The sequence below is a fragment of the Flavobacterium sp. FG19 genome (assembly GCF_057809475.1).
Map to the genome: position 1 here is coordinate 1 of NZ_JBMDKA010000030.1, position 57,671 is coordinate 57,671.

Here is a 57,671-nt window from a genome sequence, read left to right on the forward strand (position 1 = left end):
CAAAATCCAAAATCCAAAATCCAAAATCCAAAATCCAAAATCCAAAATCCAAAATAATAGAATTCAATGGTCATAAACGTTTAAAAGTTGTACCTATATATATAATCCAGAATATTACAGATAAATCTGCAATTTTAAGTTTCATAATATCAAAATACCTCAAAAATTAAATGATAAGGTTAATATTTAAAAAAAATAAATACTTTTGTTGCAGAAAATAAGAGCAATGGCAAAGAATTTAGTAATAGTGGAGTCACCTGCAAAGGCGAAAACGATCGAGAAATTTCTTGGTAACGATTTTCAGGTGGAGTCTAGTTATGGTCACATAGCCGACTTACCATCAAAGGAAATAGGAGTAGATGTAGAAAATGGTTTTAAACCTAAATATGAAGTCTCTCCCGATAAAAAAGCCCTGGTAACGAAACTAAAAACACTATCTAAGAATGCCGAAACGGTTTGGTTAGCAAGCGATGAGGACCGCGAGGGGGAGGCTATTTCATGGCACCTGGCGGAAGAACTGAAACTGGATACCAAAAAAACCAAACGAATTGTTTTTCATGAGATTACCAAATCGGCGATCCTTAAAGCAATCGACAATCCAAGAGAAATCGATTATAATCTGGTAAATGCACAGCAGGCACGTCGTGTCCTGGATCGTTTAGTAGGTTACGAATTATCTCCTGTTTTATGGAGAAAGATTAAAGGCGGGCTTTCAGCTGGTCGTGTACAGTCGGTTTCTGTGCGTTTGATTGTAGAAAGAGAACGTGAAATCCAGAATTTTAATGCTGTGGCAACTTATTCTATTGTTGCCGAGTTTGTAAATGAAGCAGGAAAAGCTTTTAAAGCCAAACTGCCGAAGAATTTTAATACTAAAAAAGAAGCCGAAGATTTCTTAAGCCAAAATATCGGTTCTAAATACAAGGTAGCCGATTTAGAGACTAAACCTGCTAAAAAATCACCAGCGGCACCTTTTACTACTTCTACACTTCAGCAGGAAGCGGCCAGAAAATTGTATCTGCCGGTTGGGATTACCATGCAGCTGGCTCAGCGTTTGTATGAGGCCGGACTTATTACGTATATGAGAACGGACAGCGTTAACCTTTCAAAAGACGCGATGAATGCGGCGGAAGCTGAAATCATAAAATCATACGGGAAAGAGTTTTCGAAACCAAGAACTTTTGCAACAAAAAGTAAAGGAGCACAGGAAGCACACGAAGCGATTCGTCCGACAGATATGTCACGTCATAGCGTAAATATTGACCGTGATCAGGCCCGTTTATATGATTTGATCTGGAAAAGAACACTGGCTTCGCAAATGAGCGATGCACAGCTGGAAAGAACCAATGTAAAAATTGAAGCCGATAATCATGACGAACTTTTTACTGCTTCAGGAGAGGTATTGCTTTTTGAGGGTTTCTTAAAAGTGTATCTGGAAGGTCATGATGATGATGAGGAAGAACAGGAAGGAATGCTTCCGGCTTTAAAAGTAAACGAAAAACTGGCTAATACTTACATTACAGCTACAGAACGATATTCAAGACCGCCGGCTCGTTATACAGAAGCTTCTCTGGTTAAAAAACTGGAAGAACTTGGAATCGGACGTCCGTCTACTTATGCGCCGACTATTTCGACTATCATCAACAGAAATTATATTGAAAAAGGAACTCTTGAAGGTGTTGAACGTAATTATACACAGCTGACCCTGCAAAACAGTAAAGTAGCAGAGAAAGTTTTAAAAGAAAACACTGGTTCAGATAAAGGGAAACTGGTTCCAACCGATATTGGAACAATCGTAACCGATTTCCTGGTTAAGAACTTTGGGAATATTCTGGATTATAATTTTACAGCAAAAGTAGAGCAGGATTTTGATGAAATTGCCGAAGGAAATATCGACTGGGCAAAAATGATGCAGGAATTCTATAACCAGTTTCATCCCAACGTAAAAGAAGTTGAGGCCAATGCCGAGCGTGAAAGCGGGGAAAGAATCCTTGGAAAAGATGCTGACGGAAGACAGGTATCGGTTCGTTTAGGGAAATTTGGTCCGATGGCTCAGATTGGAGAGGCTGATGATGAAGATAAAAAATTTGCCAGTTTAATGGCAGACCAGAATATTGGAAGTATTACGCTTGAAGAGGCTTTGAATTTGTTTTTACTTCCTAAAACTTTAGGGACTTACAAAGGAGAAGAAGTTGAAGTTAACAATGGCCGTTACGGACCTTATGTGCGTCACGGAAGTGTGTTTATTTCACTGCCAAGAGGAGAAGATCCGCTAAATGTTACCAAAGAGAGAGCTCAGGAATTAATTGATGAAAAAGCACTTGCGGATGCACCGATTGCCATCTATAAAGGAGAAGCGGTTCAAAAAGGAGTGGGACGTTTTGGGCCTTTTATTAAATGGAACGGTCTTTTTGTAAACGTAAGCAAAAAATACAATTTTGATAATTTATCTCAGGCTGATGTTGAGGAATTAATAGAGGATAAATTACAAAAAAATATAGATAAAGTTCTTCATAACTGGGAAGAAGAAGGAATTGTGGTTGAAAAAGCACGCTGGGGGCGTTCGGTTATTTTAAAAGGTAAAATTAAAATTGAATTAAGCAAAGATGTTGATGCTGCAAAGCTGACACTGGCTCAGGTTCAGGAAATGATCGAGAAAAAAGCACCGGCTAAAAAGGCACCTGCAAAAAAGGCAGCAGCTAAGAAAACCCCGGCCAAAAAAACAGCAGCAAAAAAGAAATAAAGAATGGAATTTGATTTTCTAGAACCTTTAAATGACGGAATTTTAAAATTCATTAGTTCGTTGTCTTCACAGGAGCTGGGTAGTAAAGTGGTGCTGCATACGCAGGATCAGTTTCCGGATATCAGTAAAATTAATATAGCCGTTGTAGGGGTTTTAGAAGACCGCCGTAATATTAATATGGTCAACGAAGTTAATCTTACGGCTGTTCGTAAAAAGCTTTACGGGATGTTTCCGGGTAACTGGGATGCTTCGATTGCTGATCTGGGCGATATACTGCCGGGAGATACGGTTGAAGATACTTATTTTGCAGTTAAAAAAGTAGTGTCTTCTTTAATTAAGAATAAAGTAATTCCGATAGTTCTGGGAGGTTCACAGGATTTAACCTATGCTTTGTATCGTGCTTATGATGATTTAGAGCAAATGGTAAATATGGTTTCTGTAGATAATAAGTTTGATTTTGGTAAAGAAAATGAATCGGTTTCGGCCAATTCTTACCTTACTCAAATTATTATTGACGAACCTAATAATCTTTTTAATTACTGTAATATAGGATATCAGACCTATTACAATTCACAGGAAGAAATTGACTTAATTGAAAAATTGTTTTTTGATGCCTATCGTTTAGGAGAGATATCAAATAAAATTGCACTGGCTGAGCCTGTATTCAGGGATGCTGATTTGGTAAGTATCGATCTGACTTCTGTAAAGTCTTCAGCGTCAGGAAATATGATTTCTTTTGAGCCTAATGGTTTTAACGGCAAAGAGATTTGTGCGCTGGCCAGATATGCCGGTATTAGTGATAAGGTGTCTTCTTTTGGTGTTTTTAATCATAACAGTACACTGCCTGAAGCTCCTATTGCCGCTCAGATCATTTGGTATTTTATCGAAGGGTATCATTACCGTTCAAAAGAATATCCTTTCGGAAGCAGAACTAATTATTTAAAGTATATCGTTCCGCTGGAAGAAGAAGAACTGGTGTTTTATAAAAGTGATAAAACAGAGCGTTGGTGGATCGAAATTCCGTTCGAAACAAACGGCAGCAATAAATTAAAAAGAAATACGTTATTACCGTGTTCTTACGAAGAATATTTGAGCGCCTGCAATCAGGAACTGCCGGAAAGATGGTGGAAAGCTCAGCGGAAAAACGCATTATAGAAGAAAATTTTTATAGAAATCTTAAAACATTTAATTTTTCTTAAAATAAGTTAAAATTATTAGTAAGATAAAGTTTATATATTATAAAATTTAACGTTTTACGTCGGTTTTTTTAATCAGTTTGTCGATGAAATATTTTTTTTTTATTTTATTTAACATTATTTTTGAACGGTAAAATAAATTTCGCAAATAGCTATTGTTTTTTAGATAAATAATAAATACGTTTACGGACTTTTAATAATGAATAGATAATCCAAATTTATATGAAGAAGTTTATTGCATTTACAGCAATGTTAACACTGGTAATCGGCTGTGGTAAGTCAGGTGACAAAGGTGAATTAGTTGGTGTTACAGGAGGGAAATGGCATCCTGAAAAACCGTATGGAATGACTTTGGTTCCGGGTGGATCTTTTATTATGGGTAAATCGGATGCTGATTTAGCTAATGTTGAAGATGCTCCGACTAAATCAGTGACAGTTCGTGCTTTTTATATGGACGAAACTGAGATTACAAATAGTGAGTACCGTCAGTTTGTGGAGTGGGTAAAAGACTCTACAATGAGAGTTCGTCTTGCTATCTTAGCTGATGAAACTGGTCAGAAAAGCACTGGTGACAAAGGTAAAAAAGGCGGAAGCATCGCTGATTATGCATTTAATGATTCTGAGCCGGATAAAATGACGGCCTATGATAAATATATGTATGATAATTACTATAGCGTAGGGACAAAAGATGATCCTTATGCGAATAGAAAATTAAACAAAAAAATTAAACTGATCAGAGATACTAAAGCGTATCCGGATGAGTATTATGCAGAGGTAATGGATTCTATGTATCTGCCAATTGAAGAATCATATAATGGTTTGAGAACAATTGACGTGAATAAATTGAAATTCCGTTATTCCTGGATGGATATTCAGGCTGCTGCAAAAGCAAAAGTTGGAAAAAGAAAAGATTTCGTTAAAACAGAACAGGTTAATGTATACCCTGATACAACAGTTTGGATTAAAGATTTCGCTTATTCTTATAATGAACCAATGCACAATGATTACTTCTGGCATAAAGCATATGGTGATTATCCTGTAGTAGGGGTGACCTGGAAACAGGCTAAAGCTTTCTGCGCATGGAGAACTTTAAATAAAAACAGCTATATTAAATCTAAGAAAAAAGGACGTGATTTAGTAAACTCTTTCAGATTGCCAACAGAGGCAGAATGGGAGTATGCTGCAAGAGGCGGTCTGGAGTCTGCTACTTTCCCTTGGGGAGGACCATACACTAAGAGCGACAGAGGCTGTTTCTTAGCTAACTTCAAACCAAATAGAGGAGATTACGCAGCTGATGAGGCTTTATACACTGTAGAAGCCAAATCATACGATCCAAACGGTTACGGATTATATAACATGGCAGGAAACGTGTCAGAGTGGACAGATTCAGCTTATAATCCAAATGCTTACGAGTACGTTTCTACAATGAACCCTAACGTAATTGATGGTAACAACCAAAGAAAAGTAGTTCGCGGAGGATCATGGAAAGATGTTTCTTACTTCCTTCAGGTAGGTACACGTGATCACGAATATGCTGACTCGGCAAGAAGCTACATTGGTTTCAGAACGGTTCAGGATTACATGGGAACTCAGGTAACGGGTACTAAAAAATAGTAATTTATAATTAAATCAATACAATAACCAAATCGAATCTATTTAAAATTAAAACCTAAAAAAAGAATTATTATGGCATTATTAAGTAAAAAAGCAATGAATTTCGCTTATGGTATGGGAGCGGCAGTAGTAATCGTTGGAGCTTTATTCAAAATTACTCACTTTGAAATTGGGCCATTAACAGGAACAGTTATGCTTTCAGTAGGTCTTTTGACTGAGGCATTAATCTTCGCGTTATCTGCTTTTGAACCTGTTGAGGAGGAATTAGACTGGACCCTTGTTTACCCTGAATTAGCTAACGGACAAGCTAGAAAAAAATCCGAAAAAGTTGAGACTCCAACTGATGCCCAAGGTTTATTATCTCAAAAATTAGATGCTATGTTAAAAGAAGCTAAAGTTGACGGTGAGTTAATGGCAAGCTTAGGAAACAGCATCAAAAACTTCGAATCAGCTGCTAAAGGAATCGCTCCAACTGTAGATTCAATCGCTTCTACTAAAAAATATGGTGATGAGTTAGCTCGTGCTGCTGAACAAATGGAATCATTAAACAGTTTATATAAAGTACAATTAGAAAGTGCTTCAAAAAATGCTGAAGCTAATGAGCAAATCGCTGAAAATGCGTCTAAATTAAAAGAGCAAATGGCTTCTATGACAGCAAACATCGCTTCTTTAAACAGCGTTTATGGTGGTATGCTTTCTGCAATGAGTAACAAAGGATAATTAGTTTTTAACTAGATATTAAATTTATTAATAAAAACTAATTAGAAAAAAATGGCAGGAGGAAAATTAACCCCTAGACAGAAGATGATCAACCTGATGTATCTGGTTTTCATCGCAATGTTGGCAATGAACGTATCAAAAGAAGTAATTTCTGCTTTTGGTTTGATGAACGAAAAATTTGAAGCTGCTAATGCTACTTCAGTTACAACAAACGAAGGCTTATTACAATCTTTAGATCAAAAAGCTTCTGAAGCAAAAGGAGAATTTATAAAAGCTCAAGAAACAGCTCATAAAGTTCAGGCAATTTCAAAAGAATTTTACGATTATATCGGTACTTTAAAAGCTCAGTCTATCAAAGGATTTGAAGTTGAAAAAGAAACTGGAAAACTGCCATACGAAGCTATGGATAGAGGAGATAATATCGATGACTGGTTTACAGGAGACGGTTACACTAAAAAAGGTAACGAAATCATCGCTAAAATCGAAAAGTATAAAGCAGATATGAAAACTGCTTTAACGGATCCTAAAAATAAATATGGTAACATCATCGCTGAAATTGACAAGAAATTTGATGTTTCTGAAGTAAAAAACAAAGAAGGTATAAAAGAAAAATACTTAGCTTATCACTTTAAGGGTTTTCCTGCAATCGCTACTGCTGCTAAACTTTCAGCTTGGCAGAATGATGTTAAAAAAGCAGAAACTGATGTTTACAACAGTGCTTTAGGAAAAGCAGCTGTAGCAGCAGCTTCTTATAACAATTATCAGGCAATTGTGGTTTTAGACAAAAATGCTTATTTTCAGGGAGAAAAAGTTACAGGAAAAGTGGTTTTAGGTCGTTATGACGAAAACACAACGCCAACTTCTTTTCAAGGTCCTGGACAAATTGTAAACGGACAAGCAGTTATCTCTTTAACAGCTGGTGGAGTTGGTGAGCAGAACATTAATGGACAATTTACTTTCTTAGAAGATGGAAAAAACATTCCATTAAAATTCGCTGGAAAATACGTTGTAGTTCCAAGACCAAACTCTGCTACGATTTCTGCAGATAAGATGAACGTAGTGTACAGAGGTGTTGTTAACCCTATTTCTGTATCTTTTGCTGGTGTTGCTGATAACAAAGTGGTGGCTAGTGCACCTGGATTATCTTCAGCTGGTAAACCTGGAAAATATAACATGAACCCGGGTTCAGGAACAGAAGCTACTATTTCTGTAACAGGAACTTTGCCAAACGGTGATAAAGTTTCAGATAAGAAAACATTCAGAATTAAAGGTATTCCTGGTCCAACAGGAACAATCAGAGGAGAGATGGGCGTTGTTAAAGGTCCTAAATCTAACTTAGAGATTGCTACTATTGGAGCTAAATTACTTGACTTCGATTTCGAAGTTGGTTTAGATGTAGTTGGATTTAATATGAAAATCGCAGGACAGCCTACAGTGGTTGTTACTGGTAATAAATTAAATGCACAATGTAAACAAGTACTTTCAAGAGCAGGTAAAGGAGATCAGGTTACTATTTCTGAAATTAAAACTAAACTTGTTGGAGCCGGCAGCTATTTATTGCCAAGAACTGCTCCGGTAATCTACGAAATACAATAATTAGTAGTGAAAACTACATTCAATATCTAATGATACCACGATGAAAGTAAGAAATTTTTTAATAGCTATTGTTTCTATCGCCGGAGGTTTTGCTTCTTATGCGCAATCGAATTTGCTAAATGCAAAAACACCTGCTCAGATCGGGCTTAAAACACCTGCGCAGCTTATTTCTGATAATGATAAGCCATTAGCCTATGGTTATGTTGATGATAGAGATATCCTGATGGGGAAAACTACCTGGGAGATTATTGATTTGAATGAAAAAATCAACTTCCCAATGTATTTTCCTGTAGATACAGCTAATATTGGTTCTGACAGACGTTCTCTTTACGACGTTTTGACGAAAGCCGTTAGAAAAGGCAAAATAACTGAGGTGTATTCTGATAGTTATTTCAATACTAAAAAATCTATGAAAGACATCGAAGGTGCATTATCCCGTATTGATACAACAGATGCCGGTAGAGAACTTATCAACCAGTATCCTGATGATTACAAATCACGTGTAGTGAAGAAAAAAGTAGTTACAGGTACAGGTAAAAATAAAAAAGTAAACTACGTTGAAGAAACGGTTGGACCATCAAGAACAGTTCCTGCTGAATATATCTTAAAACAGGATTTAACTTCTGCAGACGTTTCTCAGTACAAAATCAAAGGATATTGGTATTTTGACAAACGTCAGAGTGAATTGAAATATCGTCTGCTTGGACTTTGTCCAGTAACGCCGGACGTTTACACGATGAACAGTGACGAGAAGGATTATATCGAGTTATTCTGGGTTTTCTTCCCGAATGCCCGTGAAGTTCTGCATGATGCCAAAGCTTTTAATGATAACAATTCGGCACTTCCAATTTCATTCGATCAGATTTTAAATTCAAGAAGATTTAATGCAATAATCTATAAAGAAGAAAACTTGTACGGGGATCGTGAGATTAAAGAGTACATGAAAGATAATGCGCAGAATCAGTTGTTAGAATCAGAGAGAGTAAAAGAAAAGATTCGTAACTTCGAACAGGATATGTGGAATTACTAAGCATCTCAAATAAAATTATAAAAAACTCTTGCTATCTTTGTAGCAGGAGTTTTTTTATTTTATAACAACCTCATTTGTAGTTCTTTGGCTGTTTTGTGTGCTGTACTCAGATGCTGCCTCTTTAGCAGGACTGAAGCTGTACAGCAGCTGTAGTAACAGCCTGTAAAGCTGATAAAAAATTTTTCAGAAAATAATGTAAGAAAAGTAACAATAAAAGATAAAAAGCTTCGTTTTGTTTATTTAAATTGTATTATGATGAAAGTAAAATTTTTTTTAATTATCGTTTTTGTCGTTACGGGTTTTGCAGTTCAGGCACAATCAAATTTACTTAATGCAAAAACAGCCAATCAAATTGGGCAGAAATCAGCCTCACATTTAATTTCTGATAACGATAAGCCCCTGGCCTATGGTTATGTAGATGACCGGGACATTTTGATGGGGAAAACAGTGTGGGAGATTATAGATTTAAATGAAAAGATAAATTTTCCTTTGTATTATCCGGTAGATACTGTTAACATTGGTGCCGACAGACGTTCGCTTTACGATGTCCTGACAAAGGCGATCAGACAGGGTAAAATAACAGAGGTGTACACAGACAGTTATTTTAATACCAAAAAGTCATTAAAGGATATTGAAGGTTCGCTGACTCGTGTGGATACAACCGATGCAGGGCGCGAGCTTATTAATCAGTATCCGGACGATTACAGATCACGTGTGGTTAAGAAAAAAGTAGTGACCGGAAAAGGTAAAAATAAAAATGTGAGCTATGTCGAAGAGACTGTTGGTCCAAGTAGAACGGTGCCTGCAGAGTACATTTTAAAACAAGATCTTACGGCAGCCGATGTGGCTCAGTATAAAATTAAAGGATACTGGTATTTTGACAAAAGGCAGAGTGAACTTAAATACCGTTTATTAGGTATTTGCCCCGTAACTCCCGATGTGTATACGATGAATAGTGATGAAAAAGACTATATCGAACTTTTCTGGGTTTTCTTTCCTAATGCCCGTGACGTTTTACATGAAGCTAAAGCATTTAATGATAAAAATTCGGCTCTTCCTATTTCATTTGACCAGATCTTAAATTCAAGACGTTTTAATGCGATTATTTATATAGAAGAGAATATGTATGGGGATCGTCAGATTAAAGATTATATGAAAGATAATGCGCAGAATCAGCTCTTAGAATCAGATAGGGTAAAAGAGAAGATTCGCAATTTTGAAGAAGATATGTGGAACTACTAACCGTTTCTGTAGTATTATAAGAAAAACTCTTGCTACCTTTGCAGCAGGAGTTTTTTTATTTTATTCATACTATACAATGCTTGATTATTTAATCGTCGGATCCGGACTGGCCGGCATTTCTTTTGCTGAAGTTGCCCTTAAAAACAATAAGTCTGTTTTACTTATAGATGATAAATCTCAAAATTCATCCAGAATTGCGGGAGGTTTGTACAATCCGGTTATTCTAAAACGTTTCAGTGAAGTTTGGAATGCTAAGGAGCATTTGATTTTAATGAATGAGTTCTATGAACGAGTAGAGGAAAAACTACAGGAAAAATTCAATTATAAAATGCCTATTCTTAGAAAGTTTTTTTCTATTGAAGAACAAAATAATTGGTTTGCGGCTTCAGATAAAATAAATTTAGCTCCTTTTTTATCAACCAAATTAATTACTAAAAAGTATCAGGGTATTGATTCTCCGCACAATTACGGAGAAGTGCTGCATACAGGTTATGTTAAAACCGGGCAGTTGTTAGAAAGCTACAAAGCTTATTTAAAAGACAATAATTTGCTTCTGGAAGAATCTTTCCATAGCTCTTTCCTGGAAATTCTTGAATCCGGAATTCAGTATAAAAATATTAAAGCCCGTCATATTATATTTGCCGAAGGTTTTGGGCTGCATAAAAATCCTTATTTTAACTATCTTCCTTTGGATGGTACAAAAGGGGAATTGTTTTTAATAAAAGCGCCTGATTTAAAATTAGATCTGATTGTGAATACAAGTGTCTTCATTCTGCCGGTAGGCGGTAATTTGTATAAAGTTGGCGCTACTTATAACTGGCATGACAAAACTGCTCTTCCAACAGAAGAAGGTAAACAGGAACTTATAGACCGCATTAAGGAAATTATTACCTGCGATTTTGAAATTGTAAAGCATTTTGCAGGAGTAAGACCCACAGTTGCTGACAGAAGACCTTTAGTAGGAACTCATGAAGCGTATAGTTCTATTCATATTCTTAACGGATTAGGGACACGTGGTGTAATGCTTGGACCGGCATTAGCAAAAATGCTGTATGAACATATCGAAAACGGAACTCCTATAGACCGCGAAGCCGATATTAAACGTTTCCATAAAAGATATTTAAAAGGGATTACTTTCGGCCAGCGTTAGGATCGTAAGAAACAAACATATTGATGTAGAGGTTTCGGGAAAGCCTTAATACAACAGGAAACAACAATACCAGAGTTACAATAATGGCAATAAAAGACTGACCGATACTGGCTCCGAAAAAGACAAAGGAAACAATAAAAGCAGCAATTCCCACTGCTACGTTCAGTGCGTAGCTTACATACATGGCACCGTAAAAAAACGAAGGTTCTATTTGATATTTCAGACCGCAGTGACTGCAATTCTCGTTCATTTTTAGAACATTAGTCAAATGCAGCAGGTTTTGGTCGGTATACATGCTTTCTTTTTGACATTTTGGACAACTTCCTGTTACAATACTATTTAGTTTGGATCCTTTTGTTAACATTTTAGTTAATATTTTTATGGTCAGAATTCTAAAAAAATAAATTTAGATATCCTGTAATAATAGAAGAATTTATTTACGCAAATATAGCTTATTTTAAGACTTTAAATCTTGTAAAAAGGAATAAAAAACGGGCTGCTTGATAGTTTCATTTTAAAAGAACAAAAATTTAGGAAGAATGAGAGAGATAACAGCTGTATTGGCCGAGTTCGGATTTTTTGAACCAGGAACAGATTATGTTTGGTTTGACTGCGAATCATTTAATGATGGTGAGGATTATTTTATTCTGGTTGAGAATTTAAGCCGTGTGGCAAAAGATAAGTTTAGCTTAAAAAATATTAAAACAAAAGAAGGATACTGCTGTAAAGATGAACAAAAATATTATTCGGTTTTAATTTCTTTTGAATTTGAAAATATTCAAAAAAACATAAAACTTCTTTGTGAAGAGTGGTTTGATAAAGACTTAATTTTTAGTCTCAATAATATTCTTGAAGAAACCAGTTTGAATGAAAGATTTTATGGCGTTAAAACCGGTGATCAGACACTAATTATTGTTTTTGGCGATTTAATTTTAAAGCAAAAATTGGAAAAAGAAAATATTTTAGATAATCTGGAAAGTTTAGAGCTGAATAAACCTAAAGATTTTGAAAGTCTTGAAATGTAAACAATTGAACGTTATTTGAAGTCAATTTTAGTTTTGAATTGTTGTAAAAGCTCTTGTTTTTCAGCATAAAAACTTCAATTAAAAGTTATACTTTTGCACTTTCAAAATTGTAACTGATTATTTTAACCTATTTGCAATTTTTTATTTAATGAATAAAAAGGTTTTTTTAATCTTTACATTTTATCGTCATACATTATGCTTAATATACACAATCTTTCCGTTTCTTTTGGAGGAACCTATTTATTTGAAGAAGTAACTTTCCGTTTAGGAGCCGGCGACCGGGTTGGTCTTGTTGGTAAAAACGGAGCAGGTAAATCGACCATGCTTAAAATGTTGGCAGGAGATTTTAAACCGGATTCCGGAGTTATTTCTCAGGAGAAAGATATTAAAATGGGTTTCCTGCGTCAGGATATCGATTTTGAACAAGGAAGAACGGTTTTGGAAGAAGCTTATGAAGCTTTTACTGAAATCAAAGTTGTAGAAAAGAAGTTAGAAGAAATCAATCATCAATTGGTTACCAGAACCGATTATGAAAGCGAAGAATATGCTAAAATCATAGAAGATCTTTCTGATTACACGCATCGTTTTGAGCTTTTAGGCGGTTATAACTATGTTGGAGATACAGAAAAAATTCTTTTAGGTTTAGGTTTTAAAAGAGAAGTTTTTAATAACCAGACCGAAACTTTCTCCGGTGGATGGAGAATGCGTATCGAATTGGCAAAATTACTTTTGCAGTCGAATGATGTATTACTTCTGGATGAGCCAACCAACCACCTGGATATTGAAAGTATTATTTGGTTAGAAAACTTCCTTCGTAATTATCCGGGAGTAGTGGTGATTGTATCGCACGATAAAATGTTTCTGGACAATGTTACCAATCGAACCATTGAAATTTCTCTGGGAAAAGCATACGACTTCAATAAACCGTATTCTCAGTATTTAGAACTGCGTCATGAAATTCGTGAGAAACAATTGGCGACGCAGAAGAACCAGCAGAAAAAGATTGAAGAAACAGAAAAATTAATCGAGAAATTCCGTGCCAAAGCTTCTAAAGCTTCCATGGCGCAGTCGTTGATTAAAAAACTGGATAAAGTAGAAAGAATCGAAGTGGATGAAGATGATAATTCGGTAATGAATATTTCTTTCCCAGTTTCAAAAGAACCGGGAAAAGTAGTTATCGAAGCCGAACATGTAACCAAAGCTTACGGAGATAAAACGATTCTGAAAGACATTAGTTTATTGGTAGAACGAGGCAGTAAAATTGCTTTTGTTGGGCAGAACGGACAAGGAAAATCGACTTTTATCAAAGCTTTGGTAAACGAATTCGAATACCAAGGAAATATCAAATTAGGTCATAATGTACAATTAGGATATTTTGCCCAAAATCAGGCGGAACATTTGGACGGAGAAATTACACTTCTTCAAACAATGGAAGATGCAGCAACCGACACGAATCGTATGAAAGTACGTGATATGCTGGGAGCCTTTTTATTCCGCGGAGACGATGTAGAGAAAAAAGTAAAAGTACTTTCCGGGGGCGAACGTAACCGTTTGGCGCTTTGTAAACTATTATTACAGCCAATAAACGTGCTGTTGATGGATGAGCCTACGAACCACTTGGATATTAAATCTAAGAACGTTTTAAAGGCGGCACTTCAAAAATTTGGCGGAACTTTATTATTGGTTTCTCACGACAGGGATTTCCTTCAGGGAATGTCGAATATCGTTTACGAATTTAAAGATCAAAAAATCAGAGAATATTTAGGTGATATCAACTTTTTTCTGGAACAGCGTAATATGGAAAATATGCGTGAAGTAGAGAAAAAAGATGTGGTGAAAATAGCTCCGTCTCCAAAAGAAAAAGAAGCGAGTAAATTATCGTACGAAGATCAGAAGAAAGGAAAAGCGCTTCAAAACAGATTGAGCAAAATCGAAAGCCAGATTCAGCAGTTAGAAAAACAGATTCAGCACGACGATAAAATGCTGGAAACCAATTACGACAAACATATCGAAGATGCATCGTTTTTTACGGCCTACAATAAAAAGAAACAAGATTTAGAACAATTATTAATCGACTGGGAAGTTGTTTCAGAGGAGATTGATAGTTTTAATGGTTAAGTTTTTTTAAGTTTTCAGTCCCAGTTGCGGTTTTCAGTTATATACTATACATAAAAACCTTTGTCACAATTTCAATATTGGCAAAGGTTTTTAAGTTTTCAGAAGCTAATCCAGCTTTCCGCTTCAAGTCCTCATAAAAAAAGCAAAGTTTCTAATGTTCTAAAAAGAGCTTCCGTTGGTCGCTTTTTTAGAACAAGAAACTTTTACTTTTTTTATTCCGGGCTTTCCGCTTCAATCTGGGCTAAATAAGTTCTTTTTTTAGGGTTTAATTTTTCTTCACAGTATGTCATCCTGACGAAGAAAGGATCTCCGCAAGTAGCTCGACAAAGATTGGCTGCGAGAGGGATGGGAGCAAGCTGCCGAAGTAGCGCGGACAGCCCGACAGCATTAGGGAAAGTGGGCGAATAAAGACAAAGTATGTTGGCCCACTTTTTCTAATGCTGTCTCGCCCAAATGATTTTTAAAAACTACCTAATAATTCCAATAGATTTTGAATGTTCTATTGCTTTGCTGCTTTCTTTAAAATAGCAGACAGAAACATTCAGGTTTTCTAAGTTCTTTAGAATCTTTTGCACTTCGGTTTTTGGTGATTTGCCAGTTTGCCTAATGTAAACCGCAATTACAGTAACGGGGAATATTTTGCAGATTCGCTCATATAAAATAGGATCGTGCTGTGAATCATCTCCCAGTAAAACATATTTTAAGGTTGGATAAAACTCGACAACATGTTTGATTTTCTGGAATTTATGATCGTGGCTTCCTCTGCCGCTCATAAAAAAATCGGTAATTCCTCTTCTAATGTCTTTCAGGAGAATTACGGCTTTTGGAAGTTTGTGGATTTTGGTAAATTTTGCAATAAAACGGTATAAATTCCACTCACTGCTGGAAATGTAGAAAAAAGCATTTTCTTCTTCGGGTTTGTCTCTTCCTGCCTGACTTAAGGCTTGGTAATGAGCCACAACATCTTTGAAAACTTTACGGTCATTTACATTCTTAAAAAGTAAAATGTAAAGTTTTCGGAAAAAGTTTTTGGTGTGCGAAATCAAAAAAGTATCATCAATATCAGAAATGATTCCGAGTTTTCCTTTGTGCGGACGTATAAAACTGCCTTTGCAGATTGTGGTTTTGTTTTCGTATTTCAGACTTACTTCATATGGCATCCATCCAAAATGGGTTTCTTTTTCCAACGGAATACAGAAATTGAAATAACCGTCGTCTAAGGTTTTAGTATGAATGATTTCATTATTGTAATGAAGATAAACATCAAAATTTTTAATGGTTTTGATTCTGAATAACTTTAGAATTGAAGTGGCATTTTTTAAATTTTTCTTCTGAAAATCGTAATTATGCTCTCTTTTTAAAACGTGCCCCATCACAATTAATTCTTGCTCATTTGCATAACCGCGATATAATTGTAGAATTGGTTTCATTAATTACGTATATTTAGGTAACTGTAAATTACTTAATTTAATTGGTTTTAAAAATAAAATTTTGAAAAAGAATATACTATTTGTCGTAAATCCAATCTCGGGAGATTTGGATAAATCGGATTTGATTGAAGCTGTAGAAGAGTTTGCAACGACCAATCATTTTGATTTGGAAGTGTATGAAACAACAGGAAAAAATGACCCAAAAGAAATACAATCTCTATATAAAGAATATAATCCCGAACGAATTATTGTAGCCGGTGGTGACGGAACCATTAAAATGGTTGCCGAAGCGATGGAAGAACACGACGTTATTATCGGGATTTTACCGGCTGGTTCAGCAAACGGACTTTCGGTAGATTTGAATCTGCCTCAGGGAATTGAAGAAAACCTTAAAATAGCCTTTTTGCATCATTATATCGAAATGGATATGATTTGTATCAATGGCAAAAAAAGCATTCATTTAAGCGATTTAGGATTGAATGCCAATTTGGTTAAAAATTACGAGCAAAGTGATGTGCGTGGTTTTTGGGGATATGCATTGCAGGCTTTTACCACTTTAAAAGAATCAGAAGATCCCTTTGTGGCATCTATTTCGGCAAACAATAAAACAGTGGAACATACTGCGAGAATGATTGTCATAGCCAATTCGCAGAAATACGGAACAGGAGTAATCATCAATCCAAACGGAGCGATGAATGACGGAAAGTTTGAACTGGTTATTTTAAAAAGTCTGGATTTATTATTAATCGGAAAAATTATTACGGGTAATATGCCAATTGATTCAGATGATATCGTCATTATTTCAACAGATAAAGCCGAAATAAAAACCGATTATCCAGTTAATTTTCAAATTGATGGCGAATATTGCGGAGCACAGACTTCTTTGGAAATTCATATTCTGCATAAGCAGATGAAAATTGCGGTTCCGTAGATTTGGCCTGATTTTTCATTGAGGAAATATTGGTGTGTTGGATATGTCGCTCCGCCGGAGCTTTTTATCTTAACCTTATTTTTTTCTATAAATATTTCGCTCTTCCAGAGCTAAAAAAAAAGCTCCTTGAGGAGCGAAATATTTATAGAAATGTTTGTATCAAAAGTTTCAAAAGCTCCAGCGGAGCGACATAATTTAAATCTCCATTTTTTCATTGTCATTCCCATTGAAATTGTCATTGAAATTGTCATTGAAATTGCCATTGTCATTGAAATTGAATAGTCTTATTTAAAAGGATTTCGTTCCTGCCATTCTGTTTTAGGTTCCAGATAATTGAAAAACCTCGAAATGTTATGATTAATCAAAGCATTGCTGTGCGTAATTAAACCATACATTTTTACGGGTTTTGCACCAACAGAACTTTTTATTTCGAGTGCAGTTCTGGCAAATACAATTTCTTTAAATCCTTTTTTGATAGAATAGGCGATCATGTCGTAAAGCATATTTAAATACAGCATTTTCTCGCGCTGAATACTTTCGTCATAGCCTAAAAAATAGGTGTCCATTACGTTTCCGTTTTTGATCAGGGTGTTAAAACCAATTAGTTTGTCATCCAGAAAATAACCGTAAAGCAAAAAGTCATCCTTCATGATTTCCTTGAAAAAACTAAAATGATTTCGGGCGAGAAAAAAGGTGTTAAACGGAGCGTTTTTGGCTACATGAAAATACAAATCGTAAATGACATCTTCATATTGTTTAATGTCGGCTAATGACATTTTTTGCTTTACAATTCCCTCTGATTTTTTTCGTGCTCTTTTATATTGATCTCTGTATTTTTTGGATAAAGCATCGATATAATCCTGCTCACTTTTCCAGTTTTCTCTGATTTCAAAAATCATATTGGGCTGTGTCGAAAAGGTATAATTGTTTTTGAATTCAGCCTGTAAAGGTTTGATACCAGTTTCGGTAAAATCTTTAATACTGGTTATATGAACCTTTCTGCCGCTTGCTTTTAAATCTTTTTTAAGCTGATTAATGGCTTTATGAAGTGTTTTAACAGCCTTTGATTCTTTGGCTTTTTTATCAAATATAAAAGCATTTTGTCCTGTGAGCATATTATTGCCTACGAACAATACGTGCGAGGCAAAATTTTTAAGGGCAAAATTACGTACAGAGGTTTTTAAACATTTATCGCGTTCTCCAAACGATTCCAGTTTTTCGGCAAACAGAAACTGTGTCAGTACAATCCCAACAAGAGTTTTTTCTTCAAAAATCCCGATAAAATGGCAGACCATATTAACCGGAGAAGAATTTTCAAGTACTTCCAGGTATTCTTTTGTGAGAAAAATGTTGTTACTGGCCAGCGAATTCCATTCTGAAGGCAGTGATGAAGCGCTGTTATAAATTTGAAAAGAATAAGTTGTATTCAAAGGTGCAGACTAATTTCTTCAAAATTAGATAATATTTGCTATAACTTATTTGCTTTAAGTTATTATTAAGAAAAACCCGTTTGAATTTGGTATCAAACGGGTTTTATATGATATGATTTAAGCAAAGGCACAAACAATGCCGCCCATTAAAGTTAGTGTAAGCATCCAGTAACCGGCATGGATTAAAATATATTTCCAGGACTTTCTTTCAAACAAACCGTTGATTCCTACTATTGGGAGCGCAAAAAACAAGCCCGATATAAAGCCATGAAGGGCACCGTGTTTAAAAGTGCGGTAAGCCGTTCCGTAATCGGCCATAAAAGCCGCAAAAGACGGTTTGGCACTGGCAATTAATGGCGGTCCTCCTACCATTCCCACAGCTCCTGACTGGTGAATGGTCAGTGACATTAACGTTACCGAGATCATTAGCGAGAAAATGTAAGTAAGCCCAAATATCTTGAGCATACTGCCTTTTTTTAAATCTTCCTCTGTAAAATTGTTTTCTCTCATCCAGATGGTTCCAAATACTTTTGGGTGGTACCAGATAAAGCCTGCCAGCAGAGTTACTACTGCAGAGGCCAGTAATGCATAAAAGTTAATTTCCATACTATTAGGTTTTTGTAATTAGTTGTATCAAATGTAATTAAAATGATAACACGACTGATATTTTGAAAAGAAGAAAAGTAGTACAGGCTTTTTATTTATCAACACTTTATTGACATAAGCCCCTTTATATCCAGTAATTACCTAATTTTGAAACCAGAAAAACAAAGCCCCCAATCTGTTATGAAAAGCCTTGCAGCATTTTTTTTAGCCTTTGGTTTTTCTCTGAATGTTTTGGCAGACACCGTTTCTGATAAGGAGAAAAACGCGCTAATTAAACTCTATCATGCGACGAATGGTCCGCAGTGGAAAATAAAATGGGATTTGTCGGCTTCGGTTTCAACCTGGTACGGAGTGTATACCGAAAAAGGAAAAGTAACCGCCCTCTTTTTAGCCGGTAATAATCTGAAGGGAGAACTGCCCCCTGAATTTTTTGAACTCGAAAATCTGGTTACCGCCGATCTGCATCAAAATCAGCTGAGCGGATCACTGCCGGATGACATTCGTAATCTGACCCGGCTGGAAGTACTGAATCTTTCCGAAAACCAGTTGTCAGGCACCATTCCCAAAAATATCTGCAGTCTTAAAAAACTAAAAGACTTAGAGCTTTTTAAGAATACTATTTCGGGTGAATTGCCATCTGATATCGGAAAATTAAGCCAGCTGGAAATACTCTGTTTGTTTGGTAATCAAATAGAAGGTCCGCTTCCGGTTTCGTTATACAGGATTTCGGGTTTACGGATATTACTATTAAACGATAACAGATTATCAGGTAATTTAAGTGCCGACATTTTGAATTTTGATGCGCTTGAAAATCTGAGCCTGTTTAATAATGTTTTTGAAGGTGAAATCCCGGCAGAACTGGAAAGACTTTCTAATTTGTCCGAAATGAACCTTTCTTATAATAAATTCAAAGGTTCGGTATCCCGAAACCTGATTTTGTTAGATGCTTTAAACATGACTATGTTCGACGAAAACCACAAACCGTTTTTACTGGATGTTAATACCGAAAGAAAACCGGAAACAACGATTGTAAATTAATTTTAACCTTATAAAAAGTTGATTAACTTTGGCGGAATAAACCTGTTTAAATTTTTAAACAAACGATTTTTTTTATAATTTTAAAATAGTATTTCTTCTTCAGGCAGAAACCAAAATATAAACCTTTTAAATATACCATTATGACACTGCAATATCAGGGCGAACAATACGGAAAGCCAACGACTTTTACATTAAGAATTATTGGTAACAACTTATCAAAAAGCAGTTCTAATTACCAGATCGACCTTTTGACAGGCGACAAAAAACTCCCGACTTTTACCAGCGAAATCCACCAGAGTCTTTCAAACTGTTTAAGAGAAATTTACTTATTCAGAAAACACAACGGAATTAAATTCGACGAATCGTCTGAAAAAATCGTTTCGCTTTATGTGCCTTATGACAGGGTTTTATTTAACTATAACAAATATGCTTTGTTCAGAGCTTAAGTTTTAGAAAAATATATAGTATTAAGGAAACCGTTCTTTTTAAAGGACGGTTTTTTTTTGTTCCTATTTGTTAAAATTAAGAATAGCAGAATTTGGTTTGTAAGATTTAACGGATCAGGCAGTTAAAGCTTTTGACTTTTTATATTAAAGAAATATAGTATTTACTGTTCCTACTGAATAAAATGAGGAATCCCGTAAAATTTGGGATTTAGAATTATATAGATTTGCGCCAAATTTAAAACGCTTATGAAAAAACTTTACGTACTATTTTTTATACTCTTATCACTTTTTACGTATTCTCAGGACATTCTTTGGGAGAAGTCGTATGGAGGTATACATGCCGATTATCTTTTTGATGCACAGCCCACGGCTGATTACGGTTTTATTCTGGCCGGAAGTTCTGTTTCTGACAAAACAGGAAATAAAACGGCCGATAATCATGGCAATCTGGATTACTGGATCTGGAAAATGACCGAAAAAGGCGATCTGGAATGGCAGAAAAGCATTGGAGGAAATGGTTTTGATCTTCTTCAAAGCATCAAAAACACAAGAGACGGCGGTTTTATTCTGGCTGGCACATCGAGCTCCGGAACCGGTTTTGAAAAAAAAGAAGACTGTAAGGGTATTACGGATTTCTGGGTTATCAAACTGGATGCAGCAGGAACAGAGCAGTGGCAGCACACGATTGGCGGCGGTGGTTCAGATGAACTGTTGTGTGCTTTTCAAACGAAAGACGGAGGTTATATTCTGGGAGGTTCTTCCAGTTCAAGTCCTAAAACGGTTTCGGAAATGGTAGGCGAAAAAATACTAACTACAGCCCAAACCGATTTATATGCGAAATCAGATAAAAGCAGGGGTAATATGGATTACTGGATTGTCAAGCTGGACAAACTGGGTGTTATTGAGTGGCAGAAAACCTACGGGGGAGAATATGCTGATTTACTGAGAAGCATGGAACAGACCACGGATAATGGTTATATACTGGCTGGTTATTCTAATTCGCCGGTTTCAGGTGATAAAATAGAGGCAGATAAAGGCAATGGAGACTACTGGATTATAAAACTCAACAATACCGGAGAGATTCAATGGCAGAAAACCTATGGTGCCGAAGGAGATGATCAGCCGTATGTGATTCACCAGACGGCAGACGGCGGTTATATACTGGGCGGTAACTCCAGCAGCACCAATGCCCTGACTTCTTTGGGCGGTATTGTGAGTAACGGAACCGATTTCTGGGTACTGAAACTGGATGAAAAAGGAGAGGTGATCTGGAGCAAAACCTATGATTTTGGCAAAACTGATATTTTGACCTCACTGGTCGAAAACCAGGACAAAACTTATCTGATAGGAGGTTATGCCCAAACTGAAACCAAAGCTTCTGTAATAGGCGGCATAGCCCAAAAAGCAGGTATTGGAAAGGAAAAAGACGGAATTAACGATTATATCGCGCTGAAAATTGATGAAAAAGGAGAGGAGTTGTGGAGCAAAACCGTGGGGAGCGGCGGCGAGGATATTTTACGAAAATTGGTAGAAACCCGTGACGGCGGTTATGTAATGGCCGGAACTTCCAATTCCGGTTCTTCCAAAGATAAAAACTCGAATATAGGCAGTAATGATTTCTGGGTAGTAAAACTAAAAGATAAAACCAAAATCGAGAAAACCAAAGCCAGTCTGGAAGTCATTCCCAACCCGGTGGTTACCTATACCAATGTTATTATAGGTTATGATTTTACCGAAGGAACCATTTCTGTAATCGATATACTGGGCAGAACCCTGCAGCATTTCAGTATTAAAAACAGAACTGTTCCGGTTAATTTAAACGGTTATGCCGAAGGGATTTATATCATAAAAATCCAGACCAATGTGAAAACCGAATCGGTTAAAGTAATTAAAAGAATCAGATAAGTGGAATTAATGAAAAATAAGATAAAAATATGGGTTTTGGCCTTAACCGTTTTAGGTTTAAATAGTTTGCATGCCCAAAAAAATGACGACGAAATTGAAAAAAACTATATTCCTCCTTCCCCGGCGACAGCCAGCCTGGGAAATTTTGGAAATATCCCTGTAGGCTTAAATACAGGTAAACCTAATGTAAACCTGGAGATTTACAATTTTCAGGAAGCCGGTCTTTCGATCCCTGTATCCATTAGCTACAGTTCCAGCGGCGTTCCGGTTGATGCCGTAAGCGGTCAGTTAGGACTTGAATGGAGTTTAATTACATCGGGAGTAGTGAACAGACAGGTAAACGGAAGCGACGATTTTAGAACTGCTTTTTATTCTCCGGACCCTGAAACCGGCGAATTTTGTGTACCAGGATCTTTACTGGCTACTGCTACAGCAGGAAGCAATACCGAAAAAGATATTTTTAATTACAGCGCTTTGGGGATTTCCGGAAAATTTATTCTGGACGGCAGTACTATTGTTCAGATTAACCCGGGTAAAAACAAGATCGAAATACTCAATACAACACTGAGTGGAGGTTCTGTTGGGAAATACTTTAAAATTACGGACACTAACGGAACAGAATATTATTTTGGAGACAGCGAAACAGCATTGGAACTGTCCAATAACAAAAACCTGTGTTCCAATTCAATTCAGTCATCCGGACAAACGGCCTGGTATCTCACTAAAATAAAAAACATACAAGGAGCCACAGCCACCTTTAAATATGCTCTTAAAAATTACAGTTATAATCAGGCCTATATGCAGATTGCCAGAACGCAGGGCGAAGTGGTGGTCAGCCCTGCCGGATTAAGTGTGCCTTGTGTGAGCAGTGTAGTAAATCATTCTGTTCCTTATCTGGAAGAAATTGCCATCAATGATAAAAAAGTAGTATTTGAATACCAGAAACTCGATACAGGCATTAGAGACAATGATCAGCTGACTAAAATTACGGTCTATAAAAACAGTACCGATATTTTTAAAAGTTTTGATTTCAGCTATTATCTGCTGCAGCGAAATACCAGTTCCAGCGTACTAAACTCTTATACCACTAATACAGGTGAAAATCATAAACTTATTTTTTTGAAAGAAGTAAAAGAATATACTTCCGACAGGTCTCAGAGTATTTCAAAATTTTTCTTTGATTATTACAGCCCGGAACAGCTGCCGCCCCGATTTTCATTTTCTAAAGATATCTACGGGTATTATAATGCAGCCCCTAATACCAATTTTGTATTTAATAATTTAAACCCTTTAAATCCGATTTTCTATCAGGCTTTTATGGCAGCAAATGCCAACCGGGAAGCCAATCCGAATACGGTTTATTATGGGATGCTAAAAAGCATTCAATATCCCACTAAAGGAAAAACAGAAATTGTTTACGAACCTAATTCAGTGTATATAGATAAAAAAAATTTCCCGCCGGCCTTTACTGAAGGAATCGGATATCAGGCCGATGTTGATGTGTTTCAAAATGTAGTGGAGTCTGCGCCTATCAATATTCTGTTTAATCAGACAGCTACTTTAAACGGTTTTTCAGAAGTATTTCTTGTTGAAGGCCAGCCCTGTACCTATGCTTTGAGTCATGGGGCATCCTGCAGGGTAGAACTCATAAATACGGCTACTAACGCGGTTGTAAAATCAGTAACGGCACAGCCTTCTTTTTCGGTAGATGTGGATTTGACCGGCGGAGTGAGTTATAAAATCAAAGTAACCAGTATGGGACCGTGTATAAACACCTGGGGAGGATTAACCTATTTTAAGGAGCCGGTACGTACAGAGAAAGTGAATGAACCTGTGGCTGGAGTGCGTGTCAGCAAAACACTCGATTATGATGATAACGGGAATGTAATGACTAAAAAATACTTTTATGGAAACCTGAACTGCTTAAACTGCAGCAGCGGTTATTTTGCTATAGAAAACCCTACGGCAGGTTATAATCTGGACCTCAGGATAACCCAAAGTACAAAAGCACAGTTTACCATGCATTCCAGTCCTAAAAAAGGCTTGTCATCCTCCAGCGGAGTGGTACTGTCGTATTCGAGTGTTGTTGAATCTTTTGGAGAGAATTTTGAAAATGGCGGTATCCTGCACACTTTTGATAATAATATGGATGAACCCCCTGCGATTATATGCAGTGATTATATTAGAGGAGCTTCGTTTTCAAATGGTTTTTATAACGGCGAAGTAAGTACACTGACCTTTAGAAAAAATGGTACAGTTACAGTACCGCTGTCTTTAGAAGAGTTTGTTTACAAACACGATACGGCACTGGATAAGTCCTATAATAACTTTTTTGGAGGCGTTTCAGGATCTTTACTAGCAGTAGGAACCGGAGGTGTCGGCGGTACAGGACCTGATATCACTTCTGATCCTTATTTTGATTTTAATGTGTATCAGGTAAGGAGCGAATGGCATTATTTATCGAGTAAAAAATCCGTTGTTTATGATTTGAACGGATTAAACCCGGTTACCACCACTACTGATTATCTTTACAGTAATCCTTCGCATTTACAGCTTACTTCACAGACAGTTAAAAATTCAAAAGGAGAAAAACTACAGACCAGATACTATTATGCTGAGGATCCGGAAATGTCTGCCAAACCGTATGTAAATGACCTGATACAAAAAAATATAACAGGAGTGCCGCTGGACACCCAGACCTTTAATGAAACGGTCAAATTATCTGAGAAACTTACGGTCTATGAAAACAGCACGGCAACTAATAATTTACTGCTGCCAAAATCGGTATATAGTGCTAAATTTCCTAATAGTTTGCCCAGTCTTCCAAATTTAGGAAATCTGGAACGAAAAATTACCTATGATCAGTATGATGATAAAGGAAATGTGATACAGTATACCTTAGAAAATGGTATGCCCGTTACGATAATCTGGGGGTACAATAAAACCCAGCCTATTGCCAAAGTCGAAAATGCGGCTTATAGTGCAGTAACCTCATACGTGGCAAACCTGCAGAATTTATCTAACGGAACCAATGAAAGCAGTTTAATAACAGCATTAAATTCACTGCGGGCGGCGCTGCCAAATGCTATGGTAACGACTTATACGTACATACCTTTTGTGGGTATTAGTTCCATAACAGACCCAAGAGGAATCATTACCACTTATTTCTACGATGAGTTTAACAGATTAAAACTCGTAAAAAACAATAAGGATGAGATTATATCCGAAAACCAATACCATTACAAAAATTAGAAGCCTTTAAAAATGAGAAAAAAAATAGTACTGATTGTAGTATTCCTAATACTTGCTTTTTCAGGTTACGCACAAGATACCATTCCTGCCCCTGTAAAATCTGCTTTAATTCCCGAAATGGCACCTGCAGCCATAAAAGACCCTCCATGCGATGACTGTCCGTTAGGATACGAATGGAACCGGGATTTTGATAATGACGGTTTTGGTGATCCGGCAGATCATGTGTACAGCAATACGAAACCAAATGGTTATGTAGCCGACCAGTCAGATTGTAACGACAGAGATGCATCGATTAACCCGAATACGGTCTGGTACCGTGATGCCGACGGCGATGGTTATGGTGCACTGACTCCTAAACTGGTGCAATGCCTGCAGCCGGCAGGTTATGTTCGCAATTCGTCAGATTATGACGATACAACAGCCAATATTACCAATATTGCCCCAAGTACTTTTTACCGTGATGCCGATGGCGATACTTTTGGAAATCCGGCCGTAACGGTTTTCTATAGTGTAAAACCAACAGGCTACGTGACCAATAATACCGATTGTAATGATGCCGATGCGGCTATTAATCCTAATACAGTTTGGTACCGTGATGCCGACGGCGATGGTTACGGTGCCGCGACGCCCAAGCTTGTACAGTGTACACAGCCGGCTGGTTATGTTCGCAATTCATCAGATTATGACGATACAACAGTTAATATTACCAATATTGCCCCGAGTACTTTTTACCGTGATGCCGATGGCGATACTTTTGGTAATGCAGCTGTAACGGTTTTTTACAGTGCGAAACCAACAGGGTATGTTACCAACAATACCGACTGTAATGATGCCGATGCATCGATTAACCCGAATACGGTCTGGTACCGTGATGCCGACGGCGATGGTTACGGTGCCACGACGCCCAAACTCGTACAGTGTACACAGCCGGCAGGTTACGTTCGAAATTCCTCAGATTATAATGATACAACAGCCAATATTACCAATATCGCACCAAGTACTTTTTACCGTGATGCCGATGGGGACACTTTTGGTAATCCAGCAGTATCCGTTTTGTACAGCGTAAAACCAACAGGTTATGTTACCAACAAAACCGATTGTAATGATGCCGATGCAACAATTAACCCCAATACAAAATGGTATGCCGATACCGATTTGGACGGTTTGGGAGATCCGGCCAGTTTTGTAACACAATGTCTGGCACCTGCCGGTAATTATGTACGTAATAATTCAGACAACTGCCCTTCGATACCGGGTTCAGCTTCAGATTGTTCAGTGCTTCCAAATGCTTCGGGCAATTACAATTATATTATTTCAAAAGTTTACAAACAGCCGCTCAAAGATCCTTTAACCGTTCTGGATCCTGAAAAAGCCCAGACTACGATTACTTATTTTGACGGATTGGGAAGACCAATCCAGAAAATCGACAGTAAACAGTCGCCTTCGGCAAAAGACATGATTACCCATATGGCTTATGACAGTTTTGGCAGGCAGGTAAAAGAATATCTTCCGTATGAAGCTTCGTCTGTTAATATGGAATTTAATCCCGATGCCGAATCAGGAACGATTAGTTTTTATAATACAGCCCAATACGAAAATACTGCCAATCCGTTTTCGCAGAAAAATCTGGAATCATCGCCTTTAAGCAGGGTTACTAAACAAGCGGCCCCGGGAACTGCCTGGGCCATGGGAAGCGGTCATGAAATTAAGCTGGACTACAAAACAAATACTGCCACAGAAGTAAAGCTGTATAAAGCCAATACTACCTGGACAGCGGGTTCAGGGGTATTTGAGATTTCACTTGCTGCCAGCGGATACTATGTCGTAAATGAATTATACAAAAACGTAACGTATGACGAAAATACGGCTGCAAGTCCGTCAGAAACGGCGGGGTCTGTAGTAGAATTTAAAAATAAAGAGGGACAGGTTGTTTTAAAAAGAACCTACGATGCCGCAGCCAAGCACGACACTTATTATGTCTATGATATATACGGTAACCTGACGTATGTAATTCCGCCCAAAGCAGACGGTACCATTACGGCCGATGTTTTAAACGGACTATGCTACCAGTACAAGTACGACCATCGTAACCGTCTGGTTGAGAAAAAACTTCCGGGAAAACAATGGGAATTTATGGTATATGATAATTTAAACCGTGTTGTGGCCACTGGGCCTGTAAATTCTCCTTTTTCGGATGTAACCACAACCGGATGGCTGATAACCAAATACGATGTTTTTAACCGTCCCGTTATCACAGGCTGGAAACCGGCAGCGGGGATTACCTCTGCGAGCCGGAAAACGCTGCAGGATGCCTTGTCTGCCCTGACGGTTAATAATGAAACTAAAACAGCCACAACCGCCAATACCACTGTAAACGGAGTAAGTTTCAGGTACAATAATGCAGCCTGGCCAACGACGGATTATCATATTTTGACGGTAAATTATTTTGATGATTATAATTTTCCTAATGCACCCACTATTCCAACAACGGTTCAGACACAGCCGGTTTATTACAATACCACTATTAAACCAAAAGGCCTGCCTACCGGAGCATGGACACGGGTGCTGGAAACCAGTACGCTGTATAAAAACGAACTCTCTTATACGCTTTATGATATAAAAGCCAGAGCGATACGCAGCAGGGTACAGAACCATTTAGGAGGTTATACCACTACAGATAATCTGTATGATTTTGACGGAACAGTCCTGAGGACCAATACGTATCATCGAAGACTAACGGCAGATCCTGCAGAACTGCAGACTGTTGACACTTTTGTTTATTCTGCCCAGGACCGTTTAAAGACGCATACTCATAAAACAGGGGGTGCGTCAGAAGAGCTTATGGCCAATAACAGTTATGACAATCTCGGACAGTTAATAAGCAAAGGTGTGGGCAGTACCGCTTCGGTACCGCTGCAAAAAGTAGATTACAGTTACAATATAAGAGGCTGGCTTACCGAAATTAACAAAACAGCCGCTTTACAGCAGGGTACTGACCCTAAAGACCTTTTTGCCTTTAAGATTAATTACAACACTACTCAGGCCGGAATAAGCGGAGTAACAGGACTGTACAACGGTAACATTTCTGAGACGCTCTGGCGTACCGGAGCCGATAATACAGAAAGAGCTTATGGCTATCAGTACGATAAGTTAAACCGTTTAAAAAATGCAATTTATGAAAAAAACGGCCTTACAACCAATGCTTATAACGAAAGTCTAACCTATGATAAAAACGGTAATATCCTTACGCTGCAGCGAAAAGGCGATACTGACCCTCAGATCCAGCCTATTGAGATAGACAATCTGGTCTATACCTATCCGGCCAATTCTAACCAGTTAAGCAAAATTGCAGACAATAGTAACAATACCAGCGGATTTAACGATTTTAACAAAACAGACGATGATTACAGCTATGATGCCAACGGTAATATGCTCACGGATAAAAACAAAGGCATTACCACAGACATCCAATACAATCATCTGAATTTACCGCGTAAAATTACATTTGCGGCAGGAAATACAATTGAGTATATTTACAACGCCGCAGGGCAGAAAGCAGAGAAAATTGTAGTTGAAAACGCGGTGACAACAACAACCAGTTATCTGGGCGGTTTTCAGTACAAGAATACAGTTCTGGAGTTTTTCCCAACGGCAGAAGGTTATGTAAAAAATACCGGAGGGGTGTACTCGTATGTGTACCAGTACAAAGACCATTTGGGAAACATACGGGTAAGTTATACTAAAAATGCCCAAAACGTTCTGGAAATTATCGACGAAAACAATTATTACCCTTTTGGTTTAAAACATAAAGGCTATAATGATTATGCTGTTACTGGTAATAAGTATAAGTACAACGGCAAGGAGCTCCAAGACGAGATGGGGCTTGACATGTATGCAATGGATGTGCGTCAATACGATCCTGCTATTGGAAAATGGACAGCAATAGACCCAGTCACGCATTATGCAGAATCACCTTATAGTGCATTTAGTAATAATCCCATTTATTTTGCGGATCCAAGTGGAGCATCGCCTATCTATAATAGTGCAACTGGGCAATATGTAATTAATGGTAAGCAGGTTTCATTTGACGAAGCTATTTCGTATGCTAATTCTGGCGGTAATAGTGATGGTAGTAATAACAATAATGTATCTGATACAAATAATTCGGATGCAAATAATGGAGATAATTCTAATATAAAATTTCCTAAAGGAGAAGATTATGAAAAAAAATATCCTAGACTAACCAAACTTGCAAAGCAAATTCATAGTTATGTGAAAAATAATTCGGATTTATTGTATTATCTTTCGTATTATTCAGGATACTCTACTATGGAGGTGTTAGAAAAATTACAGTATGGACAAGGCACTGAACTTCAAAGTTGGTTTTACACAGGAGAAGATAGCGATAATAATGGTTGGACTCCAAATACAGGAAATTTTATAACTGTAAATGCAAAGTTTGTTAATGGATTAGAAATTGCAAAAAGAAATGAAACAATACAAGCAACTTCATTTTTATTAATGACAACTATATTACACGAGTTTATACATAGTGCTAGAGTAAAAAATAATTTACCAGACGTTACGGCAGAGTACGGAAAAGCTCTTGAACAGTATGGTTTTGGTGCTGATATAAATAAAAATAATGCATATGAATTTTATAAAAAAAATGGTTGGGATTTCAAATATTAGAATTTTTCTTCTTTTACTAACTTTTACGATCGCTTTATGTAGCTGTAAAAATGAAATAGAAAATCATCCGCAAAAAATTATTGAAGATAATTTTTTAACAATCGTAGATACGTTTGCCTATAAGTATGGTTCTTTTAGACCTTCAGCGCCAGATCCACGAGCATTGGTACAAGATAGTTTAAATTATTATAAAGAACTGTCAATCCATGTTAGCAAGAAAATAGGAAATAGTAATATTGCAGAAAAAGAGATAAGCGGTTTTTTAAAAAGAGAAAAATTAGATGTTAAATTTATTGAAGTTCTTAATCAAGATAGCTTACAATTTAATTTAGATTCAAATTTTCCCAAAAAAATAGGAAAATATGTTATTTCATTTGACAGTATAAAATCTCCAAAAATTAAATATGCTGGAGAGGTAATTTTTTCAAATTTTAAGACAGACGGAAAATTGGGTTATTTTGTTGTAGAATTATCTCATGGTGAAGATAGCTCAATTGGATTTTTAGTACTTATTGAAAAGAAAGATGATATTTGGAAAATCATCAGAAGAGAGCCTCTTTATAGAACTTAAAGGTGGAGGGGTAACTAACGTAAATTGAAAACAAATTTAAGGGTGCAAAGATGCACCCTTAATTATTTTAAATCCCTTTATAAAATCTTCTTTTCCTCTTCTTTTTAAATTGTTTGGAAACATAATCATTGATTTTTTCTCCGCGAAGAAGTATATCAACAAGATTTTCTTTTACATACTCTTTTAATTCAACATCTTGATAATTCTCAGAATTTGTTGAAACAGAATTTTGATGCCTTCTTTCAAATGCAAGAATATTGAAAGCACAGCTCTTCTGAATTCCTTTTGCACTGAATTCTTTTCCAAGACTGCTTCCGTTGAAAACGGATCTTGTTTTGTGGTCAACATAAGTTACTCCGTAAAGCTGTCCTTCTCCACTTTTTCTTAGTATCATATGAATGCTTTCTCCTTCCATTACTTTGGATAATTTTTCGAGAGAAAATATGTCTTCACGAAAGAAAGCCAGTTTTACGGCATTTTTCACATATTTTTTACAAGACTCTTTTTCCGCTTCATTAGTTTTAAATTTTCCTTCCAGAAATTTTAAAGTTGGTCTGCTGTAGAATTCGCTGGCTTTTATCGGGACGCCTATCGGTTTTGAATTCTGGTCAAGTATCTTGTAAAGCAGTCCGTTATTTTTGAAAACTCTCGAATCCTCGCTTCCTCTGTCAGCATGGACATTATAGAGGTTTAAAACAGCGTTGAGTTCAGGCAGGCTTGAATATTTATAGTCAAACAACACCTGATTTAAAACTGAGTTGATCGCCTTTCTAGACTCTGCTTTTCCGTACTGGACTCTGTTTACGTTTATCGGATTTAACGAAAACTGCTCTTTCTGTTTTCTTCCTTCTGCTTTCACCAGTCCGAAAAGCTCTTCAATTTCTTTTCTTGCAGGTTCTGATTTTTTAACGCCTATCAGATGCAGATCAATTCTTTTCCCGTCTCTCTGGATATTATTTGTGACTACGTGCAGATGAGGATGTCCCGCATCATGGTGCTGATAGACCAAATAGGGCTGCTTCCCAAAACCTATTTTTTCCATATAAGTGTCCGCAATTTCAATCAGCTTTTCTTTAGAATGATTTTCCGACGGATCAAAATTGAGCGATATGTGAACGCTGTTCCGTTTTGTATTTTCGTTAAGCGAAGACAGGTTTAAAAAACGGTTCAGCTTCTGGGTAAAGCTTAACTTCTCCAATTCCAATGGATAGTTTACGGCATTGATGCACTCAGCCACTCCTACCTTAACTTTGTTTTCGTTATAGTTGAGAATGCTGTTTATTGAACGGCTGGTTTTTATCACTGCAACCATCGTTCAGATATTTTTTGGGTGTGGCTGGAAACTTCATCTATTTTCTCAAAAAGCTTTTTTCTCTGCACTTCAAACAGATAAAGATGCCCTTTGAAGTCGGGAATCATTTTCAGTGTATTTACTTTTCTGGCAATCTGGTTGATGTTGTTTCCAATTGAACGGAGTTCTGAAGAAAGCACAACTGTTTCTTCCATAAGTTCGTCTAATGACTGGTTACGGTATGTGCTTGTGATCGGTCTGCTGAATAAGTGTTTTCGAATATAATCACTTAATTTTCTGCAGGTGCTTGCCTTGAACTGGCTTTCAATTTTTGCATACTCTTTCTCTGTCAGGCGCAGGGTTATTCTGCGTGATCTGTTTGAATTTTCTCTTTCCATCATTTTTCCTTTTCATTGTTTTCAAACTCTCTTCTTTTAAGATTCTCCACCGCCGAGTTCCGAGGCAAAAGGTGGCAAGATAGGCGGTTGTCAGACAACCGTACATCTTGCTGATTGCAGGAACGTGGCAATCTTTGGAGATTTTTAAAAGCAGGCTTCTAATTTAGCGAAAATATTTATATGTATCATGCGCAAAATATGGTCATGATAGCTGTAGATTGTTACAATGGATAAATGCTTAAAAAAAGAAAAAGGAAAAAAAGAAAGCAGTATTGAATTGGACATTCAGACAGTTGAAGTGCTATAAGTCCCGAAGGGCATTTTTTGAGGAACGAAGAAAAATGTTATGCGCACTTCTCTGGCTGTGTCCAATACCTTGCTTTGCTTTTTTTCTTTTAGTAATAATTTTTAAATTTTAAGATTGTACCTACTATATTAGCAGATATAAATTTTTGAATTATAGTGTAAACGGCTTTTAGCTAAAAAAATAAACTTTTAAAAAAGTCATTTATCTACGCAAAATTATTGCGCACAACTTTTATATTTTTGATTTGAAAGATGGAAGTATAATATTAAAATTGGACAATATTTATGACAGAAAAATTTGAGATAAAAGGTTTGTGGTTTTTACCGAGTAACAAAGACAAAAAAGTTTCAGGTGTATTGAGATTTGATCCTGTCGAAGGTTCTTATCTAGAATTAATAGGGTCTTTAGACGAAAATGTAAGTTTTCAGGATTTTAATTCATTAGACAATGGTGCTATAATTTTAGGAACTTCTGTTGACAGTGAATCAATCACACTTTATCATTGTTATTTGAGCTCTAGAGAAAAAAAATCAGTGCGTAATGAAATAGCTGGACCAACAAAGGAAACGTTTTTCGTTAACTTCATTTTAAATGGCTACCATTTTGAAAATGAAGAATCTTTTAAATTTAATACTATTGCGAGTTCACTACAAAATTTTGATGAGTGGCTCGATATCTCAGGTTTTCAGATTGATCATGAAACAACGATTGAAAATTCATATAGTATAAATTATATAAAACCAAAAGACATTCAGTTTGATCTTCATGAAAATCATAGCGGGAAATTTACTTTTCATGTTTCGAGACCTCATGTTTATTCTCAAAAACATGAATATATCATTCAAGAAGCATGGTTAGAGCTTAATTCTAGAAACGAAATCGGTTTACAAGAAATACGTCAATTGTTAAACCGTTTTCAAAATTTTCTGACTATGGGGATGTACCAAAGTGTTTACCCTCATAAAATTATTCTTTATAATAATAATTTAAAAAACGATTTTGGTATGGCTGGAAAATATAGAAAACCAATTAAATTTTATTATTCAAGTAGCCGTCAAAGAAAAAATAAAAAAGAAAGACATTCATTTGATATGCTTTTTAATTATACGAAAATTAAAGATGTTTTTCCATCAATTATAAAAAACTGGTTTGAAAAGTATGATCGATTAAGCCCTGCTTTTAATCTTTTGTTTGATCAATTTTATAATGGAGCAGTATTCAATGAAAATACATTCCTTAATCTTGCACAATCAGCGGAAACTTTGCATTCAAGGATTTATGACCATACAAAAATACCGAAGGAAGAATATGAGGCAATGAAAAAAGAAATATTAGAAAAATTACCACAGTATCGTAATTGGATGAAAGAGCAACTACACTTTGGTAATCACCTAGATTTATCACAAAGACTAACAGAATTAACTGAGAAATATTCTAATGACGTGATAGATAAGATTATTCCAGAAAAAGCTGATTTTGTTAAGCAAGTCAAAAATCTACGAAATTATTATACTCACTATAGCAAATCCTTAGAAAAAAAAGTAATTCCTGAAAGAGATTTACTGTTTTTATCGGAAAGATTAAAAATGTTACTAGTAAGTGGATTTTTATTTGAAATTGGCATTCCTAAAGAATTGTCAAATACACTATTCAAAAGTGCTAGTCCTAACTTGTTTAGACATTTAGTTCCTTGATATGGATATAAGCATAGGTTAGCAATTATTCAAAAAAAATAAAGAGACTCATCAGTCTCTTTATTTTTTTGAATTAATATATCTTTTAAAAAGATTATTTCTCTTTTAATAATTTTTCCAAATATTCAACTTTGTCTTTTTCAGCTTTCAATAATCTTTCATAAAGTCTTTTATTCTCTTCTACAGTTTCCATTAATTTATCAAGAGGATTGAAATTACAACTGTAAGCATTTCCATTCACAACATTACTGTCATTGTATGTGTTTCCAATTATATTTAAAACAGCTTCTTCTGAGAAATTTTTAATTGCTTCCACACTTACTCCTAAAGCTTTCGCCACTTCTGCTAATTTTTCATCATCGATATCTTCACTATTTTCTAATATCGAAACAGTCTGCTGGTTTGTTCCCATAGCCTGTGCCAGTGCTTCCTGTTTCATGTCTTTCAGTTCACGGATACGGCTGATTTTACGCCCCATGTGATTTGGTTTTGTTAATGTACTCATAGCTCAAAGATAATAATTAAGAATAAAAAAGTGGGATTCATGTATGATACAAAAAATCTCATGTATGGTACGGGAAAATATGATACCGTACGGTACAAGTAATTAGTTACTTGCCTGTATGTTTAACAAAAATACAATTTTTCACACAAGTATTAACTAAAATAAGTAAAATTATGAAAACAATTGACAGCTTAGGATTAAAGACGGTTAGCAATATTATTGTTGACAGCATTAGTACAAGCAGTATATACTGCTTTGGAGAAAGACAGCAGATGCATTCAGTTCAGAACCCTTTTCAGGAATCTATTTCTGGAGAAAAACATAATACTCATTATTATCTGTTGGTTATAACTGATGAATATATCATCAATGCGGTTGCAGATATTAGTGATATAATAAAACACAAAACGGAAGGCCGTTATACGGCAACACTTTTGTTTTATAAAACAAAATTTAGACATTCTCTCACACACAACCAACTTTATTTTTATCATCAGGTTTTAACCAGAGGCTGTAAGGCTTATGAGCGTGAAAATTCGCCTCTATCAATTTCCTTTGATGAACCTCCAAAATTTAAAATCAAATCTATAAGCTCTTACTGGCAAAATAGAAATGTAATCGCTGAAAATTATCTAAGAAGTGCAAATCAGATTGATTACACTAGTACTGGATTTGTTCAGGAATCTATGCTCCATATCGCAGTAGAGCAAATATGCTTAGGACTTATCAGTGTATTTTTAGGATATTATCCTGATCATTTTTCCTTGCCTTATCTATTTGAAATATGCGAGATATTTACACCCTTAACATCTGATATTTTTCCACAAACCACAAGTGAAGATAAAGCTATGCTTGACCTGTTAAAAGTAAATCCAGCTTCGCTCCGCTGGAGTAATGTAAAAGAATCCTGTTTAGTAAGTACAGAACTTTTACAGAAAAGATGCTGTCTTTTTTATGAAAAAGCTACTGAGATTACAAAGGCGGAATTATTGCGCCAAGAAAACCTTTCTTTTTCGGAATCTTAAAAACAGATGTTATGTATCACAATATTTTAATACAGAAGGAGAATCCAGACCGCAGACAGATTAAAAAAGCAGTCAAGCTTTTGCGGATGTTTATGAAAATTGATATGATTTACTTTACGAAACAGCCAGACAGAATTTCCAATTCAGGCATATTAACAGTTATTGTAAGCAAATCCAGCCCTCATTACTATGATGAAATTTATGAATACTGCTGGAAAATTTTCAGGCATTTCAATGAATTTTCGTTTCGGTTCTATGATCAGTTCTGGGTTAGGCAAGAAATTGGAGATGGGAATCCATATTTTATACTGCAATGTAATGACGAGACGCTTATTTACAGTAAAAATAAAGAAAAGCGTGTTTTTGAGATCGGAGAAATAAATTGCGAAGATTTTCTCGCTGAGGCAGTGAAAAGATTTGATGCTGATACAGCGGAGAGCAATGTTGTCGGCCGTGATTTAAAATATCACATCAGCAATGAGAATCATCTTATGTCTGCTTATACAATACACCAGCAGTTGCGGTATCTACTTATAAGTGTTTCTTGGTTTCTGACAGGAGAATATATCCCTTCACACAGTATAGCTGAACAGCAGAGACATTTGTCAGGATTCTGTAAAAAACTGGGAAGTCTCTTTGATTACGGAATAAAGTCAGAATGGTCTGTCTTGGAACAATTGGAGTGCGCTTGTGAAGCAGTACAGCGTAATGATAAAATAGAGCCTGTAACAAAGGAATCTGTCGAATCTGCCCGTGTAAAACTGGATTGGCTAAAAATTGAAACCAACGTACTGTTCAGAGAAAGCATAGAGAAAACCAGACAAATATTTGAAGATTATGGGAACAGATGAAATTAAGAAACTTGAACAAATCAAAAGATTAAGCGGAAGAATGCTTAATACCTTGAAACGAGCAGAGGACAAAAGAGGGATGTATAATGCAGTAATAAGAGTTTATGATTATCAAGAGCTTGCTTGTGTTATAAGAAGCCTGATGAAGCTGTGCATTATCGCTTTAGATCAGGAGAGCGCAGAAGTTCCGCCTACAATCGAAAACCAATACATCGATGTGGGACTTATACTGGGAATTGCTCTTCAGCTGTTTCCAGTTGACGAATTTGAATTTTTAAATGAGATTACGGATATGTTTTCAGAAAATAATGAAGAAACAGAATAGCACAGATTAAGATTTAATATTTTAAAATTATGGAAACTGACAAAATAAAAACACTGGAAGAATTTAAAGATTTTGCATCTTATCATTTTAAGCTTCTTAAACCTACCGTAGACAAAAACGGGGAATCAATACGCGAGATAAGATTTTATGGATATTCGGATATGACGTGTCTGGGAGTGAATCTCATTAGAATGTGCCTGAATATAATTTATTCGGATGAGCTTGATAACAGGGAAATATACCTTGGTTCTGTTCTGGAACTTGCCCTTCAGCTGATTCCAAGCGCAGAAATAGAGGTTCTGGATGAATTATACAGAATGCTCAATGAGAAGAGTGCAGATAAATAAACACAAGGTTTTACTATGATGCCGAAAACAGCGTTCATGTACAAATTATGTCCATGACGCTCAAACAAAAGAGCTTTATCTTTGTCTGAATTAAAATTACGTTCTACGGCTTTCACAGGTATATTTTACCATTGAAAATGAAAGCAATACCAATTATCTTTGCCTTATCCCCACCATATTTTGATCGGGATGCGCATTGTAATATGGTTTATCTTTGCAGTAGAAATCCATATATAGATTTCTATTCTCATAAACAGCTGTCCCTGTCACAGACGGCCTGTAATTAACGCCCATACCGCACTTCCGCCTGAAAGATTATTTCAGGCAGGGCATCGCTGTGCTTATAACAGCGCCAAAACCAATTAAAAAAATTAAAGCATATGGAAAGTTTAGAATCGCTGTTCCGTTCATTTGAAACAGGCATCAGAAGCGCAAAGGCTGTAAAGCCCAAAGCGTACCTGAAAAGCATCGGACTGGAATATTCAGACCTGAGAATAGGCTTTAATTCGGGACAGTTCCACCACCGCAAGACCCTTAAATCCAAAGAAAGGTTTGAGGAGCTTGGAGTAATAACCAAGAGTGATGCAGGAGTGCGGGATGATTCTCTGACTGCCTATACCGTCTTTGGACGCTACGGGCTTATATTTCCCCTGCTGGACAGAGAGAATGAGATTGTAAACTATTTTGCGCTTCGTTTTGATCTGGACAGCCCTAAAGAGGAATATCTAAACCAGAAGGGAATCTATCCTGCATATCCTCATCCGCTTACCAGAAAGCTCTATCTGGCGCCGACTGTCATTGACTGCGCCAGCCTGATGCAGAGCAGAATACTGGATCAGAGGGAAGCGGTCATTGCACTTCATGACGGGGAACTGCTCGATGAGCATATTGAAATTATTAAATCATTGAATGGATTGGAATCAATAGTAATCTTTAAGCGGTGAGAAAATGGAGAAGATCAGATTACAAATGCAGGAGGCAAGACCAGACGTTCCGCTATCAATAGCGGAACTTCCCGAGGGACACAGTCTGAATGACATGTGGGTCAATTATGGAGCGGAAGGGATATCGAATCTTTTGAAAAGCGCAAAAACGGAAAAAGCAGGCGAAGGACTGCAGATTGTAAACGGCTACAAAATCAGCTACAAAGGCCTCTCGGGGACTTTCTTTGTTCTGGGAAACCTGCCGATGGACTTGGGAAATCTCAGGATTTCGCTTCAGATTGTGGAATACGGCACAAACAGAAAACACAGGCTTAAAATCGACCTGTTCGATTTTGCAGGAGTGCAGAGCCAGTGCACGGACTTATCCGAAAAGCAGGGATTTGACTATGAGAGCCTTGAAAAGGATCTGGTAACGCTTACCGATCTTCTGGAACAGCACAGGGAATCGCTTTTTGAGGCTGAAATAAACCCGATTGCGGAACGTTTTGCCGAAAAGGAGCTTACGCCTCAGGCGCAGGAAAATGCAGTCGCATTCCTAAAGAAACCCAGACTGCTGGAAAATATAGACAGGCTTTTGGAACAGAACGGCATTGTGGGCGAAGAAGAAAACAGAATCGTGCTTTTCATTCTGGCATCGAGCTACAAAATGCCCTACCTGATGCACGGACTTGTTCAGGGATCAAGCGGTGAGGGAAAAAGCCATCTGATCAATGGGATTGCAGGATGCATGCCTCAGGAGGATGTGATGAACATGACACGCATTACAAGCAAATCGCTTTACCATTACAGGGATAAAGAACTGATCAACAAGCTAATTGTTATTCAGGACTTTGACGGGCTAGATGAAGAGGCGCAGTATGCCTTCAGGGAAATGCAGTCCGCCAAGTTCCTGACCAGCTCCACAGTGGTAAAAGACATATTCGGAAACAACAGAGGTAAAATTAAACAGGTTCAGGCGCACTTTGCCAGCCTTACCACAACCACAAAAGCTGAGGTGTATTACGACAACATGAGCCGTTCGGTGATTTTGGGAGTTGATGAAAGCCAAGAGCAGACGTTAAGAATCATTAAAAAACAGAACCTGAAAACAGCAGGACAGGCAGACAGCGATAAAGAAGAAAAGGCAAAACAGCTTTTAAGAAATGTAATGCGGGTGCTTAAATCCTACGAGGTTGTAAACCCGTTTGCCGATAAGCTCAGCCTTCCATTGGAAGCCAGAATGCTCAGAAGACTGAACTCACAGTTCCAGAACTTTGTCTGCCAGATTACAATTCTGCATCAGTATCAGAGAAAAACCGATACTAAGGGCAGGCTTATAACCGATAAAGCAGACATCAAATCAGCTGTTGATGTTTTCTTCAGTTCCATCATTATCAAAGTGGATGAGCTCGATAAAAGCACGAGACAGTTTTTTGATAACCTGAAAGACTTCATAAAAAAGCAGAAAGAAGGAACATCAAAAAAGTTTACGGCAAGAGAGATCAGACAGGGACTCAATATAAGCAAAACATCCGCATTCCGTTACATGAACCTGCTTCAGGAGCTCGAGTACATCCAACCTGTCGAGGGTTCGTTCAACAGGGGCTTTAAATTCATGATCTCCTACTGGGATGATATGGAAAAGCTTAAAAGCAGAATCAGAAAAGAACTGCACAGACAGCTTGAAGAGTTCTAAAAAAACAAAAAATCAGAAGAAAAACTAGAAAAGTGGAACACCACGGAACGCCAGCGGAACACTGGAAGCCTTGAAAACACAGCCAATACGATACTGGTGTTCCGCGTTCCGCGGAGTGTGCAAGAGGGCGTTTTCAGTATCCTAAAGAAACAGCATTTAATTAAAGGAAAAAGACAATGAAAAAAACGATACAGAGCAGGGAATTTCTAAGGCTCGCAGTGGCATTCGGAGAATTTGTAAAAGTCAGGAACTACAAGCAGGGACGGTCAAATCTGTACAGAAACATCATAACGGAATTTCTGATCTGGCTTGAACAGGCAGGAATAAGCAGAATACAGAATGTGACTTCTAAAGAATCCGTGAAGTATCTGGATTATCTTTCTTCAAGACCAAAGAAAAGAGGAAACGGCATTCTGGCTGAAAAAACAATCAAACTGCATCTGTTTGTGCAGGGGCTTTTTCAGGTTTATCTGCTGGAAAACAAAGAGATCCAAAATGCCTATTACATTCCATCAATCACAGGCGGAACGCAGAAGCCGAGAAACATTCTAACGATTGAAGAAATAAAACTTGTGTACGATCATGCAGAAAATGAAATGGAAAAAGCCCTGCTCTCCATAGCCTACGGATGCGGACTGAGAAGGTCAGAGATTGCCAGCCTTGATCTAAAAGATGTGAACCTCGTTAAGGGAATGCTGGTTGTAAGGCAGGGAAAAGGAAACAAAAGACGTGAAGTTCCAATGAGCGATACTGTTCTGCAGTACCTGACAAAATATGTTAGGGATGAAAGGCCTGAAAGGCTGACAGGAAGAAACCAGAATGAGGAAGCTTTTTTTATCAACAGCAGAGGCAGAAGATCGACAGGAGAAAACCTCAATGAGATTTTAAATAAGATGATTGAGCAGACAGGAAAATTCGAGCTTACCCAGAAAGAAATCACGCTTCACTGCCTGCGCCACAGCATTGCCTATCATCTGGCAGAGAATAACGCGGGAATCGATTTTATACGCACTTTTCTGGGGCATACGCAGATCAATACCACCTACATCTATGCGGTGCAGAACAAGAAACGCAAACCAGTGGTAAACTTTTAAAAACTACACTATGGAAAACAATAAACCTGATCTGGAAAATTACCTGCGAGGAATTGTAGCGGAAAAGACAGCGGAGAGCTATCTCTATACAATCAATCATTTTTTAAAGACCAATCCAAAGGCAAAAAGATACCAATACAAAGATATAGTTAAGCACATGGATAAAGTAAGCCAGAAGCAGTCCAACGTACAGTACCGAATCAGAATACTCTCAGCTATTAAAAAATATTACGACTATCTGGTGATGTACGGCTATAGAAATGACCATCCCTGCAGAAAGCTTAATATCAAGATTAAGGGCAACCAGACCATTCAGGTGCAGGATCTGTTCAACAGCACAGAACTGCAGCTTTTAATGGAACGTGAGAACCGCTACAAACATCTTGACATGAGAAACAATGTTCTGATTTCCCTATTAATCTATCAGGGGCTTGCAAGCGATGAAATAGCTAGATTGGCTTTAAAGGATATTGATCTTGATAACGGCACAGTTTACATTAAAGGCTCTGCCAATCTCAATAAAAGAACACTGGAGCTTGTGCCAAAACAGATGATACTGTTTCATAATTACATAAATGAAACACGGCCTGCCTTACTGCGCGGGAGCAGTGACAAATTCATATTGACAAAGCTTGGACAGCCTATTGTGGTGAACAGCATACATGCCATGATTGAACCATTAAGAGGATTATTCCCTGACAGGAAACTAAACCCGCAGACCATCAGAATGAGCGTAATCTGCAATTGGCTAAACGAGAAAAACATTCCATTAGAAAGAGTTCAGGAACTGGCAGGTCATAAATGGCCAGGTACAACTGAGAAGTATATCAAAGTCAATAGCTCACATCAGAGAGAGCTGATAAACAGGTATTTTCCGAATATTTGATTATCTTATTTTTGAGATTTAATTTCTTTGTAAAACTGATCAAAATTCATAATTATTTGTTCTAATATTTTATGAGTCAATTGAGTAAACTGATTTAGAAGAGTTTGAGTTTCAATAGCCAAATTAAATAAATCATTCGTATTTATATTATCCAAAGATTCTATAAATTGTTCTACATCTTTACTTCTATGAGCAATTACTTCATTTCTGATCTTGCTCAAACTTTGTTTTCTCCTATTTAATTCTTTGTAAGAAGTTCTATAGCCAAGTATTTCATCTTTTATTGAATTAAAAATTTGGCTCGATGAAATAAAATTGTAAAAATGAGAACTCATCAATGCGTGTATTTTCTCTAAGTGCTCATTTAGAATTAAAGAAATTGATCTTACATAAAATTTTTTTTGCCACTCATGCTTTGAGTTCAAATAACCGTCAATAGTTACATCTAAATCCAAAGACGTTATAGAATTAAATATGCAAACATCATAGAAATTTTCTAGAGGTTTTATTTTTAAAGACTTACATTTATTCTTATTGTCTATTAAAATATTTAAATCCTTCTTTTTTAAATCATAATTGCCTTCGTTCATGCTTTTATTGTTATTAGATTCACAAAAAATTAATCTCTCATTTCAAAATTAAATGATTTAAATTCTTCCCAATTTCTCACAAAGTTCATTCCAATTGTACTGCTATCGGAATTAAGAGCCGAATTATATAAATCTTCTCCTAAATTAGTTTTCGTTAAGTTTGAGATATTATATTTTTCATCTTGAAGCACTTTTATCATGGGAATAATTTCTCCTGCCTTAAAAATACTACTTGGCTCAAGCTGATACAGCGTAAATGAAAGCTGAAGTTTGATTTTTAAATTGAGTTTATCTAAAACCCTTTGAAAGTAAGGTGCTAAAAATATGCTGTAAATTGTGTCTAATTTTTCAAATTTCAATTTTGTTTCGTTCCCAATCGCAATATTTGGCATCATATCTAATCCCGCAATAGAATAGCGAAATAATGACACAATTTCAAGAAATATTTGTATTGACTGAAATACATCCACCTGATTTCCTCTTATCGGAATTGGCGAAAATAATGTGTGCTCAAATTTAAGATTTTCTCCTGAGTGGCGATCATGGAAAATCTCATTTCGAAATCGTCGAAATTCATTTACCCTATTGTAAATCCCAGTCTTTTGTATCTTCATTTTGTCATAACCGAGTTCGTCAACAAGAAAAGCAATTCTTCCTGCGACTTCTTTTCTAATTATTTCGTCAGCATTTTTCTTCTTAATTATCGCTGTAATTTTGCAAAGAGCATTTATATAAGCCTCTAAAGCTAAAAACCACATAGATATACTCAATGTATTTCTCCTGCCTTTATTTATAAAGTTATCTTGATTTTCAAGATCCTGAATATCTAGCATCGTATTTACAAAACCATGAATTGAATATTCGTTGTAAGTTAACTCAATTTGTGGACTACTTTTATAGCTTACAATTGATAAAAACTGGAGTTGGTAATCATTATGCCTATAATCTTCAAGATACATATTATTTGATGTTTAAGAATGAAAGTAATAGTTTTAAATCATTGTAAATAAAGTAATTACTGGTCAAAAAAAATAGACTATATAAATTTATTCTTTTGCCTAATTTAAAAATATTTTTTTCAAATGAATCTATAATGGTTAAAATTATAATAGTCTATAATTTAAATTTATAAGATATTTTTTGTCAGAGACTCAAGTTTATAAAAGACAAACTACAAGTTTAAATAATGTACACTAATTACCTAATTTATTACCTTTGTATTAATGGATAAGAATCTTTATATAATAGCCGGTTGTAATGGTGCAGGAAAGACTACTGCTTCTTTTACAATCCTGCCTGAAATTTTGAATTGTAAAGAATTTGTAAATGCAGACGAGATTGCCAAAGGACTTTCTCCTTTCCAACCTGAAAAAGCAGCTTTTGAAGCTGGAAGGATAATGCTTCATAGAGTCGATGAGTTATTAACCAATAATGAAGTTTTCGCTTTCGAAACTACTTTAGCAACAAAAAGCTACAAGCAGAAAGTGATTGCAGCTCAAGAAAAAGGCTATAAAGTAGTTCTTTTATTTTTTTGGCTCGACAGTGTTGATCTGGCAATCGAGAGGGTCAAGACAAGGGTTCAGGAAGGCGGACACAATATTGAAACCGATGTTATTAAACGCAGATATAAAAATGGAATAGCTAACTTATTTGATATATATTTGCCTATAGTTAATGAGGCATTGATTTTTGACAATACATCTGTAAAAGCTGAATTGATAGCTCAAAAAACTTTGGGCAATGACATTGAAGTTATAAATGAAATCAAGTTCGATAAACTCAAAAATGACCAATCATGGGAGAACACAAAACAACAACAACGACACCGACTCAGAAGAAGATTATAGAGGCAATGGATAAAGTTTCTGAAAAATTAATTGAGTTTAAAAAGAAAAATAACAGCGATCTGGTTGTTATGCAGGATGGTAAAATCGTAAGGATAAAAGCCAGTTCTTTGTAAAATATTATTTCAATAACATTGAAAAGCTCTCAGAAATGAGAGCTTTTTTTATTTGCAGACTTAAAAATTATTAGGAAAATAATTAAACTAAATCTACTTTCGCATAAGCTGGAAAATGCTAAAAGAACGTTCTTTATATAGAGATTTTTTGCAAGAGGTCATTCACTGTATAGGAAAATTTTACAGACCCTTATAAGTATAAGTACAACGGAAAAGAATTGCAGGACGAGCTGGGGCTTGGGATGTACGACTACGGAGCAAGAAATTATGACCCTGCACTTGGTCGCTGGATGAATATTGACCCTCTTGCTGAAATTTCAAGAAGAAATTCTCCATATACTTATGCTCTTAATAATCCTGTATTTTTTATTGACCCTGATGGTATGGCTGACGCTTCACATAGAGATACTACTCCTGATAAGGGATTAACTCCAACGCCAGAAACACCAAATTTTAGAAATAATTTGCCTGAGAGCTGGGCAGGAGATGACAACATTGACCCATCAAAAAAAGGACAAGGCACAGATACAGGAAACGCACAATATGTTGGTAAAGATGGATTGCCTAATGGAGTAGATATGCCGGCAGAAGAATTAAATGAAGTAGTGGTAAAGGGATATAAAAGCCAATCTTACTTTCAAGGTTACTTCGATACTTATAAGCATATAGATGGAATGAATCCTTATTCGCCATATAACCCGAAATGGATGAATCCTGATGCAGTAGGAATAACTACGAATGTTCATTTAAATACTGGTTTGATTGGCGAATTAAATTTAATTGGAGGTTTCGCCTTTAGTGATAATCATAGATTAGGAATTTTTGGAGGAAGAAGTGGCAATTTTGGCTACACTGGAAAGTTAGGTATGCCAAGCATAGACTGGGGTATAACAATAGACTCTCATTATATGTATGGAGGAGAAACGGATGTTTTTCATGGAATGGAAGGTCACAGTAAAGGTTATTTTGTGGGTTATGAATACCTTGCGGGTTATTCAACAGCAGCTATTCAAACTGCTAATGGTGGATTTATACCTAGTCCCTCTGGGACTGAAACATTTAGTTTGGGAGTTGGTACAGGTCTAGGTACATCGATTTCAAAAGTTACTATTTGGGAGCCTTTTAAATAAAAATAAAATGGATATAAAATTAAAATACTTAGTCTTATTATGTACTTCATTATTCTCTTCATGTTTGAATGCCGATTGTGAACAGGTGTCAGAAATTTATAGAGAAAAAGAATGTTTACTAATTGTAAAAGATGTACCTCATAAATATGGAGTTTATTTTAAAATAAAAGGTACAAGTTTAAAAACTGGAAAAGATACATTATATGATGAAGAAAATAGATGGTTTAGTCTTTACTTTGAAAACATCGAAAAAGGTGATACAATTATTAAAAAGAAAGGAGAGTTAGTCTTTAGTATTCATAAAAAAGATACAACTTTCAACTTTAATTGGGAATGCCAAGGAAAAATTTATAAATAAAAATTAAAAAATGAAAAAGTATAGTTTTAGTGTTCTAATTTTTTTGGTATTAACAGCATGTAATTTTAATGTGAATGCAAATTATGAAAACGAAGAAAATGAAAAGGAAAATGCAGAATCTACTATTGCTTTATTTTATCACAGAACAGAAAAAGATGATATTGATAGTATAATGAATTTGTTCAGTGATTCATTTTATAAAATTTCCAATAGAAATAAATTTAAAATTTCTTTAATTGAGAAAAAAGAAATATTAGGAGACTTTAAATCTTATGCTCTGGAAGATTGGAAAACAACTAGAACGGAAGGAACTGCTCCAAAAACTGAATATCTTTTGGTTTATAAAGTTGAATATAGTAAATACAATTCCATTGAAACTTTTTCATTAATAAAAGAAAAAGGCGAAATAAAAATATTAGGTTACCATGTTGAATCTAAAGGTTTCTCAAAAAAGTAGGTAATGGGTAGTGTTTCAAAGTTAGTGATATGAGATTTGGTAGTGTTACGGATTAGGTGTTTTGATAATATATCCATGTAACTAACTGAAAAAGAATGTCAAAATTAAATTATTGAATAGAAAAGAGACGACCAGTAGGTCGTCCCTACTCTGCAAAGAGTTCCTTATAAAAAGCTGCGCAAATGTCTCTAGACTGCCCCCAAATAGTGTCTAACTTTTTGGGGGCAGTTCATATAGACTTTGCGCAATTTTTTTGTAGTTTAAATACGAAAGACCTGTCAAAAGTCTCCCGACTTTTACCGATCAAATCTTAACAGTATTTTATTTTAGAAAATTTTGTTATAAAGTCAGAGACTTTATGGCGTGAACGTTTTTAATTAAATTTGTTTGAAAGGCGCAAAGTCGGAGACATTTGCGCAGCGTTGCGAATAAGACTTTGCGGAGCAAGGAAATTTTTTATGATACAGTAGTTCCAAATAATATTTATCACAATATAAAACAAGCAAATAAGAGCGTGCCACGAACAATATTATCAAGAAAATGAGAAATAAAGTTTTAATTAGTCTATGCATTATAGCGTTAATGTGTGTTAGTTGTAATGAATTCAATACAGCAACACCCCAAGCATCTTCAACAATTTCAAATTCAAAAGAAAATGGTTTTTATCTCTTCACAGCAAATAAATTGCAAACTGGAGATTTAGATATTATCGATTCTGTATGGATTGAAAAAGTTTGGCATTATAAAGTTATAAAAGGAGAAAAAAGAAAAGTTGCATTATCTTCAAATAATCAAATTGTCTTGAAATTAAAAAAAACAAGCAAAGAGTTTAAGAAAAGTGAATACTTGTTAGAATGGAAAATAGAGGAAAAACATTTTGGTAATTTAGGTTCAGGCAATGGCGTTTTTATGATAAGATACCCTAAAAACACTAAAATTGATACTCTTTATTTTTTGTTACATAATGAAAATGATAAGTCAACTATTGATATTGGGACATTTGTTAATGAATCAAAGTTAGTGAAAAAATAGGCAATGCATCAGATGTGTTGGTGGTTAACAATTGCATTTAACATCAATAGATAATGTGATATTTTAGTAACATTACATAAAATTAAAACAACCTTCGGTTCGTCTTGAATTAAACAAGCCATTCCCCCGCCCTGCGAAGAGTACCTTATAAAAAGCTGCGCAAATGTCTCTAAACTTTTGGGGGCAGTCTACTCTGACTTTGCGCAATTTTTTTTATAGCTCAAATAGGAAAAACTGCCAAAAGTCTCCTGACTTTTACCGTTCAGGTCTTAACCGCATTTTTATTTTAGAAAATTTTGTTTTAAAGTCAGAGACTTTATGGCGTGAAGGTTTTTAATTACATTTGTTTGAAAGGCGCAAAGTCGGAGACATTTGCGCAGCGTTGCGGGTATCCACTTAAAAGGTTAACAAAAATGAAAGCCATTCCAAAACGGGCAGGGAAATAGTTTTGTAAATTATTCCTGATTACAGCGAATTTTATTTTCTTTCAGGCAATTCTCGATATTGGTTAATGTACCACTTTTTCTGTTTTCGTTGGAGTTTATGTCATGGGCGAGAAAGTGCGTACACATGTTTATAGCCATAGCATCTCTTTCTGCATCCGATTGAAAACCGCCAATAAATTTCCATTGACTTGCTTTTGTTTTGTATTTGTCGGGCGCGTAACGTGGTTTTTCTCCAATGTGTAAGACGGTTACATTTGGAGTTACACATTTCAAAACTTCCATTGTTAAAGTGTCAACACCTTTAAAATCGCAAACTACAAAATGGACATTTTCCATTTCTAATAATTTATCGATTGCATTTTTATAATAGAACATATAATCATTAAAGCTGAGGTTGCCATTTCCGAATATGTAGACTTTTGATAGCATTGGTGTTTTTTAAAATTTAAACAGTTCAGTAAAATCTATCTGTAACGCTTTACAAACTTTTTCTAAAGTTGAAAGCGTTGCATTGACATTTCCTTTTTCCAATCGAGACATATTACTTTTTTCAAAGTTACATTTTGATGCTAAATCTTGCTGAGAAAGATTTTTCTGAATTCTAATTTCCTGAATTCGTTTTCCGACTTTTTGTTGTATGGTATCGTTCAAAATAAATTATCTTTTATGATAATTCAAATTTTGTTATATATTTGCCTAAATCAGTTATCATATATGATAACTATTAAAAATTAACATATTATGGAAACAACCCAGCCACAACCAACAGAAGAAATCAAAAAACTAGCCTCACGTTATTTAAAGGCACTAAAACCCGGCGGAGATAAAACCGGACTTTATACTGCCGAAATCAAACTGCTAAGTTATTATGAGTTAAGTTGTATTATGACCAATATGCTCAGACTTTGTGTACTGGCGCTGGATCAGGGAAACGGTAAAACAACAAATGAAAATTCGTATCAGGCCATTAACGTTGGCTTAATTTTAGAAACGGTACTCGAACTGTTTCCGGAAAGTGAGTTTGAACTGCTGGATAAAATTAATGAACTTGCTGCCGGAGCATCTTAATAGCAGTAAAAAAGTATTTACTTTTTTCGTTTCATGGTTTTAAAAATGGTCAGCAGTTTTTTTAGTTTTTCGGTAGAATCGGTGCTGCCAAAAGCATGTACATAAGTGTCCCAGCCGTCACTGCTTCCGCTGTTCACAATGGTTTGAATAGCGTATTGACCCTGGCAGTTATAGAGTGTCCAGTCGCCATTTTGGTTCAGTATTTTGCTTTTTAAGGCCGTAGTTTTGCAATCCGGATTTTGTGCTTCAAATTTACTGGGATGATTGCCTAAGTAAAAACCGCCTGTAAATGGTGCTGCAGCCGTTGTATCTTTGGGATGAAAATAAAAAACAGAAAAATCGGGGCCTCTGTTTTCTGTAATCGTATATTCTTTTGGAACAGAAATGTAATAACGGCTGTCTCCAATTTGTTTTTCGGTTAGTTCTTTTACATAAGGATCTGTAAAAGAAACTTTGTCTGCTTTTTTATGATCAGACTGGCAGGACACAAAAGCCAGCAGGAATACAATACATCCTGTTTGAAGCGCTGTTTTCATTAAATTAGAGACGTTTAAGATTATAAAATATGCTGTTGACCGTTACCAGAATTTCCACCAGGGTTTTGAGTCCGCTTCCTCTGTTTCCGGTGCAGTGCTTTCTGTTACCGTATTCTCTACGACAGTATTTTTGGGCTGTTCTCGTATTGGGGCTTCCTTAATTGGTGTTTCGCGTTCTTTTGGCTGTACTTCCTTTTCTTTATTCGGGTATTTTTTTCGGTGCAGTTCGACTACAAACTGCAATAAGGCCTCCACACGATGCAGTTTAGGGTAAATAGAAGCCAGATAAAAAGCCAGGATATTCAATTTGTCTTTAGACAAGCTCATTGACTTTAAGATCGATAAAGTTAAAAATACGCTCTCTGAACTTTTCATGATAACCGCCAATTTTTAGATAATAGTCAAATGCGATCTTGTTTTTCATTTCGTCATCGGCCAGAACAAGTTCTTCGAGATAAGTCATATTGTTGTCGTTGTAATCAAAGGCAACAATAGAGGTTATGGCATGTACGAGTGTGTTTTTTAGTTTTTCGTCGAGACTGCCAAAACCTTCTTCATATATATAAATATCCGAAACCTCATTTAAGTTTTCATTTTCTGTAATTTCATTGAGCCAGTCCAGGGCATCAATCAGCATTACATTTTGGTTTGATTCCCTTGCCAGAAATAATTGAGCAGAGTTGATTATTTTAGTATGAATACCGGCGTTTAATTCTTCTTTTGTCATGAAATCTGGCTTTAGGGATTTAAAAGGATAGTTTTTGAACGGGTTGTATAGTGTGAAAAATGAATGTTGTTTTCTTTTAAACGAATATATAAAACTTTTTAAAAGAGTTTATTGTCTTATTAAAAACATTTGCCGTTTATCTTTTATAAGAACGATACAGGCAGGGGAGTGTTTAAAACAAAAAAGCCCCGGATTTCTCCGGGGCCTTATGTTATATTTTAAAAGGATCGTTTAAAAGTTGGTATTTACTTTTTTAGAACGATCGGCAATATAAGAGATCAGCCAGGTTACCTGTCCTTCTTTTACAAAATATACTTTTTTTGCTGCCAGATTAGGAATACTTTCCAGACAGGTCAAAAGAATGTTGTTGGCCGAAATAAGGTATTTCTGGTCGTAAGTGCTTAAAACTCTCGCTGCTTCGGTATTTGTTTTAGCAAGGCTGGTGTATTTACCAAAATTGTTTTTCAAAACAGCATCGTAATCAATAACGTCCTGCAGGTTTATAGCGATATAATGTTCTTTTACGTTTTCATTGTAATAAAGAGTAGAAAACGCCCAAACTGCACCGCCTGATAAATAAATTTTGTCTTTTTTGGCCAATGGAGGATTGGCATCAAACATGTCCTGGGTTTTCTTGCGTAGAATCGGGCTGTAATCAAAAGACTTTTCCTGATAAGTGGACATGTCATTTACCTGGCTCTGGTTTAAAACGGTTTTCTTTACTGCGTCAGTCAGCGTCATGGTTCCAAAATCCAGTTCCAGCGGAATAAATTCGAGTTTGTTGTCTTCCAGTTCATCGATATAACCGCCTTTAGTCGTTTGTGCCCCAATATCCAGCAGGAAAGCATTAGCGTAATCAACCGGAGGCATAGCGCCTTTTACTAAGGTTTTGGCTTCTTCGTTTACATTAAGAACATCAAGGTTTTTGTTGGTAAGCAGTGCAATTTTATTTTTTAAAACATCAACATTGCGTGCCGATGCAAAAACAGGAGCGGCTACTATAAAGATGTTTTCTTCCAGAATTTTATGTTCGGCTCTTATTTTCTTTAACTGATCTACAACAGTATTGCCAATTCGGTTCAGATCGTCCTGCGAAAGCTCGCCGGTGTTAGCGATATGTTCGGCAAAATTAATACGCTCTGTCGAGAACGAAAGGATTTTATAATCGGCCTTTCTGATATTGTTTACATCCAGAACTGAAATTTTTATGGCTCTGCGTCCTATTTCAATTCCGGCATAAAGACTTTTTTGAGAGAAGGCCTGAAGGGAAAAAAATAAACTGAAAAGGGTAAAAATTAAAATTAGGGGGGTGTGTTTTTTGAGCATTGTGTTTAATTATGATTATAGTAGAATTTGTTTCTGAATAAAACTTTAAAATGTTTTTAGTGGTATTTGTGTGAAAGTCATAATTTTGAATTGAAAATAAGGGCTTTCGATATAGGATTGCAAATTTATAAAAACATTTACTAATATAAATTCAGTTACCGTGAAAACTAATATTAAATTTAAGGTACCCGGTACAGGAGGGTGTTTTTTTTCAAAATTAGTTTTGTTTTAGAGAAAAAGCGTTTATTTTTCGGGCGTTATTTTCTGTTTAGGATTATGCCGGATTTTAACAATGCCATTACGGAACGTTTATTTAATTTGTCCTCTGATTATCAATTATGAAAAGAATTTTATTAATTATAGTGGTCTTGTCTGCCGTTTCATGCAGGTTAACACAGCATTATACCAAGTACATTGATGAAAATGAATACGGAAGGATGCATTTGAAAAAAATGAAATTTGAAGCGTCTTTTACAAATGAGATGAAAGGTAAAATTGAAGCAGATGCCGTGTATTTTAATTTTTACGAAAATAAAAGCATCAATTTAAAGGGATACGGTTATTTGAGATTTTTTAAATCGGGTCAGTTTGCTTATTTTAGAAGTGAAGTTAACAACATTGATGTCAATAATGTTCAAAAGGCTTTTATAGTAGGGTATTATAATGTGGCAGGTAGTATTTTGTTATTAGAAATTCCCAATACTTCATTTAGTAAAGCCGGAAAACGAGTCATTAGAAAATTTGAAATACACGGAGATACATTAAAAGAGATCAGGAAAAAAAATGAAACAGAAACGGTATTTACCAAAGTAAAAATAGACAATATTAAGCCGGTTCTGCCGGATTGGTAGAGCTGAAATAGTTATAAAAAATTAAAAATAGCTTCTGATTTTTTAGCAGTTTTTTTAATAACAGGGAACAGATTCTTAACAGTCCTTTTAAATTTGATCGTTTGGTATCGTAAAGACAAGATAATATAATGATCTCACTTTTTTTCCTTCCAGTTCTGCCGGATTCCATTTGTCTAACAGCTTTAGTACCCTTACCAGCTCTTTCCCTGAGCCATATCCGGAGTCTCTTCGTATTTGGAAATAATTTAAACTCCCGTTTTTTTCCACTATAAAAGTGGCATAAATTTTAGAACTTCTTCCTTCTTTTAATTCTTCGGGTACCACATAATTCTTTTTCAGAAAATCATTTACTTTATCTATGCCGCCCGGGTAGCTGGGTTTTACTTCAACAGACTGCGTTGTGTAGATATAATTAGGATCGCCGGGCTCAAAAAAACGGGTATCGGTGAAACCGTAATAATCTACAGGATCTTTGTAAAGAGCTGCATTTTTATGGAAATCATCGTACACGAAGTAATAATACTGTTTGTTTTTTTCTAAAAGAACCATGATAAATGATTGTCTTATTCTTTTTAAATATAAAACAGCGGCATTATCAAGTTGTAATGCAGGATTGCTGGCAATAAATTCTGAAGTGATTTCTTTGATATCGGTTTTGTTTGTTTTCTGCCACTTTAAATAATACAGATTGGATACATGATTGTTTCGGTTAACGGAATCTATCAAAGCAGAATATTTTACTTTTCGTAGATCGTTTTTAGTTTTTCCATCGCTTTTAATGAATTTTACTCCCGTTGAATCTTTATAAATAAAGAATAGTCCTTTATCCTGATTTGGATTTGAACTTTTTGCGGCACAATCTCCTGATTTTTCTATTTTCTCCAAAAAGAAGCTTATGTGGTTAGGGCCTTTAAATTTATAGGTTCCAAAGGTTCTTGTAAAACAGTCATTTCCGCACGGGGCAGTATACCCGCTCATAAACGTTTTTTTGGCAGTAAGCTTAAAATAGTTTCCGGAGAGGCTCTCACTGTTTTTATAAAGATCATATTCCCATTCATCATCCAGTTCTATCAGGTTGTTAATATTCCAGTAGTCTAAAAACAAGGTTTCGTAATCTGAAACCTTTGTCTTTTTGTTTTCTGAGTTTTGATTTTGAGAATGACAGGTCGTAATGAGGCCTAAGACAAAACAAAGTATGTAAACTGATTTTTTCATAATTTTATTTTCCGGATTTTGGAATATTTCAAACAGGGTTAGTTTTAATTGTCAGGACGGTCTAAGTATTCTTTTCCATCAAGGCTCAGCCAGCCTTTTTGTCCGTTTGGTAATTCAAAACGGGCATATTTTCCTTTAAATTCTTCTAACTTTTTATATTTAATTTCTTTCATGATTGGGTAATACGTAAACAGGCCGTTTTTTTCGATTAAATAACTCTGCTGGTCTAATAAGGTTATAGAATCGCAGTTCTTTGGCAGGTCTGCGTTGTAAGTTTCCATTTCTTTATCCGGATTTTCGGTGATCAGATAGTCAAGTGTTGTCAGGTTAAATTTCCCGTTTTTGAGTTTTGTATATAAATAAACCGGAAGATGGAAAGTGGTTCCCATTGCTTCAGAATAAGAGGTCAGCCAGACAGCTCCTTCGTCTGCATATTGAATGGTTTCAAATCCTTCTCTGTTATACAATGGATAAGAGTGTGTTCCCGGCGCCGAAAAGTTTAAGGTAAGAGAACCAATAGTACCAGAATCGATATAAAAATGATCTTTTTCGGATTTAATTTCAAAAATAATATAGGTATCCGGAAAATAGGGGGCACTACTTGTGTCATAAGACGAATCTTCTTTTTGGTAATTTTCGCCAATCAGGTTTATTCTTCTTAAAGTATTCCCTTCAATTACCTGCATATTTGGATAAAACCGGGAGAAACTAAATGCCCGTACCTTTTTTAAGTTCAGTTTTTTAAAGGCATAATTATAAAGTTCAATTTCATTTCCTTTATAGGCTGCTATAAAATAACTGTTACTTTTTATAGAGTCAAAAGATGCCTTTACCACTGTTTCGTTGTAAAGGTTTTTAATCTGTAGTTTTTTGTTTCTTAAAGTATCTGTTCTGTAAAAATCGTCATTAAGGTTTAGGTCATTTCTAACCAGCTGCATGTCTATGGCTTTAAGGTTTTTACACGGTACAGTTTCATAATTAGTAAAAGAATCATTCAGGCTGCTTTGATCAAATAAAAAACGAATATTCTTTTTTGTGGGGATAATAAAACCCTTTGCATGATACATGATTTTTTTGCCGGCTCCAAAATCTAAAATACAATAATGCAGTATATACTCATTGGTTTGACGCCTTAACGAATCATCTAATACACTCACAGCAAAGAAGTTTTTATTGTATTTGTAAATCTGGTAGTTATCATCGTCAAGATTGTTTTTAGTGATAAATTTTCGATTATCCAGATTTTCAAAGTCAGATGCGGTAATTTCGGAAGCTGAAACGGTTGCGGTTTCTTTTTTTACTTCTTCGATCTCTTTTGTGGTTGTTTTTTTTAATTCATACTGAAAACCAAGAGCCATTTTTTCATAATCATCAGCATCCTGAAGCTGTAAACGAAAATAGCTGCTGTCTTTTTTTATAAAGACCCCTTTATCAGCATTAATAAACTGCAGCTGGCCTTCTTTAATTTTAAATACCTTTTGTGCAAAACCTGCTTCAGCTATCAAAACTAAAAGGAGCATTATTTTTTTAGCGTAATTTATATTCATAGAATCATTTGGTTTTAGCCGGGAAAATGGATTACAACAGCGATAAAACTGCATTTGTTTCTTTTTATAATGAGAACACTTTAATACAAAAGGTTGGGAAGCTAAAAAAAAATCGCTAAAAAAATGATTCACTAACAGCTTTATGAAGTTTTGCTATACAAACTCATCATACAAATGCCGGAATAGTTAAATTAAAAAGATCTTTATTTCTCTACTCTTTTGAAATCTAAATCCTGAAAATCAAAACTAAAATCGATGTTTGGAGAAATACCTTTCATTTTAACAGATTGGGCTTTACCCGTTTCGTCTAGTGAAAACAAAACAAAAGCATCACAATTCATGGCCTGATATTCCCATTTTACGGCAAAGGTGTTGGCATTGTAAAAAGCCATTGGACCGTTTAGTTTTGGCGAACGAAGACATTTGATCCACAATTGTTTGTTGTTTAAAAATACTTCTGCTTTTCCAAACCAGGGATCTTCATAAATACCAATAAAATCCTCGTTTTTTATTTTAGTGTTTTTTGCAGAAGCAGCTTTTTTCCAGACACTTTTGGTTACATCATCACTTTCCGTTTGATCTTCGTTCAGCCATTGGGCTACTTTATCTGTCCAGCCAAAATCATCCAGACCTAAATAACTGTCCTCAATAGTATTGGATACCGCAGTAAAAAGACCGCCGCCGCCATTTTCAGTATTCGTCAGAATAACAATTCCCAGGTTTAGATCAGGAAATAACGTTACTTTAGATAACATTCCCGGCAGACCGCCTGTATGTTCTACCTTAAGATTTCCTTTTGAATCTGATATAAACCATCCTAAACCGTAACCATTAAAATGAGAATTGTATCTCGGATCAGCATCTGTACGCATAATGGTATGTAAACGCCACATTTCGTCATGATTTTTTAAAGAGAACAAAGCCGATTTTTGATCTTCGCCATATTTGCCTTTATTTAATCGTACCATCATCCATTTTGCCATGTCGGCAGCGTTGGAGTAAATACCTCCTGCGGCACTTGCTATGCCTATATCATAAGCTTCAATTGTTTTGATGGTTCCGGATACGGAAGAATGCGGTACGGCAAGATTTGTTTTGTCTTTCAGCAGATTTCCAACAAAAGTATGGTTCATCTGTAAAGGCGTTATAATTCTTTGTTGTACAAATTGCTCATAAGACATTCCGCTGACTTTTGCGATTATTTCCCCGGCAATTATATAAAGTAAATTATCATAGTCAAACTTAGTTCTAAAGGCAGAAACAGGTTTAAAATGCTGAAAACTTTTGGTTACATCCCGTATTGTAAAGTTGGATCCGTCGGGAAAAAACATCAAATCACCAACACCTAATCCAAGTCCGCTGCGATGCGTTACTAAATCCTGAATATTAAAATTTTCTGTAACATAATCGTTATACATTTTAAATTCAGGCAGGTAATTTTTAACCTTATCCGTCCATTTCAATTTACCTTCGTCTTCTAAAATCGATAAAGCAGCTGTTGTAAAAGCTTTACTATTGGATGCAATTTGAAAATTGGTGTATTCGTCTACTGCTTTTTTGGTTTCGACAGAAGTAACTCCGTAACCTTTCGAGTGAATTATTTTTCCATCTTTAACCACCGCAATGGATGCTCCGGCAACTTTAAATCTTTGCAGCGTATTTAGCATTAAGGAATCAATTTTTGCAGAGGATAACTGAGCAAATGATGCCGAAGATGCAAAACAAATAAAAAGTAATAAAGCGAAACGAATTCTCATTTTTTTCATATTAATTTCATTTTTGGAGGTATATAAAAAACAATTCAAAAGAGTATTACAATTTTTAAATTATAAGCTGAAAGGGTATTTAGTGATGACGAATATAAGAAATATCTTTAATCTATTGTCAAATTAAAGAAGCCTGAGAAACTATGATTAATGTTGGCGTTTCAAAAAGAAAAAATCCTTATTCAATAAATGAAGAAGGATTTTTATTTTATTACGTTTTAGAAAAAGAAGTAACCAACGGATACCTGAAATACGCTGTTTTTATTTTTAATTGAAGAACCCTCTACATTATTAATGTCAGTTAGTCCCAGATTGTATCTGACCCCAAAATTAAGTCCGTTTTCAAGTTTGTAGCCTATACCAAAATTAACACCAAAATCGACAGTATTAAACGAATCTTTTACATCTGTTTTTTCATTTTTAGCCGAAACTAAAAAGCCTATCTGCGGTCCTGCTTCAAGACTCAATCCTTTTGTTACATAATATTTTCCCATTAAAGGAATGTTCAGATAATTTAAGGCAACTATATCATTATTGAAACTATAACCCTGGCGGGAGTACATTATTTCGGGTTGAAAAGAAAACTTT

52 protein-coding genes and 1 pseudogene (1 of these 53 running past the window's edge) are annotated in these 57,671 nt (G+C 35.8%); 34 read left to right on the forward strand and 19 right to left on the reverse strand.

The annotated features are described in order from the left end of the window. The first annotated feature begins 226 nt into the window (after positions 1 to 226). The 8 genes from topA to ACODST_RS23100 all read left to right on the forward strand — a co-directional run bounded on the left by topA (position 227) and on the right by ACODST_RS23100 (position 11,288). Positions 227 to 2,740 (forward strand): type I DNA topoisomerase, encoded by a 2,514-nt coding sequence (gene topA / locus ACODST_RS23065; protein WP_488934448.1) that lies wholly within the window; start codon positions 227 to 229, stop codon positions 2,738 to 2,740. 3 nt (positions 2,741 to 2,743) lie between these two features. Continuing rightward, on the forward strand, positions 2,744 to 3,895 hold the full coding sequence (locus ACODST_RS23070; RefSeq protein WP_488934449.1) for a formimidoylglutamase: 1,152 nt from the start codon (positions 2,744 to 2,746) through the stop codon (positions 3,893 to 3,895). Positions 3,896 to 4,158: 263 nt separating this feature from the next. Beyond that, positions 4,159 to 5,550: a T9SS ring complex lipoprotein PorK/GldK gene (porK, locus tag ACODST_RS23075; protein WP_488934450.1), complete on the forward strand. Its 1,392-nt coding sequence runs from the start codon at positions 4,159 to 4,161 to the stop codon at positions 5,548 to 5,550. Positions 5,551 to 5,622: 72 nt separating this feature from the next. After that, positions 5,623 to 6,270, forward strand: a complete 648-nt coding sequence (gene porL, locus ACODST_RS23080; protein WP_488934451.1) for a type IX secretion system motor protein PorL/GldL — start codon at positions 5,623 to 5,625, stop codon at positions 6,268 to 6,270. A gap of 51 nt (positions 6,271 to 6,321) precedes the next feature. Further along, positions 6,322 to 7,866, forward strand: a complete 1,545-nt coding sequence (porM, locus tag ACODST_RS23085; RefSeq protein ID WP_488934452.1) for a type IX secretion system motor protein PorM/GldM — start codon at positions 6,322 to 6,324, stop codon at positions 7,864 to 7,866. Between the two features lie 40 nt (positions 7,867 to 7,906). After that, positions 7,907 to 8,896, forward strand: a complete 990-nt coding sequence (porN, locus tag ACODST_RS23090; protein ID WP_488934453.1) for a type IX secretion system ring subunit PorN/GldN — start codon at positions 7,907 to 7,909, stop codon at positions 8,894 to 8,896. A gap of 255 nt (positions 8,897 to 9,151) precedes the next feature. Then, positions 9,152 to 10,138, forward strand: a complete 987-nt coding sequence (gene porN / locus ACODST_RS23095) for a type IX secretion system ring subunit PorN/GldN (protein WP_488934512.1) — start codon at positions 9,152 to 9,154, stop codon at positions 10,136 to 10,138. A gap of 76 nt (positions 10,139 to 10,214) precedes the next feature. Continuing rightward, positions 10,215 to 11,288: an NAD(P)/FAD-dependent oxidoreductase gene (locus ACODST_RS23100; RefSeq protein WP_488934454.1), complete on the forward strand. Its 1,074-nt coding sequence runs from the start codon at positions 10,215 to 10,217 to the stop codon at positions 11,286 to 11,288. Here the strand turns inward: ACODST_RS23100 and ACODST_RS23105 are convergent. Then, positions 11,269 to 11,652, reverse strand: coding sequence for a DUF983 domain-containing protein (locus tag ACODST_RS23105; protein ID WP_488934455.1), 384 nt, complete (start codon positions 11,650 to 11,652; stop codon positions 11,269 to 11,271). The two genes, ACODST_RS23100 and ACODST_RS23105, sit on opposite strands and share 20 nt — an antisense overlap. Before the next feature lie 175 nt (positions 11,653 to 11,827). Here ACODST_RS23105 and ACODST_RS23110 point away from each other — a divergent pair, with 175 nt between their 5' ends. Next, positions 11,828 to 12,313: a hypothetical protein gene (locus tag ACODST_RS23110; protein WP_488934456.1), complete on the forward strand. Its 486-nt coding sequence runs from the start codon at positions 11,828 to 11,830 to the stop codon at positions 12,311 to 12,313. Between the two features lie 195 nt (positions 12,314 to 12,508). Continuing rightward, positions 12,509 to 14,431, forward strand: coding sequence for a ribosomal protection-like ABC-F family protein (gene abc-f / locus ACODST_RS23115; RefSeq protein ID WP_488934457.1), 1,923 nt, complete (start codon positions 12,509 to 12,511; stop codon positions 14,429 to 14,431). 467 nt (positions 14,432 to 14,898) lie between these two features. On the opposite strand, the gene ACODST_RS23120 is transcribed toward abc-f, so the two are convergent. Next, positions 14,899 to 15,861: an App1 family protein phosphatidate phosphatase gene (locus ACODST_RS23120; RefSeq protein ID WP_488934458.1), complete on the reverse strand. Its 963-nt coding sequence runs from the start codon at positions 15,859 to 15,861 to the stop codon at positions 14,899 to 14,901. Positions 15,862 to 15,922: 61 nt separating this feature from the next. Between ACODST_RS23120 and ACODST_RS23125 the strand changes: the two genes are divergently transcribed. Next, on the forward strand, positions 15,923 to 16,792 hold the full coding sequence (locus tag ACODST_RS23125) for a diacylglycerol/lipid kinase family protein (protein WP_488934459.1): 870 nt from the start codon (positions 15,923 to 15,925) through the stop codon (positions 16,790 to 16,792). A gap of 284 nt (positions 16,793 to 17,076) precedes the next feature. On the opposite strand, the gene ACODST_RS23130 is transcribed toward ACODST_RS23125, so the two are convergent. Both ACODST_RS23130 and ACODST_RS23135 read right to left on the reverse strand, forming a co-directional pair. Further along, the gene (locus tag ACODST_RS23130) at positions 17,077 to 18,222 is read right to left on the reverse strand and encodes a GNAT family N-acetyltransferase (RefSeq protein WP_488934460.1); all 1,146 of its coding nucleotides are present in this window, start codon (positions 18,220 to 18,222) and stop codon (positions 17,077 to 17,079) included. Positions 18,223 to 18,339: 117 nt separating this feature from the next. Further along, positions 18,340 to 18,828: a DUF1761 domain-containing protein gene (locus tag ACODST_RS23135; RefSeq protein ID WP_488934461.1), complete on the reverse strand. Its 489-nt coding sequence runs from the start codon at positions 18,826 to 18,828 to the stop codon at positions 18,340 to 18,342. A gap of 180 nt (positions 18,829 to 19,008) precedes the next feature. On the opposite strand from ACODST_RS23135, the gene ACODST_RS23140 reads away from it, so the two are divergent. The 6 genes from ACODST_RS23140 to ACODST_RS23165 all read left to right on the forward strand — a co-directional run bounded on the left by ACODST_RS23140 (position 19,009) and on the right by ACODST_RS23165 (position 30,732). Beyond that, positions 19,009 to 19,866, forward strand: coding sequence for a leucine-rich repeat domain-containing protein (locus ACODST_RS23140; RefSeq protein ID WP_488934462.1), 858 nt, complete (start codon positions 19,009 to 19,011; stop codon positions 19,864 to 19,866). Positions 19,867 to 20,006: 140 nt separating this feature from the next. After that, positions 20,007 to 20,312 (forward strand): hypothetical protein, encoded by a 306-nt coding sequence (locus ACODST_RS23145; RefSeq protein ID WP_488934463.1) that lies wholly within the window; start codon positions 20,007 to 20,009, stop codon positions 20,310 to 20,312. A gap of 246 nt (positions 20,313 to 20,558) precedes the next feature. Further along, a complete protein-coding gene (locus ACODST_RS23150) occupies positions 20,559 to 22,217 on the forward strand; it encodes a T9SS type A sorting domain-containing protein (protein ID WP_488934464.1) in 1,659 nt (552 codons plus the stop codon). A 9-nt stretch (positions 22,218 to 22,226) separates the two neighbouring features. Further along, positions 22,227 to 25,469 (forward strand): hypothetical protein, encoded by a 3,243-nt coding sequence (locus ACODST_RS23155; protein ID WP_488934465.1) that lies wholly within the window; start codon positions 22,227 to 22,229, stop codon positions 25,467 to 25,469. A gap of 12 nt (positions 25,470 to 25,481) precedes the next feature. Beyond that, entirely contained in the window at positions 25,482 to 30,161 is a 4,680-nt protein-coding gene (locus ACODST_RS23160) for a DUF6443 domain-containing protein (RefSeq protein ID WP_488934466.1), read from the forward strand. Further along, entirely contained in the window at positions 30,121 to 30,732 is a 612-nt protein-coding gene (locus ACODST_RS23165) for a hypothetical protein (protein ID WP_488934467.1), read from the forward strand. Before ACODST_RS23160 ends, ACODST_RS23165 begins: the two co-directional genes overlap by 41 nt. Positions 30,733 to 30,799: 67 nt before the next feature. Here the strand turns inward: ACODST_RS23165 and ACODST_RS23170 are convergent, their stop codons facing one another. Both ACODST_RS23170 and ACODST_RS23175 read right to left on the reverse strand, forming a co-directional pair. Then, positions 30,800 to 32,044, reverse strand: coding sequence for a relaxase/mobilization nuclease domain-containing protein (locus ACODST_RS23170; protein WP_488934468.1), 1,245 nt, complete (start codon positions 32,042 to 32,044; stop codon positions 30,800 to 30,802). Further along, positions 32,032 to 32,424 (reverse strand): plasmid mobilization protein, encoded by a 393-nt coding sequence (locus tag ACODST_RS23175; RefSeq protein ID WP_488934469.1) that lies wholly within the window; start codon positions 32,422 to 32,424, stop codon positions 32,032 to 32,034. Before ACODST_RS23175 ends, ACODST_RS23170 begins: the two co-directional genes overlap by 13 nt. 588 nt (positions 32,425 to 33,012) lie before the next feature. Here ACODST_RS23175 and ACODST_RS23180 point away from each other — a divergent pair. Then, positions 33,013 to 34,422 carry an ApeA N-terminal domain 1-containing protein gene (locus ACODST_RS23180; protein WP_488934470.1) on the forward strand — a complete coding sequence of 470 codons (1,410 nt, stop codon included), beginning with the start codon at positions 33,013 to 33,015 and terminating at the stop codon, positions 34,420 to 34,422. Between the two features lie 94 nt (positions 34,423 to 34,516). Here the strand turns inward: ACODST_RS23180 and ACODST_RS23185 are convergent, their stop codons facing one another. Further along, positions 34,517 to 34,927 (reverse strand): helix-turn-helix domain-containing protein, encoded by a 411-nt coding sequence (locus ACODST_RS23185; protein WP_488934471.1) that lies wholly within the window; start codon positions 34,925 to 34,927, stop codon positions 34,517 to 34,519. Positions 34,928 to 35,100: 173 nt separating this feature from the next. Here ACODST_RS23185 and ACODST_RS23190 point away from each other — a divergent pair, with 173 nt between their 5' ends. The 8 genes from ACODST_RS23190 (at position 35,101) to ACODST_RS23225 (ending at position 42,074) form a co-directional block, all read left to right on the forward strand. Next, positions 35,101 to 35,952 carry a hypothetical protein gene (locus ACODST_RS23190; protein WP_488934472.1) on the forward strand — a complete coding sequence of 284 codons (852 nt, stop codon included), beginning with the start codon at positions 35,101 to 35,103 and terminating at the stop codon, positions 35,950 to 35,952. Positions 35,953 to 35,963: 11 nt separating this feature from the next. Beyond that, complete coding sequence (locus ACODST_RS23195) at positions 35,964 to 36,803, forward strand: hypothetical protein (RefSeq protein ID WP_488934473.1); 840 nt, start codon at positions 35,964 to 35,966, stop codon at positions 36,801 to 36,803. Continuing rightward, the gene (locus ACODST_RS23200) at positions 36,790 to 37,128 is read left to right on the forward strand and encodes a hypothetical protein (protein WP_488934474.1); all 339 of its coding nucleotides are present in this window, start codon (positions 36,790 to 36,792) and stop codon (positions 37,126 to 37,128) included. Before ACODST_RS23195 ends, ACODST_RS23200 begins: the two co-directional genes overlap by 14 nt. 29 nt (positions 37,129 to 37,157) lie before the next feature. Beyond that, the gene (locus tag ACODST_RS23205; RefSeq protein ID WP_488934475.1) at positions 37,158 to 37,475 is read left to right on the forward strand and encodes a hypothetical protein; all 318 of its coding nucleotides are present in this window, start codon (positions 37,158 to 37,160) and stop codon (positions 37,473 to 37,475) included. Positions 37,476 to 37,855: 380 nt separating this feature from the next. Then, the gene (locus tag ACODST_RS23210) at positions 37,856 to 38,419 is read left to right on the forward strand and encodes a hypothetical protein (RefSeq protein WP_488934476.1); all 564 of its coding nucleotides are present in this window, start codon (positions 37,856 to 37,858) and stop codon (positions 38,417 to 38,419) included. Between the two features lie 4 nt (positions 38,420 to 38,423). Then, on the forward strand, positions 38,424 to 40,094 hold the full coding sequence (locus tag ACODST_RS23215; protein WP_488934477.1) for an RNA-dependent RNA polymerase family protein: 1,671 nt from the start codon (positions 38,424 to 38,426) through the stop codon (positions 40,092 to 40,094). A 176-nt stretch (positions 40,095 to 40,270) separates the two neighbouring features. Next, the gene (locus ACODST_RS23220) at positions 40,271 to 41,188 is read left to right on the forward strand and encodes a tyrosine-type recombinase/integrase (protein ID WP_488934478.1); all 918 of its coding nucleotides are present in this window, start codon (positions 40,271 to 40,273) and stop codon (positions 41,186 to 41,188) included. A gap of 10 nt (positions 41,189 to 41,198) precedes the next feature. Continuing rightward, positions 41,199 to 42,074 carry a tyrosine-type recombinase/integrase gene (locus ACODST_RS23225; protein ID WP_488934479.1) on the forward strand — a complete coding sequence of 292 codons (876 nt, stop codon included), beginning with the start codon at positions 41,199 to 41,201 and terminating at the stop codon, positions 42,072 to 42,074. Positions 42,075 to 42,079: 5 nt separating this feature from the next. On the opposite strand, the gene ACODST_RS23230 is transcribed toward ACODST_RS23225, so the two are convergent. Both ACODST_RS23230 and ACODST_RS23235 read right to left on the reverse strand, forming a co-directional pair. Further along, a complete protein-coding gene (locus tag ACODST_RS23230; protein ID WP_488934480.1) occupies positions 42,080 to 42,664 on the reverse strand; it encodes an AbiU2 domain-containing protein in 585 nt (194 codons plus the stop codon). Positions 42,665 to 42,693: 29 nt separating this feature from the next. Further along, entirely contained in the window at positions 42,694 to 43,623 is a 930-nt protein-coding gene (locus tag ACODST_RS23235; protein ID WP_488934481.1) for a hypothetical protein, read from the reverse strand. A gap of 264 nt (positions 43,624 to 43,887) precedes the next feature. Here ACODST_RS23235 and ACODST_RS23240 point away from each other — a divergent pair, with 264 nt between their 5' ends. The 6 genes and pseudogenes from ACODST_RS23240 (at position 43,888) to ACODST_RS23265 (ending at position 47,601) form a co-directional block, all read left to right on the forward strand. Continuing rightward, positions 43,888 to 44,511: an ATPase gene (locus tag ACODST_RS23240; RefSeq protein ID WP_488934482.1), complete on the forward strand. Its 624-nt coding sequence runs from the start codon at positions 43,888 to 43,890 to the stop codon at positions 44,509 to 44,511. Next, positions 44,460 to 44,624 (forward strand): hypothetical protein, encoded by a 165-nt coding sequence (locus ACODST_RS23245; RefSeq protein WP_165768443.1) that lies wholly within the window; start codon positions 44,460 to 44,462, stop codon positions 44,622 to 44,624. Before ACODST_RS23240 ends, ACODST_RS23245 begins: the two co-directional genes overlap by 52 nt. Before the next feature lie 191 nt (positions 44,625 to 44,815). Continuing rightward, positions 44,816 to 45,010, forward strand: a pseudogene (locus tag ACODST_RS23250) (RHS repeat-associated core domain-containing protein); the annotation flags it as partial. A gap of 751 nt (positions 45,011 to 45,761) precedes the next feature. Beyond that, positions 45,762 to 46,112, forward strand: a complete 351-nt coding sequence (locus ACODST_RS23255) for a hypothetical protein (protein ID WP_488934483.1) — start codon at positions 45,762 to 45,764, stop codon at positions 46,110 to 46,112. A 10-nt stretch (positions 46,113 to 46,122) separates the two neighbouring features. Further along, the gene (locus ACODST_RS23260; RefSeq protein WP_488934484.1) at positions 46,123 to 46,569 is read left to right on the forward strand and encodes a hypothetical protein; all 447 of its coding nucleotides are present in this window, start codon (positions 46,123 to 46,125) and stop codon (positions 46,567 to 46,569) included. 540 nt (positions 46,570 to 47,109) lie between these two features. Beyond that, a complete protein-coding gene (locus tag ACODST_RS23265; protein ID WP_488934485.1) occupies positions 47,110 to 47,601 on the forward strand; it encodes a hypothetical protein in 492 nt (163 codons plus the stop codon). 455 nt (positions 47,602 to 48,056) lie between these two features. Here ACODST_RS23265 and ACODST_RS23270 read toward each other — a convergent pair whose 3' ends face one another. Beyond that, positions 48,057 to 48,476 (reverse strand): hypothetical protein, encoded by a 420-nt coding sequence (locus ACODST_RS23270; RefSeq protein ID WP_488934486.1) that lies wholly within the window; start codon positions 48,474 to 48,476, stop codon positions 48,057 to 48,059. 9 nt (positions 48,477 to 48,485) lie between these two features. Then, entirely contained in the window at positions 48,486 to 48,698 is a 213-nt protein-coding gene (locus tag ACODST_RS23275; protein WP_488934487.1) for a helix-turn-helix domain-containing protein, read from the reverse strand. Positions 48,699 to 48,788: 90 nt separating this feature from the next. On the opposite strand from ACODST_RS23275, the gene ACODST_RS23280 reads away from it, so the two are divergent. Further along, positions 48,789 to 49,115, forward strand: coding sequence for a hypothetical protein (locus ACODST_RS23280; RefSeq protein WP_488934488.1), 327 nt, complete (start codon positions 48,789 to 48,791; stop codon positions 49,113 to 49,115). Between the two features lie 17 nt (positions 49,116 to 49,132). Here the strand turns inward: ACODST_RS23280 and ACODST_RS23285 are convergent, their stop codons facing one another. The 4 genes from ACODST_RS23285 to ACODST_RS23300 all read right to left on the reverse strand — a co-directional run bounded on the left by ACODST_RS23285 (position 49,133) and on the right by ACODST_RS23300 (position 51,704). Beyond that, a complete protein-coding gene (locus tag ACODST_RS23285; protein WP_488934489.1) occupies positions 49,133 to 49,651 on the reverse strand; it encodes a hypothetical protein in 519 nt (172 codons plus the stop codon). A gap of 42 nt (positions 49,652 to 49,693) precedes the next feature. Beyond that, the gene (locus ACODST_RS23290; RefSeq protein ID WP_488934490.1) at positions 49,694 to 49,978 is read right to left on the reverse strand and encodes a hypothetical protein; all 285 of its coding nucleotides are present in this window, start codon (positions 49,976 to 49,978) and stop codon (positions 49,694 to 49,696) included. Further along, positions 49,965 to 50,378: a hypothetical protein gene (locus ACODST_RS23295; protein ID WP_488934491.1), complete on the reverse strand. Its 414-nt coding sequence runs from the start codon at positions 50,376 to 50,378 to the stop codon at positions 49,965 to 49,967. The genes ACODST_RS23290 and ACODST_RS23295 overlap by 14 nt, the downstream gene beginning before the upstream one ends. 231 nt (positions 50,379 to 50,609) lie before the next feature. After that, positions 50,610 to 51,704, reverse strand: coding sequence for an exopolyphosphatase (locus tag ACODST_RS23300; protein WP_488934492.1), 1,095 nt, complete (start codon positions 51,702 to 51,704; stop codon positions 50,610 to 50,612). A 338-nt stretch (positions 51,705 to 52,042) separates the two neighbouring features. Here ACODST_RS23300 and ACODST_RS23305 point away from each other — a divergent pair, with 338 nt between their 5' ends. Next, entirely contained in the window at positions 52,043 to 52,555 is a 513-nt protein-coding gene (locus ACODST_RS23305) for a hypothetical protein (RefSeq protein WP_488934493.1), read from the forward strand. An 87-nt stretch (positions 52,556 to 52,642) separates the two neighbouring features. Here ACODST_RS23305 and ACODST_RS23310 read toward each other — a convergent pair whose 3' ends face one another. The 4 genes from ACODST_RS23310 to ACODST_RS23325 form a co-directional block, all read right to left on the reverse strand. Then, positions 52,643 to 53,770 carry a hypothetical protein gene (locus ACODST_RS23310; RefSeq protein ID WP_488934494.1) on the reverse strand — a complete coding sequence of 376 codons (1,128 nt, stop codon included), beginning with the start codon at positions 53,768 to 53,770 and terminating at the stop codon, positions 52,643 to 52,645. 44 nt (positions 53,771 to 53,814) lie between these two features. After that, the gene (locus ACODST_RS23315) at positions 53,815 to 55,317 is read right to left on the reverse strand and encodes a hypothetical protein (RefSeq protein WP_488934495.1); all 1,503 of its coding nucleotides are present in this window, start codon (positions 55,315 to 55,317) and stop codon (positions 53,815 to 53,817) included. Between the two features lie 203 nt (positions 55,318 to 55,520). Then, entirely contained in the window at positions 55,521 to 57,083 is a 1,563-nt protein-coding gene (locus ACODST_RS23320; protein WP_488934496.1) for a serine hydrolase, read from the reverse strand. Between the two features lie 218 nt (positions 57,084 to 57,301). Beyond that, on the reverse strand, positions 57,302 to 57,671 hold the 3' portion of the coding sequence (locus tag ACODST_RS23325) for a porin family protein (RefSeq protein ID WP_488934497.1). The gene runs 185 nt beyond the window's last position; only the last 370 of its 555 coding nucleotides appear in the window; its start codon lies off the right edge, out of view; its stop codon occupies positions 57,302 to 57,304.

What these genes read in the sequence shown, in the direction of transcription:
- topA (WP_488934448.1), top strand. Translation starts at nt 227, where the DNA reads ATGGCAAAGAATTTAGTAATAGTGGAGTCACCTGCAAAGGCGAAAACG.
- ACODST_RS23070 (WP_488934449.1), top strand. Translation starts at nt 2,744, where the DNA reads ATGGAATTTGATTTTCTAGAACCTTTAAATGACGGAATTTTAAAATTC.
- porK (WP_488934450.1), top strand. Translation starts at nt 4,159, where the DNA reads ATGAAGAAGTTTATTGCATTTACAGCAATGTTAACACTGGTAATCGGC.
- porL (WP_488934451.1), top strand. Translation starts at nt 5,623, where the DNA reads ATGGCATTATTAAGTAAAAAAGCAATGAATTTCGCTTATGGTATGGGA.
- porM (WP_488934452.1), top strand. Translation starts at nt 6,322, where the DNA reads ATGGCAGGAGGAAAATTAACCCCTAGACAGAAGATGATCAACCTGATG.
- porN (WP_488934453.1), top strand. Translation starts at nt 7,907, where the DNA reads ATGAAAGTAAGAAATTTTTTAATAGCTATTGTTTCTATCGCCGGAGGT.
- porN (WP_488934512.1), top strand. Translation starts at nt 9,152, where the DNA reads ATGAAAGTAAAATTTTTTTTAATTATCGTTTTTGTCGTTACGGGTTTT.
- ACODST_RS23100 (WP_488934454.1), top strand. Translation starts at nt 10,215, where the DNA reads ATGCTTGATTATTTAATCGTCGGATCCGGACTGGCCGGCATTTCTTTT.
- ACODST_RS23105 (WP_488934455.1), bottom strand. Translation starts at nt 11,652, where the DNA reads ATGTTAACAAAAGGATCCAAACTAAATAGTATTGTAACAGGAAGTTGT.
- ACODST_RS23110 (WP_488934456.1), top strand. Translation starts at nt 11,828, where the DNA reads ATGAGAGAGATAACAGCTGTATTGGCCGAGTTCGGATTTTTTGAACCA.
- abc-f (WP_488934457.1), top strand. Translation starts at nt 12,509, where the DNA reads ATGCTTAATATACACAATCTTTCCGTTTCTTTTGGAGGAACCTATTTA.
- ACODST_RS23120 (WP_488934458.1), bottom strand. Translation starts at nt 15,861, where the DNA reads ATGAAACCAATTCTACAATTATATCGCGGTTATGCAAATGAGCAAGAA.
- ACODST_RS23135 (WP_488934461.1), bottom strand. Translation starts at nt 18,828, where the DNA reads ATGGAAATTAACTTTTATGCATTACTGGCCTCTGCAGTAGTAACTCTG.
- ACODST_RS23140 (WP_488934462.1), top strand. Translation starts at nt 19,009, where the DNA reads ATGAAAAGCCTTGCAGCATTTTTTTTAGCCTTTGGTTTTTCTCTGAAT.
- ACODST_RS23145 (WP_488934463.1), top strand. Translation starts at nt 20,007, where the DNA reads ATGACACTGCAATATCAGGGCGAACAATACGGAAAGCCAACGACTTTT.
- ACODST_RS23150 (WP_488934464.1), top strand. Translation starts at nt 20,559, where the DNA reads ATGAAAAAACTTTACGTACTATTTTTTATACTCTTATCACTTTTTACG.
- ACODST_RS23155 (WP_488934465.1), top strand. Translation starts at nt 22,227, where the DNA reads ATGAAAAATAAGATAAAAATATGGGTTTTGGCCTTAACCGTTTTAGGT.
- ACODST_RS23160 (WP_488934466.1), top strand. Translation starts at nt 25,482, where the DNA reads ATGAGAAAAAAAATAGTACTGATTGTAGTATTCCTAATACTTGCTTTT.
- ACODST_RS23165 (WP_488934467.1), top strand. Translation starts at nt 30,121, where the DNA reads ATGAATTTTATAAAAAAAATGGTTGGGATTTCAAATATTAGAATTTTT.
- ACODST_RS23170 (WP_488934468.1), bottom strand. Translation starts at nt 32,044, where the DNA reads ATGGTTGCAGTGATAAAAACCAGCCGTTCAATAAACAGCATTCTCAAC.
- ACODST_RS23175 (WP_488934469.1), bottom strand. Translation starts at nt 32,424, where the DNA reads ATGATGGAAAGAGAAAATTCAAACAGATCACGCAGAATAACCCTGCGC.
- ACODST_RS23180 (WP_488934470.1), top strand. Translation starts at nt 33,013, where the DNA reads ATGACAGAAAAATTTGAGATAAAAGGTTTGTGGTTTTTACCGAGTAAC.
- ACODST_RS23185 (WP_488934471.1), bottom strand. Translation starts at nt 34,927, where the DNA reads ATGAGTACATTAACAAAACCAAATCACATGGGGCGTAAAATCAGCCGT.
- ACODST_RS23190 (WP_488934472.1), top strand. Translation starts at nt 35,101, where the DNA reads ATGAAAACAATTGACAGCTTAGGATTAAAGACGGTTAGCAATATTATT.
- ACODST_RS23195 (WP_488934473.1), top strand. Translation starts at nt 35,964, where the DNA reads ATGTATCACAATATTTTAATACAGAAGGAGAATCCAGACCGCAGACAG.
- ACODST_RS23200 (WP_488934474.1), top strand. Translation starts at nt 36,790, where the DNA reads ATGGGAACAGATGAAATTAAGAAACTTGAACAAATCAAAAGATTAAGC.
- ACODST_RS23205 (WP_488934475.1), top strand. Translation starts at nt 37,158, where the DNA reads ATGGAAACTGACAAAATAAAAACACTGGAAGAATTTAAAGATTTTGCA.
- ACODST_RS23210 (WP_488934476.1), top strand. Translation starts at nt 37,856, where the DNA reads ATGGAAAGTTTAGAATCGCTGTTCCGTTCATTTGAAACAGGCATCAGA.
- ACODST_RS23215 (WP_488934477.1), top strand. Translation starts at nt 38,424, where the DNA reads ATGGAGAAGATCAGATTACAAATGCAGGAGGCAAGACCAGACGTTCCG.
- ACODST_RS23220 (WP_488934478.1), top strand. Translation starts at nt 40,271, where the DNA reads ATGAAAAAAACGATACAGAGCAGGGAATTTCTAAGGCTCGCAGTGGCA.
- ACODST_RS23225 (WP_488934479.1), top strand. Translation starts at nt 41,199, where the DNA reads ATGGAAAACAATAAACCTGATCTGGAAAATTACCTGCGAGGAATTGTA.
- ACODST_RS23230 (WP_488934480.1), bottom strand. Translation starts at nt 42,664, where the DNA reads ATGAACGAAGGCAATTATGATTTAAAAAAGAAGGATTTAAATATTTTA.
- ACODST_RS23235 (WP_488934481.1), bottom strand. Translation starts at nt 43,623, where the DNA reads ATGTATCTTGAAGATTATAGGCATAATGATTACCAACTCCAGTTTTTA.
- ACODST_RS23240 (WP_488934482.1), top strand. Translation starts at nt 43,888, where the DNA reads ATGGATAAGAATCTTTATATAATAGCCGGTTGTAATGGTGCAGGAAAG.
- ACODST_RS23245 (WP_165768443.1), top strand. Translation starts at nt 44,460, where the DNA reads ATGGGAGAACACAAAACAACAACAACGACACCGACTCAGAAGAAGATT.
- ACODST_RS23255 (WP_488934483.1), top strand. Translation starts at nt 45,762, where the DNA reads ATGGATATAAAATTAAAATACTTAGTCTTATTATGTACTTCATTATTC.
- ACODST_RS23260 (WP_488934484.1), top strand. Translation starts at nt 46,123, where the DNA reads ATGAAAAAGTATAGTTTTAGTGTTCTAATTTTTTTGGTATTAACAGCA.
- ACODST_RS23265 (WP_488934485.1), top strand. Translation starts at nt 47,110, where the DNA reads ATGAGAAATAAAGTTTTAATTAGTCTATGCATTATAGCGTTAATGTGT.
- ACODST_RS23270 (WP_488934486.1), bottom strand. Translation starts at nt 48,476, where the DNA reads ATGCTATCAAAAGTCTACATATTCGGAAATGGCAACCTCAGCTTTAAT.
- ACODST_RS23280 (WP_488934488.1), top strand. Translation starts at nt 48,789, where the DNA reads ATGGAAACAACCCAGCCACAACCAACAGAAGAAATCAAAAAACTAGCC.
- ACODST_RS23285 (WP_488934489.1), bottom strand. Translation starts at nt 49,651, where the DNA reads ATGAAAACAGCGCTTCAAACAGGATGTATTGTATTCCTGCTGGCTTTT.
- ACODST_RS23290 (WP_488934490.1), bottom strand. Translation starts at nt 49,978, where the DNA reads ATGAGCTTGTCTAAAGACAAATTGAATATCCTGGCTTTTTATCTGGCT.
- ACODST_RS23295 (WP_488934491.1), bottom strand. Translation starts at nt 50,378, where the DNA reads ATGACAAAAGAAGAATTAAACGCCGGTATTCATACTAAAATAATCAAC.
- ACODST_RS23300 (WP_488934492.1), bottom strand. Translation starts at nt 51,704, where the DNA reads ATGCTCAAAAAACACACCCCCCTAATTTTAATTTTTACCCTTTTCAGT.
- ACODST_RS23305 (WP_488934493.1), top strand. Translation starts at nt 52,043, where the DNA reads ATGAAAAGAATTTTATTAATTATAGTGGTCTTGTCTGCCGTTTCATGC.
- ACODST_RS23310 (WP_488934494.1), bottom strand. Translation starts at nt 53,770, where the DNA reads ATGAAAAAATCAGTTTACATACTTTGTTTTGTCTTAGGCCTCATTACG.
- ACODST_RS23315 (WP_488934495.1), bottom strand. Translation starts at nt 55,317, where the DNA reads ATGAATATAAATTACGCTAAAAAAATAATGCTCCTTTTAGTTTTGATA.
- ACODST_RS23320 (WP_488934496.1), bottom strand. Translation starts at nt 57,083, where the DNA reads ATGAAAAAAATGAGAATTCGTTTCGCTTTATTACTTTTTATTTGTTTT.